Origin of the sequence: Thiocystis minor (assembly GCF_016653465.1) — a bacterium.
Taxonomy (GTDB): domain Bacteria; phylum Pseudomonadota; class Gammaproteobacteria; order Chromatiales; family Chromatiaceae; genus Chromatium; species Chromatium minus.
Genome location: NZ_NHSQ01000049.1, coordinates 17,013 through 74,683, shown reverse-complemented (window position 1 = coordinate 74,683; position 57,671 = coordinate 17,013). Strand labels below are relative to the sequence as shown.

Annotated in this window: 45 protein-coding genes and 5 tRNA genes; 31 read left to right on the top strand and 19 right to left on the bottom strand. The window is 62.0% G+C overall.

What is annotated here, in order from left to right; genetic code table 11:
• The first annotated feature begins 277 nt into the window (after positions 1 to 277).
• The 3 genes from ubiA to CCR95_RS05235 all read left to right on the top strand — a co-directional run bounded on the left by ubiA (position 278) and on the right by CCR95_RS05235 (position 2,479).
• Positions 278 to 1,177, top strand: a complete 900-nt coding sequence (gene ubiA, locus CCR95_RS05245) for a 4-hydroxybenzoate octaprenyltransferase (protein ID WP_201092521.1) — start codon at positions 278 to 280, stop codon at positions 1,175 to 1,177.
• 309 nt (positions 1,178 to 1,486) lie between these two features.
• Positions 1,487 to 2,107 (top strand): thiol:disulfide interchange protein DsbA/DsbL, encoded by a 621-nt coding sequence (locus CCR95_RS05240; RefSeq protein ID WP_201092496.1) that lies wholly within the window; start codon positions 1,487 to 1,489, stop codon positions 2,105 to 2,107.
• Positions 2,108 to 2,158: 51 nt separating this feature from the next.
• Positions 2,159 to 2,479, top strand: a complete 321-nt coding sequence (locus CCR95_RS05235) for a Uma2 family endonuclease (RefSeq protein WP_201092494.1) — start codon at positions 2,159 to 2,161, stop codon at positions 2,477 to 2,479.
• 111 nt (positions 2,480 to 2,590) lie between these two features.
• On the opposite strand, the gene CCR95_RS05230 is transcribed toward CCR95_RS05235, so the two are convergent.
• Genes CCR95_RS05230 through CCR95_RS05210 form a run of 5 tightly spaced genes read right to left on the bottom strand, consistent with a single transcriptional unit; the run spans position 2,591 to position 7,398 of the window.
• A complete protein-coding gene (locus CCR95_RS05230; protein WP_201092492.1) occupies positions 2,591 to 3,088 on the bottom strand; it encodes a hypothetical protein in 498 nt (165 codons plus the stop codon).
• 12 nt (positions 3,089 to 3,100) lie between these two features.
• Complete coding sequence (locus CCR95_RS05225) at positions 3,101 to 4,447, bottom strand: hypothetical protein (RefSeq protein WP_242523070.1); 1,347 nt, start codon at positions 4,445 to 4,447, stop codon at positions 3,101 to 3,103.
• Positions 4,444 to 5,700 carry a hypothetical protein gene (locus CCR95_RS05220; RefSeq protein ID WP_201092490.1) on the bottom strand — a complete coding sequence of 419 codons (1,257 nt, stop codon included), beginning with the start codon at positions 5,698 to 5,700 and terminating at the stop codon, positions 4,444 to 4,446. The genes CCR95_RS05225 and CCR95_RS05220 overlap by 4 nt, the downstream gene beginning before the upstream one ends.
• Before the next feature lie 32 nt (positions 5,701 to 5,732).
• A complete protein-coding gene (locus CCR95_RS05215) occupies positions 5,733 to 6,137 on the bottom strand; it encodes a hypothetical protein (protein ID WP_201092488.1) in 405 nt (134 codons plus the stop codon).
• Positions 6,138 to 6,147: 10 nt separating this feature from the next.
• Complete coding sequence (locus tag CCR95_RS05210; protein ID WP_242523069.1) at positions 6,148 to 7,398, bottom strand: hypothetical protein; 1,251 nt, start codon at positions 7,396 to 7,398, stop codon at positions 6,148 to 6,150.
• Between the two features lie 219 nt (positions 7,399 to 7,617).
• On the opposite strand from CCR95_RS05210, the gene CCR95_RS05205 reads away from it, so the two are divergent.
• Together CCR95_RS05205 and CCR95_RS05200 are read left to right on the top strand one after the other, a co-directional pair.
• Positions 7,618 to 7,872 (top strand): type II toxin-antitoxin system HicA family toxin, encoded by a 255-nt coding sequence (locus CCR95_RS05205; protein WP_201092486.1) that lies wholly within the window; start codon positions 7,618 to 7,620, stop codon positions 7,870 to 7,872.
• Positions 7,869 to 8,201: a type II toxin-antitoxin system HicB family antitoxin gene (locus tag CCR95_RS05200; RefSeq protein WP_201092484.1), complete on the top strand. Its 333-nt coding sequence runs from the start codon at positions 7,869 to 7,871 to the stop codon at positions 8,199 to 8,201. The genes CCR95_RS05205 and CCR95_RS05200 overlap by 4 nt, the downstream gene beginning before the upstream one ends.
• An 87-nt stretch (positions 8,202 to 8,288) precedes the next feature.
• Here the strand turns inward: CCR95_RS05200 and CCR95_RS05195 are convergent, their stop codons facing one another.
• Both CCR95_RS05195 and CCR95_RS05190 read right to left on the bottom strand, forming a co-directional pair.
• Positions 8,289 to 9,386, bottom strand: coding sequence for a response regulator (locus tag CCR95_RS05195; RefSeq protein WP_201092482.1), 1,098 nt, complete (start codon positions 9,384 to 9,386; stop codon positions 8,289 to 8,291).
• Positions 9,387 to 9,487: 101 nt separating this feature from the next.
• Positions 9,488 to 12,661: a hybrid sensor histidine kinase/response regulator gene (locus CCR95_RS05190; protein ID WP_201092480.1), complete on the bottom strand. Its 3,174-nt coding sequence runs from the start codon at positions 12,659 to 12,661 to the stop codon at positions 9,488 to 9,490.
• A 710-nt stretch (positions 12,662 to 13,371) separates the two neighbouring features.
• On the opposite strand from CCR95_RS05190, the gene CCR95_RS05185 reads away from it, so the two are divergent.
• Entirely contained in the window at positions 13,372 to 16,794 is a 3,423-nt protein-coding gene (locus CCR95_RS05185) for a transporter substrate-binding domain-containing protein (protein WP_201092478.1), read from the top strand.
• A gap of 10 nt (positions 16,795 to 16,804) precedes the next feature.
• Here the strand turns inward: CCR95_RS05185 and CCR95_RS05180 are convergent, their stop codons facing one another.
• Positions 16,805 to 18,916, bottom strand: a complete 2,112-nt coding sequence (locus tag CCR95_RS05180) for a sensor histidine kinase (protein ID WP_201092476.1) — start codon at positions 18,914 to 18,916, stop codon at positions 16,805 to 16,807.
• Positions 18,917 to 18,930: 14 nt separating this feature from the next.
• Here CCR95_RS05180 and CCR95_RS05175 point away from each other — a divergent pair, with 14 nt between their 5' ends.
• Complete coding sequence (locus CCR95_RS05175; RefSeq protein WP_201092475.1) at positions 18,931 to 19,677, top strand: response regulator transcription factor; 747 nt, start codon at positions 18,931 to 18,933, stop codon at positions 19,675 to 19,677.
• Between the two features lie 106 nt (positions 19,678 to 19,783).
• Here CCR95_RS05175 and CCR95_RS05170 read toward each other — a convergent pair whose 3' ends face one another.
• The 10 genes from CCR95_RS05170 to hemA all read right to left on the bottom strand — a co-directional run bounded on the left by CCR95_RS05170 (position 19,784) and on the right by hemA (position 29,776).
• Positions 19,784 to 20,014 carry a hypothetical protein gene (locus CCR95_RS05170; protein ID WP_201092474.1) on the bottom strand — a complete coding sequence of 77 codons (231 nt, stop codon included), beginning with the start codon at positions 20,012 to 20,014 and terminating at the stop codon, positions 19,784 to 19,786.
• A gap of 7 nt (positions 20,015 to 20,021) precedes the next feature.
• The gene (locus CCR95_RS05165; protein ID WP_201092473.1) at positions 20,022 to 20,330 is read right to left on the bottom strand and encodes an STAS domain-containing protein; all 309 of its coding nucleotides are present in this window, start codon (positions 20,328 to 20,330) and stop codon (positions 20,022 to 20,024) included.
• Positions 20,327 to 21,955 carry a tetratricopeptide repeat-containing response regulator gene (locus CCR95_RS05160; protein ID WP_201092472.1) on the bottom strand — a complete coding sequence of 543 codons (1,629 nt, stop codon included), beginning with the start codon at positions 21,953 to 21,955 and terminating at the stop codon, positions 20,327 to 20,329. Before CCR95_RS05160 ends, CCR95_RS05165 begins: the two co-directional genes overlap by 4 nt.
• A 30-nt stretch (positions 21,956 to 21,985) precedes the next feature.
• Positions 21,986 to 23,194, bottom strand: a complete 1,209-nt coding sequence (locus tag CCR95_RS05155) for a cyclic di-GMP phosphodiesterase (protein ID WP_201092471.1) — start codon at positions 23,192 to 23,194, stop codon at positions 21,986 to 21,988.
• 334 nt (positions 23,195 to 23,528) lie between these two features.
• Positions 23,529 to 25,148, bottom strand: a complete 1,620-nt coding sequence (locus tag CCR95_RS05150; protein WP_201092470.1) for a tetratricopeptide repeat-containing response regulator — start codon at positions 25,146 to 25,148, stop codon at positions 23,529 to 23,531.
• 48 nt (positions 25,149 to 25,196) lie between these two features.
• Positions 25,197 to 25,943 (bottom strand): molybdopterin-synthase adenylyltransferase MoeB, encoded by a 747-nt coding sequence (locus CCR95_RS05145; RefSeq protein ID WP_201092469.1) that lies wholly within the window; start codon positions 25,941 to 25,943, stop codon positions 25,197 to 25,199.
• Between the two features lie 82 nt (positions 25,944 to 26,025).
• The gene (locus tag CCR95_RS05140; RefSeq protein WP_201092467.1) at positions 26,026 to 26,436 is read right to left on the bottom strand and encodes a hypothetical protein; all 411 of its coding nucleotides are present in this window, start codon (positions 26,434 to 26,436) and stop codon (positions 26,026 to 26,028) included.
• Positions 26,437 to 26,469: 33 nt separating this feature from the next.
• Entirely contained in the window at positions 26,470 to 27,342 is an 873-nt protein-coding gene (prmC, locus tag CCR95_RS05135) for a peptide chain release factor N(5)-glutamine methyltransferase (protein ID WP_201092465.1), read from the bottom strand.
• Positions 27,343 to 27,425: 83 nt separating this feature from the next.
• Positions 27,426 to 28,505 (bottom strand): peptide chain release factor 1, encoded by a 1,080-nt coding sequence (gene prfA / locus CCR95_RS05130; RefSeq protein WP_201092463.1) that lies wholly within the window; start codon positions 28,503 to 28,505, stop codon positions 27,426 to 27,428.
• On the bottom strand, positions 28,502 to 29,776 hold the full coding sequence (hemA, locus tag CCR95_RS05125) for a glutamyl-tRNA reductase (protein ID WP_201092461.1): 1,275 nt from the start codon (positions 29,774 to 29,776) through the stop codon (positions 28,502 to 28,504). The genes prfA and hemA overlap by 4 nt, the downstream gene beginning before the upstream one ends.
• 452 nt (positions 29,777 to 30,228) lie before the next feature.
• On the opposite strand from hemA, the gene CCR95_RS05120 reads away from it, so the two are divergent.
• From CCR95_RS05120 to CCR95_RS05090, 7 genes are all read left to right on the top strand, one after another.
• Positions 30,229 to 32,001, top strand: coding sequence for a tetratricopeptide repeat protein (locus CCR95_RS05120; protein WP_242523068.1), 1,773 nt, complete (start codon positions 30,229 to 30,231; stop codon positions 31,999 to 32,001).
• A gap of 11 nt (positions 32,002 to 32,012) precedes the next feature.
• A complete protein-coding gene (gene ispE / locus CCR95_RS05115) occupies positions 32,013 to 32,903 on the top strand; it encodes a 4-(cytidine 5'-diphospho)-2-C-methyl-D-erythritol kinase (protein ID WP_201092457.1) in 891 nt (296 codons plus the stop codon).
• Between the two features lie 69 nt (positions 32,904 to 32,972).
• Positions 32,973 to 33,047 (top strand) — tRNA-Gln (locus CCR95_RS05110).
• A gap of 41 nt (positions 33,048 to 33,088) precedes the next feature.
• A complete protein-coding gene (locus CCR95_RS05105; protein WP_338115352.1) occupies positions 33,089 to 34,042 on the top strand; it encodes a ribose-phosphate diphosphokinase in 954 nt (317 codons plus the stop codon).
• 179 nt (positions 34,043 to 34,221) lie between these two features.
• Positions 34,222 to 34,830, top strand: a complete 609-nt coding sequence (locus CCR95_RS05100; protein WP_201092455.1) for a 50S ribosomal protein L25/general stress protein Ctc — start codon at positions 34,222 to 34,224, stop codon at positions 34,828 to 34,830.
• 100 nt (positions 34,831 to 34,930) lie between these two features.
• Positions 34,931 to 35,515 (top strand): aminoacyl-tRNA hydrolase, encoded by a 585-nt coding sequence (pth, locus tag CCR95_RS05095; RefSeq protein ID WP_201092453.1) that lies wholly within the window; start codon positions 34,931 to 34,933, stop codon positions 35,513 to 35,515.
• A 317-nt stretch (positions 35,516 to 35,832) separates the two neighbouring features.
• Positions 35,833 to 37,386 carry an OmpP1/FadL family transporter gene (locus CCR95_RS05090; RefSeq protein WP_242523067.1) on the top strand — a complete coding sequence of 518 codons (1,554 nt, stop codon included), beginning with the start codon at positions 35,833 to 35,835 and terminating at the stop codon, positions 37,384 to 37,386.
• Between the two features lie 86 nt (positions 37,387 to 37,472).
• Here CCR95_RS05090 and CCR95_RS05085 read toward each other — a convergent pair whose 3' ends face one another.
• Positions 37,473 to 38,810, bottom strand: coding sequence for a UDP-glucose dehydrogenase family protein (locus CCR95_RS05085; protein ID WP_201092451.1), 1,338 nt, complete (start codon positions 38,808 to 38,810; stop codon positions 37,473 to 37,475).
• Between the two features lie 168 nt (positions 38,811 to 38,978).
• On the opposite strand from CCR95_RS05085, the gene CCR95_RS05080 reads away from it, so the two are divergent.
• From CCR95_RS05080 to tuf (CCR95_RS05000), 17 genes are all read left to right on the top strand, one after another.
• Positions 38,979 to 39,063, top strand: a tRNA-Tyr gene (locus CCR95_RS05080).
• Between the two features lie 117 nt (positions 39,064 to 39,180).
• Positions 39,181 to 39,254, top strand: a tRNA-Gly gene (locus tag CCR95_RS05075).
• A 63-nt stretch (positions 39,255 to 39,317) separates the two neighbouring features.
• Positions 39,318 to 39,393 (top strand) — tRNA-Thr (locus tag CCR95_RS05070).
• A 67-nt stretch (positions 39,394 to 39,460) separates the two neighbouring features.
• The gene (gene tuf / locus CCR95_RS05065; RefSeq protein WP_201092449.1) at positions 39,461 to 40,651 is read left to right on the top strand and encodes an elongation factor Tu; all 1,191 of its coding nucleotides are present in this window, start codon (positions 39,461 to 39,463) and stop codon (positions 40,649 to 40,651) included.
• 64 nt (positions 40,652 to 40,715) lie between these two features.
• Positions 40,716 to 40,791: transfer RNA gene (locus tag CCR95_RS05060), tRNA-Trp, on the top strand.
• Positions 40,792 to 40,823: 32 nt separating this feature from the next.
• Positions 40,824 to 41,201: a preprotein translocase subunit SecE gene (secE, locus tag CCR95_RS05055; protein ID WP_201092448.1), complete on the top strand. Its 378-nt coding sequence runs from the start codon at positions 40,824 to 40,826 to the stop codon at positions 41,199 to 41,201.
• 2 nt (positions 41,202 to 41,203) lie between these two features.
• Complete coding sequence (gene nusG / locus CCR95_RS05050) at positions 41,204 to 41,737, top strand: transcription termination/antitermination protein NusG (protein ID WP_014780385.1); 534 nt, start codon at positions 41,204 to 41,206, stop codon at positions 41,735 to 41,737.
• Between the two features lie 171 nt (positions 41,738 to 41,908).
• Positions 41,909 to 42,343 (top strand): 50S ribosomal protein L11, encoded by a 435-nt coding sequence (gene rplK, locus CCR95_RS05045; RefSeq protein WP_014780386.1) that lies wholly within the window; start codon positions 41,909 to 41,911, stop codon positions 42,341 to 42,343.
• Entirely contained in the window at positions 42,343 to 43,035 is a 693-nt protein-coding gene (rplA, locus tag CCR95_RS05040; RefSeq protein ID WP_201092447.1) for a 50S ribosomal protein L1, read from the top strand. The genes rplK and rplA overlap by 1 nt, the downstream gene beginning before the upstream one ends.
• 276 nt (positions 43,036 to 43,311) lie before the next feature.
• On the top strand, positions 43,312 to 43,839 hold the full coding sequence (gene rplJ / locus CCR95_RS05035; protein WP_201092446.1) for a 50S ribosomal protein L10: 528 nt from the start codon (positions 43,312 to 43,314) through the stop codon (positions 43,837 to 43,839).
• 60 nt (positions 43,840 to 43,899) lie between these two features.
• The gene (gene rplL / locus CCR95_RS05030; protein WP_201092444.1) at positions 43,900 to 44,277 is read left to right on the top strand and encodes a 50S ribosomal protein L7/L12; all 378 of its coding nucleotides are present in this window, start codon (positions 43,900 to 43,902) and stop codon (positions 44,275 to 44,277) included.
• Between the two features lie 231 nt (positions 44,278 to 44,508).
• Positions 44,509 to 48,681, top strand: coding sequence for a DNA-directed RNA polymerase subunit beta (gene rpoB / locus CCR95_RS05025; RefSeq protein WP_201092442.1), 4,173 nt, complete (start codon positions 44,509 to 44,511; stop codon positions 48,679 to 48,681).
• Between the two features lie 118 nt (positions 48,682 to 48,799).
• Positions 48,800 to 53,332 carry a DNA-directed RNA polymerase subunit beta' gene (gene rpoC, locus CCR95_RS05020; protein ID WP_201092441.1) on the top strand — a complete coding sequence of 1,511 codons (4,533 nt, stop codon included), beginning with the start codon at positions 48,800 to 48,802 and terminating at the stop codon, positions 53,330 to 53,332.
• A 265-nt stretch (positions 53,333 to 53,597) separates the two neighbouring features.
• Entirely contained in the window at positions 53,598 to 53,972 is a 375-nt protein-coding gene (gene rpsL, locus CCR95_RS05015) for a 30S ribosomal protein S12 (protein ID WP_201092440.1), read from the top strand.
• 64 nt (positions 53,973 to 54,036) lie between these two features.
• A complete protein-coding gene (rpsG, locus tag CCR95_RS05010; RefSeq protein ID WP_201092439.1) occupies positions 54,037 to 54,507 on the top strand; it encodes a 30S ribosomal protein S7 in 471 nt (156 codons plus the stop codon).
• 44 nt (positions 54,508 to 54,551) lie between these two features.
• On the top strand, positions 54,552 to 56,648 hold the full coding sequence (fusA, locus tag CCR95_RS05005) for an elongation factor G (RefSeq protein WP_201092506.1): 2,097 nt from the start codon (positions 54,552 to 54,554) through the stop codon (positions 56,646 to 56,648).
• A 19-nt stretch (positions 56,649 to 56,667) separates the two neighbouring features.
• Positions 56,668 to 57,671 (top strand): elongation factor Tu (gene tuf / locus CCR95_RS05000; RefSeq protein WP_201092433.1); only part of this gene is annotated, 1,004 nt, incomplete at its 3' end.

Genomic DNA, 57,671 nt, shown 5'->3' with positions numbered 1-57,671 from the left:
AGAAGCGCCGCAAGGCCGCGTGGAACGATGACTATCGCGCCAAGGTGGTGTTCGGCTGAGGATTTAAGCGCGCTCGCCCTGGACAGGAACCGGGGACTGACGCGCGTCCGGCATGGCCTGTGTCATAATCGAGCGCGTTTTGTCTGTGTCGATACCTCTTTCAATATTTAAACCGCGCCCCGCCGATCGTCCATGGTGACGCAACGCGAGTTGAAGAGCCATGAAAGGACGTTTCTCGCTCTGGGCGCGGTTTAGCAACGATCAAAAGATTCTCGATATGCGCTTTCCCGAAGTCAAAATCGGCCAGCCCCGCCCGCTTGCCTGGCGCGAACGTCTCTACCGCTATCTGGTGCTGGTGCGCCTGCATCGCCCCATCGGCATCTTTCTGCTGATGTGGCCCGCGCTTTGGGCACTCTGGCTAGCGGGCGAGGGTCATCCGCCCTGGTTTGTGGTGCTGATCTTCGTCCTGGGGGTGGTGCTGATGCGCTCGGCGGGGTGTGCGATCAACGACTTCGCCGACCGCAAGGTCGATGGACAGGTGACGCGCACCCGGCAGCGACCCCTGGCGACAGGCGAGGTCTCGCCTGTGGAGGCGGTGGGGGTATTTCTGCTCCTGAGTCTGCTGGCCTTCGGTCTGGTGCTCCAGTTGAACTGGCAGACCGTGGCGCTGTCGGTGGTGGCGCTGCTGCTGACCTTCATCTATCCCTTCATGAAGCGGGTCACGCATATCCCGCAGTTGTTTCTCGGCGCGGCCTTCGGCTGGGCGATTCCCATGGCCTTCACGGCGGTCACGGGTCAGATTCCCGGTTATGCCTGGGTTTTGTTCGTCGCGACTCTGATCTGGGCACTGATCTACGATACGCAGTATGCGATGGTCGATCGCGAGGATGATCTGAAGATCGGCATCAAGTCGACGGCGATCCTCTTCGGTCGCTGGGACCGGCTGGCGATCGGCCTGTTACAGATCCTGCTGCTCGGGCTTCTGGTCTGGATCGGCGCGACCGCCGGTCGGGGGATGTTTTTTTTCGGGGGGCTTGTTGCCGCCGCCGCGCTGGCGGTCTATCAGCAGGTTTTGATCCGCGAGCGCGAACCCGCGGCCTGTTTTCGGGCGTTTCTGAACAACAACTATTTTGGCATGGCGATCTTCATCGGCCTGATCCTTGACTATCTTGCCTGAGATCGCAAAATGCTGGCCGCCGAGTCAGATTTGTCGTTGTCGTTGTCGTTGTCGTTGTCGTTGTCGTGTTCGTGTTCGTGTTCGTGTTTGTTGTCGTAGTCCTAATCGACTATCCGATTACGACAACGACAACGACAACGACCGCTGTTCAGCTTTGCTTAAGCGATGATCATGATTCGTCGGTCCGAGTTACGACCATCGCCATCATCGATCTTGAATCCTGTTCAACCGCGCTTTTTAGGTTGATGCCTTTGGATCGTTTCCAATCAATCACCTTCACTCACCACACCGTTACTCGGGAGCCTTGCGATGTTCGGCCAATCAATCATTCGGATCCTGTTCGGTCTCCTGCTGACCGCGCAGGCGAGCGCCTTCGACGAGGGCTTCGACTATACCCGTCTTGCGCAGGCGCAGCCGACGCAAACCGGCGACAAGGTGGAGGTGCTGGAGGTCTTCATGTACGGCTGTCCCCACTGCCGCAATCTCGAACCGGCCCTGACTGAATGGTTGAAAACCCTGCCCGAGGGTGCCGCATTCCGTCGCATGCCCGCGACCGGCTGGCGCTGGGTTCCGCAAGCCCGCGCCCATTACGCGGCCCGTTCGCTGGGCAAGCTGGACGTCTTTCACCCCGCGCTGTTCGATGCCATCCACGCGCAGAAGCGGCTGATCCAGACCGAGGACGAACTGGTCGCCTTCGCGACGGAACTCGGCATGGAGGCGGACGCTTTCAGGGCGGCCTACAACGCTCCCGAGGTTCAAAATCAGGTTCGTCAGGACGAGATGATGGTGAGGAACTATGGCGTCGAGAATGTCCCCACGCTGATCGTCAACGGCAAATACCGCGTCAGTCTCACGCAGGCCGGAGGGCATGCGCATCTCTTCGAGGTACTCGATGCGCTCCTGGCTCAGGAGCTTGGCAAGGGGTCATAACCCGATAGGCGATGCTGTTGTCGTCGCAGGATCCAAGGAAAACCAGCGCCCATGACTCAATTCGCCCGGCATCAACGACTCTCGGTCGAGGGCTACCTCGCCGCCGAGGACGGCCCCGACATCCGCCATGAATATATCGATGGCGAACTCTACGCCATGACCGGCGCGAGCCGTCGGCATGGCCTCATCACTCAAACCCTCTCCAGTCTGCGGGAGTATCTGCTAATCGATCAGAACGCACGCGCAGTCGAGGTTCATCGACGCGAGCAGAGTTGGCGGCGGGAGATTGTCACCGAGGGTTCGATCCCGCTCGACTGTCTCGATGTCGAACTGTCCCTGGACACGATCTACGAGGACGTCGTCACGCTTTAATCCCCGTAGGAGCCCGCTTGCGGGCGAAGGGTGGGCGCACGGAAGGCATCTTGGCATGTCACGTCGCCCGCAAGCTGGCTCCTACGGGTAGGATCTTTCCCGGAAATCACCTTATGCCTTCGGATTCGGAAAACGCTCGACCACCCAATGGGGCAGTTTCGCCTGATTGGCGTGATAGAGCGCGTCGGATTCGATCATGACCAGCACCAGGATGCTCGCCATCACCGGCAGGATGCCGATGCCCGCGACCAGCGCCCAGACCGCTTCCTTCATCATTCCGCCGTAGGTATACCCGGCCCAGCCCAGGGCGACCGCCAGCAGCAGGAGGCCGAGCATGAGCATGAAGAGACGGCTGCGGCGCGCGCAGACCTGCCAGTGACACATCACATACCAGGAATCGTGCTCGATGGCGCGGCGGGCGCGCCAGAGCGTGAAACCGAGGATGCCAAACGAGATCGCTGGGATCAGCGCCATGACCCAGGGATAGCTTCCGGCAAGGCCACCGAGCCCCACGGTCAGCAGAATGTGATTGCCGATCAGGTTGATCAGAAAGAGTTCGTGGGGCACGTTGGCCCGCTTGATCTCGTCGTGCGTGACGTCAAAGCGCATGGGCGGGACTTCTCAGAAGGTGACATTGTAGGAGAGCGAAAAGACGTTGACCTGCCGCCCGCCGCTGTCTTCGTCCGCGGGTGGGTCGACGAAGTTGGAAACGCTGCCGGTTTGCGTGTGTAGCCATTCAGCCTTGAGTTTGCTGGTGGGCGAGAGGCTATAGGAAGTGCCGATGGCGACCGAATACTGGTCGAAGGCCCCCTGAAGATCGGCCGCCATGCGCTGGGAGGCATTGATCGCTGCGGCCTCTGGGATAAAGTCAGGTACTCGATTATTGTTCACGACCGTGTAGAGACCCAAGGCATCCGCCTGGGTGCGAATGCCCGCCCAATAGACATAGGGCGTCCAGCGCCCGACGCGCTTGAGCAGGGCCAGGTAACCGGCGCTGGTATCCGGCCCCATGGTGGCGTTGTTGATCCGGCGTCGGCCATATTCGCCGACGAGCCGGAAATCGTTGGGCAGGGCGATCTCGGCGCTCAGCGTCAGGATGTCGATGATGAGCCGATCGACGGTCGGGACGGGAGGTCCGGGCATCGCGCTGTCGAGCTTGTAGTAGCCGATACCGGGCGCGATGGGCACAAAGGGATAAGAACTGGGGAACTGCCCATACTCGGATTCCACTTCGCCCCGATGCAGACCGAGGCGCCAGGTATTGTCGCCAGCGTGTAATGAGATCGCCAATCCGATCATGTCGATCTTGTCATCGGTATAGGTCGCGCCGCCAGGAAAATCCGGCGGCATGTCCTCGCGTAGAAAATCGCGCCAATAGGTCTCCGTCCGGCCCAAATAGCCCTCAAAAGTCCATTCGCGTTCGCCATCGAGCCAGGTTCGCGCGATCGCTAGGCCACCGACATCCGTGCTCGGCATCAGCGAATAGACCTCGGTCGGCAGGCGCGCGAAATCGAAGGTGACACCCACGTCGCTGTTGGCCGAGTAGAGCATCAGCGGCAGGCGCAGCTTGCCGGCGCGCAGCAGCAGGTCGTTATCCGGACGCCAGGAGAGAAAGGCCCAGCTCAGAGTTGGCTCCCAGCCGGTGTCGCTGTGCGTCGAGGGCGCGGCCTTGGCCTGGAGCGTCAGACTCCAGGCGTCGGCGAGCCGGGCGTCCAACTGGAGACCGAGCAGCGAATCGCGATTCAGCGTGCCGCCGTTGTCAATGGAACGCTGGTAGACGAAATCCTGATCGGAGGCGGCGCCGCCCAGGGTGGCAAAGCCGGAGACCTGAACCTCGGCGCCGACCGCGAGCGGAACGACGGCGAGCCAGGCGAGCAGGGAAGCGAGCCGCAGGCGCGGACAGTGGGTCATGGCGTTTTGCCCTGACAGACCGGGGGCCTGGACGTTGGCGGGTGCATGCGCGTTCATCGGAATGTCAGGCTGTAGGAGAGCGAAAAGGTATTGATCTGGCGTCCGCCGCTCTCTTCGGCGGCGGGTGCGTCGACAAAGCCGGACACCGCTCCGGTTTGGGTGTGCAGCCATTCAGCCTTGAGTTTGCTGGTGGGAGACAGGCGATAGGACACGCCGAGCGCCACCGCAGACTGGTCGTGCGCGCCCATGAGATCCGCCGCCGCGCGCTGGGAGGCGTTGACGGTCGCCGCGCCCGGAATCGCATCGGGGAGACGGTTGCGGTTCACCGCCCGGTAGAGTCCCAAGGCCTCGCCGCTGGTCCGGATGCCCGCCCAATACAGATACGGCGTCCAGCGTCCGATGCGCTTGAGCAGCGCGAGATAGCCGGCGCTGGTATCCGGTCCCATGATGGCGTTGTCGATGCGGCGGCGTCCATATTCGCCGACCAGTCGGAAATCGTTGGGCAGGGCGATCTCGGCGCCCAGCGTCAGGATGTCGATCACGAGCCGGTCGACGGTCGGGATCGGGGGGCCTGGCATCTCATTCACGACTTTGAAATAGCCGACTCCGGGCGCGACGGGCACAAAGAGATAGGAACTGGGTAATTGCCCATACGAGGATTCCAGTTCGCCCCGATGCAGACCCAGGCGCCAAGTGTTGTCGCCTGCGCGACAGGAGAGCGCCAGCCCGGCCATGTCGATCACGACATCGGTATAGAGCGTGCCGCCAGGAAATTCCGGCGGCAGATCCACGCGCAAAAAGTCACGCCAATAGGTCTGTGTCCGGCCCGCGTAACCTTCCAGCGTCCATTCGCGCGCGCCATCGAGCCAGGTTTGCGCAAACGCCAGGCCGTCGAGATCCTTGCTCGGCAGCAGCGAATAGACCTCCGTTGGCAGACGCGCGAAGTCGAAGGTGACGCCCACGTCGCTGTTGGCCGAATAGAGCATCAGCGGCAGGCGCAGGCGTCCGGCGCGCAGCAGCCGGTCGTTGTCCGGGCGCCAGGAGAGAAAGGCCCAGCTCAGGGTCGGTTCCCAGGCGTTGTCGTCGTGGACCGAGGGTGCGGCCTTGAGCTGGAACGTCAGGCCCCAGGCATCGGCGAGTCGGAGGTCCATCTGGAGACCGAGCAGCGAATCGCGGTTGAGCGTGCCGCCGTCGTCGATGAATCGCTGGTAGACGAAATCCTGATCCGAGATTGCCCCGCCGAGGGTGGCGAAGCCGGAGAACTGCACCTCCGCGCGGAGCATGTCGGAGAAAATGCAAAGGAATACCATCGGCGCGATGCGCCGGAGTGACGACCCTCGGATCATGGCGTCATCCGCAGGAGGATCCGGGCATCGGAGGTCAGCTCGGTCTCGTCGATATAGCCGATGGCCCCGGGGGTTCTGGCGATGAATTGCTTGACCTCCCCGGTGGTGCCGAATTCGCGGGGCGGGGCGCCTTTCCCGACATAGCGCCGCACGGTCCAGTAGCCGGTATATTTATCCTCGTCCTGCCCCAGATAGTCGCGCAGGAAACGTGCGCGTAACTCGTTGCCGGGCGTCAGATTGACCGGTGTGACCCGCGCTCCGTTCACTTCGACGACCTTGCCGGTATAGATGCGTTGCAGGGTTTCGCGATCGAGCGGAGCCAGGTTGGGGTGGCCGACGATCATGGGTTCCGCCAGGACGGGGAGGGCGGCGCAGAGCAGGAGAGTCAGCGGGATGCGCATCGTGTCGCCTTCAGAATGCGAAACTGTAGGAAAGGGAAAACACGTTGATCTGGCGTCCGCCGCTGTCTTCGCCGGCGGGGGGGTCAACTAGGCTGGATAGGACTCCGGTACGTGTGTGCATCCATTCGGCCTTAAGTTTGCTGGTGGGTGACAGGCTATAGGAGGCGCCGATGGCCCAGGACTGCTGGTCGAAGGGACCGAGCATGTCCGCTCCCGCGCGTTGCGTGGCATTGATGGCGGCGGCACCGGGGATAACGTCCGGCACTCGGTTGCGGTTGAGCGCGTCTCCGAAATCCAGTGCCGGCGGGCGCGAGCGGATACCGGCCCAGTAGACATAGGGGGTCCAGCGCCCGATGCGCTTGAGCAGCGACAGATAAGCCGCGTGCGTGTTGGGACCGGCGATGCTGGCATTGTCGACGCGACGCTGTCCGTATTCGCCGACCAGTCGAACATCCTGGGGCAAAGTCATCTCCACGCCCAGGGTCAGTACATAGATGATGTACTTGTCGACGAACGAGACGCCCGGTCCGGGCATGGCGTCCGCGACTTGGTAGTAACCGATGTCGGTACCGGGCACCAGGGTGACGAAGGGGAATTTGCGCGGGATCGGGCCTTGATCGGCCTCGGCATCGGTGCGGTGCAGTCCGATGCGCCAGATGTTTTCCCGCTCGCGTCGCGACAACGTCAGGCCGCCCATGACGAAATCGTAGCTGAGGAAGGAGACACCGGCCGGAAAAAGGGGTTCCATGTTGTCGCGCAGATAATAGCGCCAGTGGGTCTCCGTCGTGCCCAGATACCCTTCTAGAGTCCATTCGCGCGAGCCGTCGAGCCAGGTTCTGGCGAATGACAGTCCGTTGACATCCGTGGTAGGCAGGAGCGAATAGACCTCGGTCGGCAGCCGAGCGAACTCGAAGGTGACACCCACGTCACTGTTGGCCGAATACAGCATCAGCGGCAGGCGCAGCCGACCGGCGCGCAGCAGCAGATCGTTGTCCGGCCGCCAGGAGAGAAAGGCCCAGCTCAGGGTCGGTTCCCAGGCGTTTTCGTCATGTGTCGATGGAGCGGCCTTGGCCTGGAGCGTCAGGCCCCAGGCGTCGGCGAGTTGGGCGTCCAACTGGAGACCGATCAGCGAATCGCGATTCAGCGTGCCGCCGTCGTCGATGAAACGCTGATAGATGAAATCCTGGTCGGAGACGGCCGCTCCCAGGGTGCCAAAGCCGGAAATTCGTACCTCGGCGCGGGCCGCGAACGGGACGATCAAGACCAAAGCGGTCAGGCTGGCGAGCCAGTGCGACGCGCGTGGGTGGGTGTCTGGATTCGCGCGTGCGCTTGCGATGGATGGGGCGCATCCGGTTGCACCGGAGACCGCGGGCTCGTTATTTCTGCTGATGGCAAGGATGTTCATAAGCAATGGCTGACCAGTGCGCGGCTGTCAACGCCGATACTGGCGCATAGTATCACTATTCGATACTATCAACCCATGAACAGCACGCACCGCAAGACCCTTGAGGCGATCTTCGCGAGCCCGGTCAACGGCAATCTGCCGTGGCGCAAGATCGAGGCGCTGTTGCTGGCGCTTGGCGCGGAGCAAGACGAAGGCTCCGGCTCCGCCGTGACCTTTTTTCTCCATGGTCAACGCGCCGATTTCCATCGTCCGCACCCGCGGAAAGAAGCGCTGAAATACCGTGTGAAGGCGGTTCGCGAATTGCTCGAAAACGCCGGATTCAAACCATGAGCACCATGACCTATCGCGGCTATGCCGCACGCATTGAATACGACGCCGATGATCGAATTTTTATCGGGCGACTGGCGGGCATCAAGGATATTGCCGTGTTCCATGGGAGCACGGTCGATGAACTGGAAACGGCCTTTCGCGAAACTGTCGATCATTATCTGGAGGTCAGCGCACGCACGGGACGCCCCGCGCAAAAGCCATACTCGGGTCGGCTGCTCCTGCGCCTCGAACCGGAAACCCATGCGGCGATCGCGGTCGCCGCCGAGTTATCCGGGGTGAGTCTCAACCAGTGGGCGGCCAGCGCGCTGAAGGATGCCGTGCGGCAGTGAGCGTTTATTGCCGGCGCCTCGGTCGGCAATCCATCGCGTCCTCGCGGCATTTCGCAGCCGAAGATGCTTGTCAATGAATTCATAGGGTCATCGATCCGCCAAGGTCTCGGCGATTTTCGCGAACTCGCTTTCCAGGGCCATGAAGGCATCCGCCACATCCGGATCGAAATGGCGGTTCCGTCCCTCTTCGATGAGGTTCAGGGTGGCGGCATGCGTGAAGGGGCGTTTGTAGGGGCGCGACGAACGCAGTGCGTCATACACATCGGCGACCGCCATGAGACGCGCGGCCAGCGGGATCGCCGTGCCAGCGAGTCCGTCCGGGTAGCCGCTGCCGTTCCAGCGCTCATGATGGTGACGGGTAATCTGGGAGGCATAAAACAATTGCGGGTTGTCGTGTCCCATCGACTGGCGCGCCTGCTCCAGGATCTCGAAACCGCGCAGCGAGTGCGTCTTCATAATCTCGAATTCATCGCTGTTCAGTTGCGCGGGTTTGAGCAGGATATGATCGGGGATGGCGATCTTGCCGATGTCGTGCAGCGGCGCGGCCTGGGCCATCTGGTCCACCGTCGCGGGGGTCAATTCGGCGGGATGCAGCCCTTTGCGCAGCATCCAGTCGCCGAGCAGACGGACGTATTCCTGGGTGCGGCGGATATGGTTGCCGGTCTCCTCGTCGCGGAACTCGGCCATGGACACCATGACATGGATGGCGGAGGACTGGAGTTGCAACACCTGGTTGACCTGGCGCGCCACTTCCTGCTGGAGCCAGGCGCTCTGGTCTTCCATGAAATCCTGCCAGCGCTTGATCTGGAGATGGGTCTTGATGCGCGCCAGCACGATGGGCGGCGTGACGGGCTTGTGGATGTAATCCACCGCGCCGACCTCGAAGCCGAGCCGCTCGTCCTCCACGTCCATGGCGGCGGTGACGAAGATCACCGGAACGCGCGCGGTGTCCGGGTTGGCCTTGAGTCGCCGGCAGACCTCGAAACCGTTCATGCCCGGCATCATGACATCGCACAGCAGCAGGTCGGGCGGCGCGGCGGTGGCCAGATCGAGCGCCCGCTGACCGTGATTGGCCAGTTTCACCCGGTAGTCGTCCTTCAGGATCTGACCAAGCAGACTCAGGTTGGCCGGGGTATCGTCCACCACCAGGATGGTGGGTCGCTCCAGTTCTACGGGCGCCATCATCGAATCCATGTCCTTGAGGAGAGTCGTTGCGATGGTAGTGCATGCCGACGGCTTCCGAAAACAGGATTCTCACTTGACTGGAGCGAATTGATTGCGGCCGATCAGTTTCCGTTCATAAAAGAGATCGGTTGACTGGGGCTGGTTCCGAGCAACGCTAGCGCGGCGTCGAAATCAAAACTGTCCAATGCGCGCCGGATCTGTCGCCGGGTGGTGGCGGACAGGATGTCGGCAAACTCGTCGGCGTGCCGCTGCCACAGCTCGGTGGCTTCCGCATCGCCTTCGGCCAGCAATTGACGCAGACGCTCCAGGTGGCGAGCCGTCTCCTCTGGGTTGACTGCCACGGCCAGCGCGGTTGGCGGGCGGGGCGCGGAGACCGCGTTCAGGGCTTCGAGGATGGGGCTCAGCGTCTCGTCGAGCGCTTGAAGAAGATCGCCGGCACCCGCATCCCGCGACTGTACCGCCCGCTCCAGTGCGGCGGCGGCATCCCGCAGGGCGTCCATGCCAAGGGTGCCCGCCAGGCCCTTGAGGGTATGCGCATAGCGCACGGCCGACTCCCAGTCTTCCTGCTCTAGGTGATCCCGTAGCGTCGCGCGCGCCATCCGAAACTGATCGCGAAAGGCGATCAGCAGCTTGCGATAGAAGTCTGGATTGCCGCCGCTGCGCGCCAGACCGCGGCGCGCATCCACGCCGGGAATGACGGGCAGCGCGTCCAGCGACATGGGCGGCGGCGGTGGCTCCGGAGCGGCCGCGCCCAGCGGATGATAACGGGCCAGGATGGCGAAGAGTTCGGCGGGCTCGAAGGGTTTGGCCAGATACCCCTGCATGCCCAGGTCCAGCCCGCGCTGGCGCTCCTCCACCAGGGCGTGGGCCGTCATGGCGATAATGGGGAGGTCGGCATAGCGCGGGTCGGCGCGCAGTCGGGCGGTTGCCTGATAGCCGTCGAGCACCGGCATCTGCAAGTCCATCAGCACCACGGCATAGTCATCCGGCGCGCGCGCGGCCAGCCGGGCCAGCGCCTCGGCGCCATTCTCCGCCACGTCCACCGCGACGGCGCGCGCGCGCATCAATTCGACGGCGATCTGCTGGTTGAGCGGATTGTCCTCCACCAACAGCACCCGCAAACCTTGCAGCGAGGCGGGCGCGGGAACGGCTTGCACGCGCGCGCTGGCTGGCTGGCCACTGGCGAAGCGGCTCAAATAGTCCCGCAGCGCCCGTGGCATCACGGGTTTGGTGATGAAATCGTAGACGCCGAACGGTTGTGCCTGATCGCGGATGTCGCCTGGATCATAGGCGGAGACGATGAGGATATGCGAGGGCGCGGGAATCTTCCGTTCCTGGAGTGTGCGCAGGACGGCGGCGCCGTCCAGGTCTGGCATGACCCAGTCCAGGATCAGCAGGTCATAGGGATCGCCCGCCGCCCAGGCGGCGTCCAGGCGCTCAATCGCCTCGGCGCCGGTGGCGCAGTCGTCCAGCCGGGTGAGCGCCAAGTGTCTCAGCAGACTGAGCAGGGTCGCGCGTGCCTCCGGGTAATCGTCGACCACCAGCACGCGCGGTTGGATCATCGTTTCGCCGAACGCCGAGGTCTCGACCGGCGTGGAGACGCGCGCGCAACGGATCGTGAACTGGAAGGTCGAGCCCTGCCCTGGCTGGCTGGTCACCTCAAGCTGTCCGCCCATCATTTCCACCAGACGCTTGGAGATGGCGAGTCCGAGTCCGGTGCCGCCGTATTGACGGGTGGTGGAGCTATCCGCCTGGGTGAATTCCTCGAACAGCCGCCCGATCTGCTCGGGCGTCATGCCGATGCCGCTATCCTCGACGGCCAGACGCAGGACGATCTCTCGGGCGGTTTCGCGAACTAGCTCCAGAATCAGGCGCACATGCCCGGCAGGGGTGAACTTGACCGCGTTCGCGAGCAGGTTGGCCAGTACCTGACGCAGTCGCAGCGCATCGCCGAGCAATTCGCCGCCCTGACGGATCGCCCAGAGTCCACGCGCATCGAACAGCAGCTCGATTTCCTTCTCCTGGGCGCGTTGCTGGACCAGTAGCAAAGCCTCGCCGATGACCTGTTCGAGTTGAAACGGGGCGGGATCGAGTTCCAACCGACCCGCTTCCACCTTGGAAAAATCGAGGATGTCGTTGAGGATGCCGAGCAGCGATTGCGCCGCCGAGCGGGCCTTGGCGAGATAGTCGCGCTGCTGCGCGGTGAGCGGGGTGCCGAGCGCCAGATAGAGCATCCCGATCACGGCGTTCATCGGCGTGCGGATCTCGTGGCTCATGTTGGCGAGAAAGCGGCTCTTGGCCTCGGTCGCCGACTCGGCCCGCCGGCGCGCGGTTTCCAGTTCTTGTTGGACCGCCTCGCGTTGATGGATGTCGGCCGCGATGGCGCGGGCCATCTCATCGAGCGTGCCGCCGAGGACGGCCAATTCCTCCACCCCGCCTACTTTGCCAACGCGGGCATCGTAGTGTCCCTCCGCCAGACGCCCGGCGATGGCGAGCAGTTGCTGCAAGGGTCGCAGGACGTGACGGGTGAGGATGCGGATTTCCACCGCGATCAGCGTGGTCATGATCAGGAAGCCCAGGATGGAGGCCAGAATCCAGTCCTGCAGACGGGAGCGGGCGCGCAGAAGCTCGTCGCTGGTACGTTGGTCGACCCGCTCCAGCAGTGCCTCGATCGCCTCCGAGAGACGCAGGCGCCGCTGATTGTAGTCGCGGCTGGCGATGACTTGCCGGGCATACGCCGGGTTGGGCTGGCCGTCGGAGACGAAGTCGCGAAGCGCCGGATCGTAGAGTCCCTGGGTCGCGGCGAAGGCGATCTGCTCGATCTCCTTGAGCGCCTCGGTGGCCGCGAAGGCGTGCTCCAGGGCGTCCAGCTCGGCCGCGCTGAAGCCAACCGAACGCATCCGTTCACGCATGGATTGGCGGGAACCCGTCGTCGGCAGATTGTGTTCGGCTTCGCCAGCGATGACCTTTTCCCAGTAGATATGCGAGTTGGTGTCCGCGGGCGCCGGTTTCTCCCCCTCGCGAATTCCCAGGATGTCGTAATAGGCGAGCAGGAAGCGCGTGTCTCCCGCGTTCGCATAGAGGCCGACGAGACGCGCCAGCAACTCCGATTCCAGACGCAGTTCGCGCACCAGAAGCAGCGCCCGCTGACGGTGTTCCTGCGCCTCGCCGAGCAGAACGTGCGCGTTCCAGACAAAGAGGGTAAAGGCGCCGTTGACCCCCAGCATCAGCAGGAGCGTGGCGGAAAAGACGACTGAGAGTCGGCTGAGTTTCATATCGACAGCCGGCTTGCCGCGGCTCGGGTAGCGGATGAGGCGGGATGGCCTCAACCAGAAAGATCGTGGGGAATTCTACAATAGATTCAAATCCTGGAGAGCCAATTCGATGTTGGACCGTTTCCGAAGAGGCTCGGGCAGGAGGCGGAGGGCTTCCAGAATCAAGGGTTCGATGGCCGCGGAGGCGGCCGTCCGGTCGGTGTCGCGCGGAGACGGATGATCGGCCAGGAGGCGCCGCGCATCGTCGAGCCTTGAAATCTCCGTGGCGGTCCTGTAGGTAGCGGTAAGCGTCATCCCGGTGGGACCAGTCGTTGAGCGACGGGATCAGCAGATCGATCTCCTGTTGCAGGCTCAGCACCGTGCGCTCCAGGTGTCGGGTCGCCTGGGCGCGTTCCAGTTCCAGCAACCGGGGATAGGCGAATAGGCGCAGGGCGGCCTATTCCAGGCCGACCGCGACGACGAACACAGACAACAGGAGGAGGGTGATCCGAGTGCGCACTGACATACTTCGATACTCTCGACGGAACGGATGGCGATGTCGCGATCTGCAAAGCGAGGTCTAGCTTAAGCGGACGTGGCGGATGCCGTATTAACAAGACATAAACAAAAGATAAACGACTGAGCCGCCGATTGTCCCTGGACAGGCTTTCCGATCGAGCGCTCCATCAAGCAACCGGCGCAACCGGTCTCGGCTTACAAGGAATGGACGGATGCAATTTTCACTGATGTCGGCCCGGCGTTCCCTGGGGCTCCTCGTCGCGCTGACGCTGATCGGCGGCTGGCTCGCGTCGGCCAGCCTGTACGGCGCCGAGGTGGACGTGACGGAGCGGGCGGAGTCCGGCCAGTCCGCGTCCGGTATCGTGCTGACGCCCGAGGAACGCGCCTGGCTCGACGCGCATCCCGACATCGTCCTGGGTATGTCGGATCGTTTCCAGCCGGCGTTGATTCGGGCGGACGACGGGCGCCTGTCCGGCATCGTTCCCGAGTATCTGGAGCTGATCAATCGGCGTTTGGGGACCAACATCCGCCTGGCGGTGAGCAGTTCCTGGGAGGATCTGGGCCAACAGGCCGAACGGCGCGAGATCGACGGGCTTGCCGCGGGCGGGCGCAAGACGGCGCGGGATCGCTTCGTCAATCACACGCTGCCCTATCTCGTCACCTACTACTATCTGTATATCCGCGCCGACGAGACGCTGGCGACGACCCGACTCGACGAACTCGCCGGCAAGCGGATCGGCTATCTCAAGGGGGCGCTGCACCCGCGCTCCATCCTTGATCGCTATCCCGGCGTGATCCCCGTGCCCTTGGCGAATCAGGAGGACATGGCCGCCGCGCTGACGAACCGCCGGGTCGATCTGATCTTCGACATCCTGTTCCTGGAGTGGTGGCGCAAACAACACGCCCAGGTGTCGTTCAAGATCGGCGGTCTGGTGGAGGGGCATTCCAATCCGCTGACCTTCGCCATCCGCAACGACTGGCCGCTGCTGCCGGGGATTCTGAATCAGGCGTTGCGGGATATCCCCGAGAGCGAGCATGCCCGCATCAAGAACCGCTGGCTTGATAAGGTGGTCCAGGAGCCGGAGCCGGATTTCCGCCTGGCGCTGACCCCTGTCGAGCGCGCTTGGCTGACCGAGCATCCGGTCATCCGTTATGCCGTGGACCCGGACTGGGCGCCGGTCGAATTTCTCGATCCGGAGGGGCAGGCGAGCGGGATCGGCCCCGAGTATCTGGCCCGGATCGAGCCGCTGCTGGGCGTGCGTTTCGTGTCCGTGCCGACCGTCAACTGGGCGGAGGCGCTGCGCCTGCTCGAACGTGGCGAAGTCGATCTGCTGCCGTCCACGTCCCCGACCCCTGAGCGTCGGAAACGCTTTCATTTCTCTACGCCCCATCTTGCCTTCCCGATCGCCATCTTCGCGCCCGTCGAGGCGCCCTTTCTCGGAAATCTGGAGGCGCTGGCTGGAAAACGGGTGGGCGTGGTGGACCAGTACGCCGTCCAGGAATGGTTGCGACAGGACTATCCCGAGATCCGCCTGGTGCCGTTCGCCAATACCGAAGCGGCATTGCACGAGGTGGCCGAACGGCGGATCGATGCCTTCGTCGACAACCTCGTCACGACCAGTCAGGCGATTGGCCGGACCGGACTCGTGCAGGTTCGCGTGGCCGGCATGACCTCCTATGAATTCGCCCTGTCCATGGCGGTGCGGCAGGACTGGCCGATACTGGCCGGGATTCTGGAGAAGGCCATCGCGGCCATTCCCGAGCGCGACCGCAAAAGCATCTACAGCCGCTGGGTGCAGGTGCCGCCGCCGGCGACGGTCGACGATCGTCTGCTCTGGAACGTGCTGGCGGGTTTCGCGCTCGTGCTGCTCGTCATCCTGCTCTGGAACTGGAGCCTGAGACGGGAGATGGCGAAACGCCAGCGGGCCGAGCGGGTGTTGGCGGAGAGCGAGCGTCGCTATCGAGAGATGGTCGAGTCCGCCTCGGCCAACTTCAATTTCTATTCGCTCACGCCGGAAGGCGCCTTTCTCTATATCAGTCCGAGTTCGCGGGACTGGTTCGGCATCGATCCGGCGCGGATTCTGGGCATGCCCTGGGACGAAATCGCCAACTGGTCCGCCGACACCCGACGGCGCGGGTTGTCCGCCTTGCGCCAATGTCAGGCGGGCGAGATCCCGGCGCCGGTGACCCTGGAAATCACCGTGCGCGGCGCGCGGCTGCAATTGATCAGCCATGCGCGGCCGGTGAGAGACGATCAGGGGCGTGTCGTCAGGATCGAGGGGATCACGATCAATATGACCGAGCGTTTGAAGCTGGAGGAAGACCTGCGACGCGCCATCGCGACCGCCGAACAGGCCAACCGGACCAAGAGCGAGTTTCTGGCCAACATGAGTCATGAGATCCGCACCCCGATGAACGGGATCATGGGCATGCTCCAACTCTGTCTGGACACCGTCCTCAGCGAGCAACAGCGCACCTTTCTGGAAAAAGCACAGGGGGCGTCGCGATCCCTGCTGGATCTGCTCAATGACATCCTGGATCTCTCCAAGGTGGAAGCCGGCCAGTTGACGCTGGAGTCCACCGGCTTTGTCCTGGAGGCGGTGATCGCGCATCTCGACACGGTGGTCGGGCACGCGGCGCGCGACAAGGGGTTGGCGTTCCGCGTCGAGATCGCGCCCGAGGTGCCGGCATGGCTGGTGGGCGATCCGCTACGTCTGGGCCAGATTCTGATCAATCTGAGCGGCAACGCGGTCAAGTTCACCCCGCGGGGCGAGGTGCGGATTTCCATTCGGGTGCTGGATGGCAGGCGCGACAGGATTCATCTGGCGTTTGAGGTGAGGGATACCGGCATCGGTATCGCCGAGGCGCGGATCGGCGAGTTGTTCCAGCCATTCCAGCAGGCGGACAGCTCGATCACGCGCCGTTATGGGGGAACCGGTCTGGGGCTTTCCATCAGCCAGCAACTGGTGCACTTGATGGGGGGTTGTCTCCAGGTGGAGAGTCGCATCGGGGAGGGCAGCGATTTTCAATTCGATGCCTGGTTTGCCGAGGGGCTTCCGGCGTCGGACATGGGCGGTGCCAGGCTGGCGGCGCCTGCCTGCTCGGCGCGTCCGATCGGGTTGACCCTCGACCTTTCCGGCAAGCGGATTCTGGTGGTGGAGGACAACCTCCTCAATCAAGAGGTGGTCAAGGCGTTCCTGGAGCAGGCGGGAGCCGGGGTGGAGGTGGCAAACCATGGCGCCGCGGCCGTCGACTTGATTGAACGGCGGGGAGTCGCGGCGTTCGATGCGGTGCTGATGGACATCCAGATGCCGGAGATGGACGGCTATACGGCGACCCGTCGTCTGCGCGAACTGCCGGGGGGCGCGTCAGTGCCCATTATCGGCTTGACCGCCCATGTGCGGCGCGAGGAGATCGCACTGATCCATGCCGCCGGGATGAATGACCATGTCGGTAAGCCGTTCGACCCCGCGATGCTCTTGAGCGTCATCGCTCGCCATCTGAACCTAAACCCGGCAGAGACGAGTGCGCAGCAAGACGCGGCGCCCGATGCGATGCCTCCGGTCCTGCCGGGAATCGCTGTCGCGGGAGCGCTCGCGGGGGTCGGCGATCCGGTCTCGATCTTGCGGGAGTGACGGCCGCCAATCATCCGGCGCTCGACTCAAGCCACTGATCGCCTGGTCGATCGGGCAGGCGCACGCTGAAGATGGCCCCGCGCCCGCCGGCGTGTTTGCGATTGGCGCGCGGTGAGTTCGGAGGCGCCGGAGACCAGCCAAGGTCGCCGCCGAGCGTCCGCAGTATGGCGCGGCACAGGGACAGGGCATTGCCGGTCCCAACCTCGCCGTGCGAGCCGATGTCGTGCTTGGTGCCATCGAGACGAAACAGGTCGGGCACGACCGCGTCGGACACGCCGGGACCGTTATCGGCGACCTCGAAACCGGGCTGACCGTCGGCGCGTTCGCGGACCTCGATCTGGTCGCCCGCCCCGCAGAATTTGACCGCATTATTGAGCAGGTTATCGAGTAGCGTATCCAGCAGGGTCGGGTCCGCCCAGCAGTCGCGGTTGCTGAGGAGACGGTTGCTGAGTTGGATACCTTTCTGCCGTGCCCGGTCGCGGTAAGCGTTGCAGTGGCTCTCGACCACCTGCCGCAGATTCAGCGCGCTCTCGCCACCCGCGACCAACCCGGCGGGCAATCGGCGTTGCGATTCCAGCCGCTCCAGCAGATGCCCCAACTGCTGTTGCAGCGTCACGATCCCCGGAGGCGCATTCGGCAGGATGGCAAGAAAGGTCAGGCTCGTCAGATGGCCGCGCAGATCATGCGCGATCAGGCTGACAATCTGGTCGCGATGTTGGTTGACGTGCGCCAACTGCCGCGTGCGTTCCGCGACCTGATGCTCCAGACGATCCAGATACATCCGCCGTAGATCCTTCACCCGCTGGCGCGCCGTGTCGCGCTCGCGGCGGGCGAGAAAGATCCGGTCGGCCAAGGCCAGATTCAGTAACACCATATCCAGGAAGAAACCGACCGGATAGGCCAGCGTCAGGACGAGGGGCGGAAGACCCACGACGCCCAAGGAGAACAAGAGGATCGGCAAGCTGCCGGTGACGCCCAGCAGAAACGCCGGGGCGAACAGACGGGTCGGCGAATAGCGTCGCCAGCGCTTGAAGATGCTCAGGATCACGACGGCATCGACGATCAGCCCGCTGACATTGATCAGCGGGCTGAACCACGGCGAATTCGGTGCGATGAGGCTCAGGCAGAGGAGCAGCACACAGCCCCATTCCAGGACGCGATACAGGGGCAGGACGCGCGGCCAGTCATTGGCCAGGTCGAGAAACTGGCGGGTGGCGCGCAAGACGAACCACATCATGAGACTGACGGCGCCGAAGAGCAGGGTCGCGGCCATCCGTGTCGAGGGCATGTCGAACAGGAGCGTCCAGTTTCCCCAAAAGATCAGCGTGTGCGCGAGGACGCTGGCAACCACCCCCGCCGCCTCGCGGTATACCGGTTCGCGCAGGATCCGCCAGAAAAACAGGTGCGAGACCAGCGCCAGCAGCATCGTGCCCAGCCAGATCCCGCGAAACCAGCCTTCGCCGTGGAGTGCGCTCACGAAGGCCCGGTCGCCATAGGCCATCAGTGGCAGACGCAGCGAAAAATCGGTCGAGACACCGACATAGAGAAGCTGTTCGCCGCGCGCGGGCGTTTCCAGACGAAACACCGGGCGTCCGACCGGAATGCGACGTTCGGCGCGCGGCGTGGTCAGGGCGATGCGTTCGGGCGGCGACACGGCGGGTGGCTCCGCTCGGTAGAGCACGGCCTCGGCCAGCAGCGCCTCGCCCAGATCCAGATACCAGACCACGGTCCGGTCGCTCGGGTTACGCACATGCAGACGCAGCCAGACGCGGTCACGGGTTGGGCCAAACGCGAGAAAACCGCCACGGGTCCAATCGACGAAGGCCGGCGTTTCCTCAGCAGTGGCATCTGGCGTCCAGCGGTGCGTGGGGTCGCGAAAGAACTGCACAGAGTCGCCGAGCGCGACGTGAGCGAGTCCGTCGACGTCCAGTACGCGCGCGGCATGCCCCGGCGTTGCCCAGCCCCAGAAGAAGGCCACCAGGAAAACCAAGTGGACGCCGACGGCGCGCCGTGGGGACAAACGCCAACCCTGACGTGGTGCGTTCTTGACGGGAGGCGAGGCGGATTCGGCTCGATCACGCGGAACATCGGGTACTATTTCGTTCACCTGTAGAGCAAACATGACAGATCCTAGCGATGATGGAGCATCTCCGTCCACGGATTTTGCTGGTCGACGATGACCTGACCTTCCGCAATCTGGTCGAAACCTATCTGATCGACAACGGCTATCGCGTTCTTCTCGCGGGCTCGGCGCTTGAGATGCTCAGGAAAACCGCCGCCTGCGAGCTGATTCTGCTCGATCTGACGTTGCCGGATGAAGACGGTATCGTGCTGTTACGACGTTTTCGCCGTCAATGGAAGGTGCCTGTGATCGTCGTCAGCGGGCGCGATGCCGATGAGAACCGACTCGTCGCCCTGGAATTGGGTGCCGACGATTTTCTGACCAAGCCATTCAGTCCCCGTGAATTGTTGTTACGCGTCGAGCATTGCCTGAAGCGAATCGCGCCCCAGGATCAGCCGGTCGAATGGGCGTTCGGCGGCTGGTTACTGAACGTACCGCGACGCCAACTGAGCAATCCCGCCGGCGTTCCCGTCAAGTTGACGCGCGGCGAATTCGAGGTGCTGCATGCGCTGCTGGCGGCCAAGGGTTCCGTGGTGCCGCGACGTCGTCTGACGGATCTTTTGCCGACCCGTGCCGATCCGCACCCGAACACCCTAACGGTGCTGCTGTCGCGGCTGCGCCGCAAGCTGGACGCGGGTGAAACCGAGGATTCCATCCTGGAGACCGCGCCGGGGATCGGCTACCGTCTGCGCATCCGCGCGCGCGAATCGCTGATCGCTTCCGAGAACTGGCCGGTCGAGGACATCAGCAGGCGCGACTGATCCTGGCCATGGTCGCAAGCGATGAGACGGCCGCGGTCTTCAGGTCGCCGGTGCCGCGAACCGGAGACCACTGCGGGAGACGGTGAGCGACCGTGTGCATGGTCCATCATTGATCACGATCCGCCATCTGACGGGTGGCCAGGTATCCCAGCTCCCGCAATACCTTGATCAGCGGGTATTCGTTCCTGAGCTTACCGCGAACACGGCAGGCATAAGTCAGTTGTTCATGGGTCACGATTCCGCGTTCCCGCAGGATGGCGGCAATCTGTTCGCTGACATCATCCTGGGGCGGCGGTGCCCTTGACGCAGACGGATCTTGGGTCGACCGATGGTGCATGGCTGCTTTAGGGCTTAAAAGTGAACAATTTATCGAAATTCGCGATCTTGAGAATCTTGCCCACGTTCTCTCCGTAACCGCTGATGGTGACCGGCGCTACTCCAGTTCCCGCGTGTTCGCGCAGGATGAGCAGCATCCCCAGGGCCGAGCTGTCCAGATAAGAGGTATTGGACAGATCGACGATGTAAGTCATGGTCTTGGACTCGATGTTCCGGAAGGCATTCAGGAATTCCTGATGTACTGAAAAATCGAAGCGTCCACCGATCGCGATGGTCACCTGGGAGGTCTGTTCATCGATCCGACACGTCACGCTCATCTTGTTTTGGGAACCTGGATAGCCAACTGGCGCAGGCGCGATTGCACGTCCGCCAATCGCCAGTCATTGGGGGTGGATTTCTGGACCCGCTCGACATAGCCGCGAACCGCCTGGACGCCCTCGGCCGAGGGACCGCGACTCTCCATCTTGATGATCCATGCCTTGGCGGCGTTGAGATTGATCGTCTTGTTGCCCGGCATCTCATCGGCCGCCTCGTGCAGAAGTTTGACGGCCGCATCGAAGTCGCCCTGTTTGATCAGACTGACGCCCGCATTGTTGGTCCTGACGATGTCCCGTTGAATCTGGCGGATAGCCGTGTCAGCCGCCTCCGCGAGACCGGTTGCGTGACAGACCCGCACGACCTCGGCCAGAAACTCATGGTCATCGTGGTTGTTGCCGATGGCCTGCTGCAGCAGGGCGATGGCCTTGTGTGTTTCGCCCAACCGCGAACAGGTCGCCATCATCTCCAGCGACAGTCTGGGGGGCAGACTACTCCCGAGCTCGACGATCAATTGTTCGGCCGCCTGGAGCGCCGCCGTCGCTCCGCTCGTGTCGCCTTGATCCTGTTTGACGATGGCCATCGCGCTCGCCTGATAGATGGCCGCCTCGCGGTGGTCGACGAAGGTCTTCCCGATTTCCCCAATGATCTTGAGCGCTTCGGTATGTTTCTGGTTGACGCTTTTCGATTTGGCAAGCCCGGCGTGCAGTGACGGATGATTCAGCACCGAGTGCCTCGCGAGCGCGACGGCCCGCTCGAACACCGCCTCCGCGGCCTTGCCGTCGCCCTGCTTCAAGATCAGCTCGCCGAGTCGCTGCTGACGTTCGATATTGCGTGGCGACAAGGCAACGGCCTTCTTCAGGGTCTGCTCCGCGCCGTCGTAGTCCTGTTCTGCCACCTGTGTCTTGACCAGCCAATCGTAGGCAAGGATGAAATGGGGCTCGCTGTCGAGCAGCCGCGTGAAGATTTCGCCCGCCTGTCCATACTGTTTTTTCTGAAACAGAATCTTGCCCTTGCCCAGGAGCGCCCAGTTCAGCGCGCGGTTCGCGAGCACCGCGTCATAGATCGCCATCGCCTCGTCGAGGCGATTGGCCGTGAGACAGACATCCGCCTTGAGGCGCAGCAAATCGGTGGGATTCACCGGTTTGGCGGCGAGCAACCGGTTCAGTTCCGCGATCGCCGCGCCATGGTCTCCGGACCGCAGCGCCTGATCGACGCCAGCCAGGCCGGATTTGCGCTCGAACTGCTTGACCAGACGGGTCTTGAGCAGGTCCATGGTGAACGGTTTCGTCAGATAGGCGTCGGGCATGTATTCCACCGCGCCCATCACCATGTCGCGGGTCTTCTCCGCCGTCACCATGATAAAAATGGCCGCGACCCCGATCAGCGCGCGGTGTCGCGCTTCTTCCAGCACCTGCTGGCCGTTCCTGCCCGGACCCAGATTGTAATCGCACAGCACCACGTCATAGCGCTTGCCTTCCATCAGCGCGATTGCCGCGGCACCGGTGCTGGCCTGGTCCAGTTGGGTCGCCCCCAGCGTGCGCAGCAGGGTACGTAGGAACTCGCGAATCGATGCCATGTCATCGACGATGAGATAGGTTTGACGGGTAAAATCGGTTTGCGCCATGGCGCGACTCCTCGCAGGCAAAGATGACGATCAGCACCGCATCTGGAGCAACTCCGCCGGGTTGACACGCCACTGCTCGGGGGATTCGGCGCGCTCGATCCGTTCCTCCGAGCCTTTCCGCTGGCGTGACAGATCGAGGTCCTGAACGGCCAGATAGCGGCGGCGGTCGGCATCCATGAAGACCCGCACCACCGGCTGTAACAGCCCCTCGCGACTGGACTCGACCACGACCCCCAGCCGACCGCTGCGCAGCCGCACCAGGGTGCCTACCGGGTAGATGCCGACGCAGCGGATGAACTGCTGGACCAGTTGCGGATCGACGTGCTGACCGCTCCACTCCAGCAGTTTGCGCAGCGCCAGCGGGGGTTCCATGCCCTTGTGATAGACACGGTCGGAGGTGATGGCGTCATAGATATCGACGATCGCGGCCATCTGCCCGTAACGGGAGATCGCTGCGCCAGCCTTGCCGTCGGGATAACCGCTGCCATCCAGCCGCTCATGATGTTCGGCGGCGACCGCCAGGGCGGCCGCGGGGATGCCCGGTGCCACGGCCAGGATCTCGCGGCTGTGGACGACATGACCGCGCATCACGTCGAACTCTTCGTCGCTCAACCGGCCCGGTTTGTTGAGAATGGCGGTCGGCACCAGCGTCTTGCCGAGATCGTGCAGCAGCGCCCCGATCCCGATGTCCTGGATCAGGGGGCGATCCAACTCCAGGCTGCGGGCAAAGGACACCATGAGCACGGCGACGTTCACCGAATGCTCGAAGGTGTAACGGTCCATGTTGCGGATGCGGGTGAGCCCCAGGAGGGCATCCTGATTGCGGAAGATGGAATCCACCATCTCGCCGATCACGGGGTTGGCACGCTCCAGGTCGATCTGTTGTCCGAGCCGGGCGTCCGTCATAAGGCTGCTCACGACGTCGATCGCTTCCGTGTGAATCCGCTTCGCGTGGGCACGCTCGTCGGTCGGTGACGCTTGCCGCGCTGGACTCGATCCTGACTCCGGGGGCTGGGTCGGGGGCTGGTCCTCGGTGCGTGAGATTAGGTTCGAAAGATCCTGTCCCTTCTTCGTGTCGATCGTGAGTTCGTGGATCCCCAGTTGGCGAATCTGCTCCAGATGCGTGTCCGTCTTGAGGAGGAAACGAGGTCTTAGGAATCCATGTTCCATCCAATCGCAGTGCAGATCATGGACATACATGCCCGTTTGGAGTTGATCGACACGAATCTTCTTAAGCATGGCTGTGCTGATCACCGGTGACTGCTCGGTTTGGGGCCGGTGTGACGAGGCGGGTCACGGACGTTACCGTTGCGCTCGTCTTGACAACGTGCTCCATCAGCCTTGAGCTTAATCGGATCCGGTCGATTCCGTATTAACGGGATATAAACAAGAAATAAACGGCTTGGCTGGTTGTTGCGCCGAGCAGGACGTGCGCGTTCCAGACAAAAAGGGCAAAGGCGCCGTCGATCCCCGGCATCACCCGGCGCGTGGCGGAAAAAACGACCGAGAGTCGGCTGAGTTTCAGGTCAACGGCTGGCTCGTCGATTCCGGAACGCGCGTGCCCGGCCAGCGTCTAGGTCTTGGGCGCCAATTGGCGCAGACGCGATTGACTGTCCGCTAGCCGCCAGTCATGGGGGGCGGACGTTCTGACTCGGGCGAGATAGCGACGCACCGTCTGGATGCCTTCGGCCGAGGCGCCCCGGCTCTCCATTTTGATGAGCCATGCCTTTGCCGCGTTGAGATTGAAGGTTTTGTTGCCCGGCATGTTCTCGGCGGCATCGTGTAAGAGTTCGATGGCGGCCTCATAGTCGCCTTCCTCGATCAGACGCTTGCCGGAACGGTTAATCTGGACAATGTACTGCTCAATCTGGCGGATGTCCTGGTCGGCCTGCTGCGCAAGACCGGTGTCGTGGCAGATGCGTACAACCTCTGTCAAAAACTCCTGGTCATCATGGTGGTTGGCGACCGACTGCTGAAGCAGAACGCTGGCCTTTTCCGTTTCGCCTGCCCGGAACCAGGTCATGAGCATCTCCAGCGCAAGTCTGGCGGACATCCCGCCGCCCAGACTGGCGAGCGACCGCTCGGCCGCTTGAAGCGCCGCGGTCGCCCCCTTCGCGTCTCCCTCCTGCCGCTTGATGAAGGCCGTCGCGCTCGCCTCGTAGATGGCCGCCTCCAGGTGATCGATAAAGCGTTTATGGATTTCTCCCGCGACCTTGAGTGCCTGAGAACTGTTCTTGTTGAGGCTTTTCGATTTTGCCAATCCGACATACAGCACGGGATGATTCAGCACCGAATGCCGACCGAGCGCGACCGCCTGCTCGAACGCGGCCTCCGCGGTCTGGCTGTCCTCTCTCTGCAAGGCTAGGTCGCCGAGCCGCCGCTGACGGTCGAGGTTGCGCGGCGATAAGCGCAGGGCTTGCTGCAGCGATTGTTCCGCCTCGTCGAAGGATTGTTCGGCAACCTGCGTTTTGGCCAGCCAATCGTAGGCAAGGATAAAATTGGGATTGCTGTCGAGCAGGCGGGCGAAAACCCCGTGTGCCTCGTCATAGTGTTTCTGCTGGAAGAGGATTCTGCCCCGGCCGAGGTGAGCCCAGTCGAGCGCGTCATCGGCGAGGATCTCGTCGTAAATGGCCATGGCCTCGCGATGGCGACTGGTCGTGAGACAGATGTCGGCCTTCAAACGCAACAAATCGGTGCGATTCCTCGGATTCTCCGCGATCCGTGCGTTCAGCTCGGCGAGCGCCGAGTCATGGTTCGTCGCCAACAGCGCCTGTTCGACACCGCCCAGGTTGGACTTGCGCTCGAAGAGCTGGAGCAGACGGCTCTTGAGCATCTTGATCGTGAATGGCTTGGTCAGATAGGTGTCGGGGGTGTACTCCACTGCGCCCATTACCCGTTCGCGGCTCGTCTCCCCGGTCACCATCATGAAGATGGCGTCGACCCCGATCAGCGAGCGGTGTCTCGCCTCCTCCAGTACCTGCTGTCCGTCCTTGCCATGTCCCAGGTTGTAATCGCAGAGCACGACGTCATAGCGTTTGCGTTCCATCAGCGCGATCGCCTCGACGCCGTTGCGGGCCTGATCCAGGTGGACCGCCCCAAACGAACGCAGCATGCCGCGCAGGAGCGCGAGCATCGACACGAAATCGTCGACGATCAGATAGGTTTTATCGGAGAAATCGGTTTTTTGATTCATGACATGCTGAACGCTGGCGATGGTTCGTCACCGATCCATCGCAACCGCTCAGGCGCGCCCGGAACAGACCGGACAGGCCGGATCGACGCCGAGACGCAGACTGCGCCAGTCCATCGTTGCCGCATCCAGCAGCAGCAGCCGCCCGAACAGCGGCGTGCCGAGGCCGGTCAGGATCTTGATCGCCTCGGTGGCCTGGATGCTGCCGACGATCCCGACCACGGGTGCCAGAATGCCATTGGCTGAACAGGTTTCGTCGAGATCGCCGTCGCGCGGATAGAGGCACTGATAACAGGGATCGCCGGGCTGGCCCGAGAAGGCCGTCACCTGACCTTCCAGACGGATCGCCGCGCCCGAGACGAGCGGTACGCGGGCGGCGACACAGGCCGCGTTGACGGCGAAACGGGTCGCGAAGTTATCGCAGCAGTCCACCACCAGATCCACCTCCGCGACCAGGGCCGGGAGACGTTCCTCGGTTAGGCTTTGCTTGACGGCGATCAGTTCGACCTCGGGGTTGAGCGCATGCAGCGCCAGGCGCGCCGACTCCGTCTTCGGCAGGCCGATGCGTTCGCTGGTATGGAGGATCTGGCGTTGCAGATTGGAGAGCTCGACGGCGTCGAAATCCGCCAGCAGCAGGCGACCGACGCCCGCCGCGGCGAGATACAGTGCGACCGGCGAGCCGAGGCCGCCGAGTCCGACGATCAGGACGCTGGCCGCCCGCAGGCGTTCCTGTCCCGCGATCCCGAAGGCGGGCAGCAGAATCTGGCGGCTGTAGCGTAGAAGCTGTTCGTCGGTCACGAAGGGTATTGCCTCCGAAGCGAAAGGTGCGGCGGGGAGGCGATTCGGTTTCGCGGTCGCCGGCGCGGATGGGCCGCGTGGTTTAGAGATACCGTCGCCAATGTTCCGGACGCGCGTCCCGGCAGCCATGCTCGATCAGCTCGTAGCGCTTGGCGAACAGTTTCTCCGTGTCGTTGAGTTCGCCCGAGAGGCCGCGGCAGTTCGCTCGCAGGGTTTCTTCCGTATAGTAATGCAGGGCGCGCATAAGTTTGTGGAACAGTCGACTGTCCAGATGCAGGCCAAGTTCGCTCAGTGCCTCTTCGATTTCCTGCAACGTCGTGATGAGAACGTCGTAGCGAATCCTGAGCAGGATAGGTGAGACAGGGTCAAGACTCAGGATGCCATCCAGGTCCGCCAGAAAGCGCGCCGCGGTTAGCGCCTGGTGCGGATTCGGATGAATGTCCTGAAACGCGATCTCGCGCTGTTTGATGCGTTCGGCGTCTGGGATGTCCATGGCATCTTTATGCTAATCGGGTGTTGGAAATAATCAAGCCGAATCGAACGGACGATAGCCCAGGGTGACGCGATCCTGTCCCGCCAGATCCTGTCGGGTCTCGATCCGGTCCAGTCCCTCGGCGCGGAACAGCCGTTGGACTTCCCGAGCCTGATCGAATCCGTGCTCGATGGCAAGCAGTCCGTCGGGGCGCAGACAGCGGCGGGCATCCGCGGCGATGGCACGGATGGCCGCGAGTCCGTCGCTGCCCGAGGCGAGCGCTGACGGCGGTTCGAACCGCAGATCGCCGCGGGCGAGATGAGGATCGGCGTCCGGGATATAGGGGGGGTTGCCGAGAATGGCATCAAGACTGTCAGTGGCAAAGGCCGAGAGCCAATCCGCTCGAACGCTGTCGATGCCGCCGAGACCGAGCGCGCAGAAGTTGTCGCGGGCGATCCGCAGGGCCGGCGCGGAGCGGTCGGTGGCGATCAGCCGCCAGCTGGGCCGCTCGCTCGCCAGGGCCGCCGCGATGGCGCCGCTGCCGGTGCCGAGATCCGCGATGCGCAGCGGGGCGGTCGGGTCGAGCCGTTCCAGCGCCGTTTCCACTAGCCGCTCGGTCTCGGGACGGGGGATGAGGGTTGCGGGCGAGACCTTGAGTTCCAGGGTCCAGAAGGACTGCTGGCCACGCAGATAGGCGATGGGTTCGCCGTTCAGGCGGCGGGCGAGCAGGGCGTGGAAATCGGCGGCGGTCGCGGGGTCGAGTTCGCGCTCGGGCCAGGCCAGCAGATGGCTGCGCGACCAGCCGCTGGCCTGGATCAGCAGCAGTTCGGCTTCGAGCCGTGGCGAACTGTCGGGGAGCGCGGAGAGGGCCGCCGCGGCGGCGCGCAGTGTCTCGCCGATGCTCAACCTTTGAATCATGTCAATCATTTAAACCGCGTCGACGCCGACGCCTCGGATGGATGCCGAATTGGCGGCCCACTCAAAACGATGCAGACCCTTGCGGACGCGGTTTAATTGGTCATCATCGCGGCCAGTTGCTCGGTCCGATACTCTTCCAGCAGCGGGTCGATGACCTGGTCGAGCTGACCGGCCATGACCTCGTCGAGCTTGTAGAGCGTCAGATTGATGCGGTGGTCGGTGACGCGATTCTGGGGGAAGTTATAGGTGCGGATACGCTCGGAGCGGTCGCCGCTACCAACCTGCAACTTGCGCGATTCGGATTGCTCGGACGCCTGACTCTCGCGCGCGCTCGCCAGCAGTTTGGCGTGGAGCAGCGACATGGCGCGCGCCCGGTTCTTGTGCTGGGAGCGTTCCTCCTGACATTCCACCACGATCCCGGAAGGGATGTGCGTGATGCGGATGGCGGAGTCGGTCTTGTTGATATGCTGACCGCCGGCCCCGGAGGCGCGATAGGTGTCGGTGCGCAGATCGTTGGGGTTGATGTCGATGGCGTCGATCGACTCGACCTCGGGGAGCACCGCGACCGTGCAGGCGGAGGTGTGGACACGCCCCTGCGATTCGGTCTCCGGGACGCGTTGGACACGGTGCGCGCCCGGCTCGAACTTCAGACGCGAGAAGACGCCGTTGCCGCTGACCCGAACCACGACCTCCTTGTAGCCGCCCAACTCACCGGGACTCTCGGAGACTTGCTCGGTGCGCCAGCCCAGATTCTCGGCATAACGCACATACATGCGCAGCAGGTCGGCGGCGAACAGGGCTGCCTCGGCGCCGCCAGTGCCGGCACGGATCTCCAGAAAGCTGTTGCACTGATCGCTGGGATCCGGTGGGATCAGTAGGTGGTGGAGTTCGGGCTCCAGCGCCGCGAGACGAGTTTCGGTCTGGGCGATCTCCTCTTTGGCCAGCGCGACCATTTCGGGATCGGCGAGCATCTCCTCGGCCGCCGTGCGGTCACGTTCGGCCTCCAGATAGCGGCCATAACAGTCCATCAGCGGTTCGAGCTGCGCATACTCCCGACCGAGATCCCGAAAGCGATTTTGATCGGCCTGCGTGTCCGCCTCGGCCAGCAAGGCCATCACTTCGCTGTAGCGCTCGGCGATGCGCTCCAGTTTGCCCCGGATGGATGGATTCATGGAGCGGTTTTGGGACGGGTCTGATCGAGCTGGAACAATTCGTTGGCGGCTTCGAGGATGTCCGCCTCGCCTTCGCGCGCCGCCTGCCGCAACCGCGAACTGGGCGCATGCAGTAGTTTGTTGGTGAGCGTATGGGCGAGAAAGCTCAAGACCTCGGTTGGGGACTTGCCGGCATCGAGCTGGCGTTGGGCGCGCGCCAGGACTTCATCGCGCAGTTCCTCGGCCCGATGGCGGTAGTCCTGAATCAGACCCGCGGCATCGAGCGAGCGCAGCCAGGCCATGAACTCGGTGGAGTGAAAGGCGATGATCTCCTCGGCCTGCTCGGCGGCAGCCTGACGCGAGCGCAGACCCTCGTCGATGACGCCCTGCAGGTCGTCGATCGTATAGAGATAGACATCGGCGAGTTCGCCCACCTCCGGCTCGATGTCGCGCGGGACCGCGATGTCCACCATGAAGATCGGACGATGCTTGCGTTTCTTCAGCGCCCGTTCCACGGTGCCCTTGCCGAGTACCGGCAGCGGGCTGGCGGTGGAGGCGATGACGATGTCGGCCTCGGGCAGATGGTTGGCGATCTCGGTCAGCGAGATGGCGAAACCGTCGAACTGGGCCGCGAGGTCATGGGCGCGCTCGACGGTGCGATTGGCGACAATGATCCGTCCCACGCCATTGTGATGGAGGTGGCGCGCCGCCAGTTCGATGGTCTCGCCGGCGCCGATCAGCAACGCAGTCTGCTGGGACAGGTCGCTGAAGATCTGACGCGCCAGATTGACCGCCGCGAAGGCGACCGAGACAGGGCTTGAGCCGATCGCCGTCTCGGTGCGCACTGTCTTGGCGACCGAGAAGGCATGCTGAAACAGCCGGCCCAAGAGTTTGCCGGTCGCGGTACAATCGGTGGCGGTCTGGTAGGCGGTCTTGACCTGGCCGAGAATCTGCGGTTCGCCGAGCACCAGCGAATCGAGTCCGCTGGACACGCGCAGCAGATGGACCACGGCGTCGCGGTCGGTATGGGCATAGAGATAGGGATTGACGCGCTCGTGCTCGACGCCGTGAAACCCGCTCAGCCAGCGGCGGATGTCTTCCTCGGCGCCGTCGTGAGCCGCGCAGTAGAGTTCGGTGCGATTGCAGGTGGATAAAACCACGCCCTCGCAGACGCCCTGGCAGCCGGTCAGGTCACGGAGTGCGCCCGCGATAATATCCGGACCAAAGGCCAGTCGCTCGCGGATGTCGATCGGTGCATTCTTGTGGTTGAGTCCGAGAACAAGCAGCTTCATGTTAGTAATCGTTCAGCGGTTATGTTGGCCGGGGTTGGCTGATCGGGCAGACATCCGCGAACGTGCTCCGCGCAATGCCGAGTGTCGCGGGCAGGTCGCCGGCGAGAATCCCTCGCCGCATAGTAAATGGCGCATTCCAGGGATGCAAAACATCGTAAATTTTACCAAAGTTTGTCGATGAAAAAGTTGCCGGTCTATTTTAGGCGATGCCAAAATCGGCCATCCTTGACATGACGCCATCGGCGCCAGATTTTGTCCATTTAGTGCGATCTCCGGCTCGTGATTGCTGGTGTACCAAAATTAACGGATTTTTATAGGCATAAGGAACCACCCCAATATCCGTTGCTCTCAAGTGCAAGTTTGATTACCGATGCAGGTTTTGCGGATTCACGTTTATGTCATTTGTGTTTTTACGTTTTTCGCGCGCGGTTGCGATAGTTGGCGTTGTTCTATTGTTTCCCGCGACGTCTCTCGCGCTCACCGACCCCGCGTCGCCTGCTTCCGAGCCCGCGACCGTGCCGGTGCCCGGCGCGGGCACTGAGAACGCTCAGCGGATTCCCGAGTCTGGCGCGCAGGCGCCTAGCCTCGACGCCGAACAAGTCTATACGATTCTGGTCGCTGAAATCGCGGGGCGTCGTGGCGACATGGCGACTGCCTTTGAGTATTACCTGCAAGCCGCTCAACTCACGAAAGCCCCGAGCATGGCTGAGCTGGCCGTTCGGGCCGCCATCAGCGCCGATGCTCGCGAGGCGGCCGGAGAGGGCGTGCGACTGTGGCTGGAGCTTGCGCCAGAGGCTGCCGCGGCTCATCAGGTGGCGGCCTTTCTGCGTATCAAGGCGGAGGATCAGGAGGGTGCCTTGATCCATTTGGCGCGACTCGTCGAACTCACCGAGGGAGCCGATGAATCGGTGTATGAGCAGGTTGCCTCCATTGTCGCGCGAGCGCCAAACCCCGAGGCTCAGTTGGCCCTCATGCAGGCGCTTGTCGAGCGCTTCCCCGAGAGCGCGGATGCGCAACAGTCGCTTGCGATGGTCGCCGCGAGCGCCTCTCGGTTCGAGGTCGCTGACCGGGCGGCGCGCCGGGCGCTGGAGCTGCGGCCTGACTGGAATAAACCGCGTCTGTTTCTGGTGAGGCTGCTGCTGTCGCAGGGGCAGCGCGCCGAGGCTCGGCGTCTGCTTGAGGAATTCGTCCAGCGTAGCCCCGACGATCATGGATTGCGTATGCTCTTTGGCCAGTTTCTAGTCGAGGAACAGGAATTCGCCACCGCCCGCGACGTGTTTGAACGACTCTTGAGCGATCGGCCCAACGAGCCGGACGTGCTGTTCGCCGTGGGTATCCTGTCGCTCCAGCTCGATGATCCGAACGGTGCGCGCATCTACTTCACGCGCCTCTTCGAGACTGGCGAGCGTCAGGACGATGCGGTTTTCTACCTGGGACAAATTGCTGAGCGGGCGGAAGACGCGCGGACCGCGCTCGAATGGTACGAGAAGGTCAAGGGCGCCAATATGAACGATGCGCAGGTCCGCATGGCGTTTCTACGCGCCAAGGCTGGTGAGGTGACACTGGCCCGCGAGATCCTTCATCAGTTGCGGGGCAGAGCGCCAGACGAGGCGGTTGCGCTCTATCTGATCGAAGCCGAAATTCTTGATGAGGTGGGGAAGACCGATGAAGCGATGAGCGTCTTCAACGCGGCCCTTGAGAGCCATCAGGATGATCAAAGCCTGCTGTATGCAAGGGCGCTCTACGCGGTCAATCATGGCCAGATGGCTCTCGGCGAGCAGGATTTTCTCCGCATCATCGCCGCCGATCCGGCGCATGCCGATGCGCTGAATGCACTTGGTTACACGCTGGCTGATCGCACCGAGCGTTATGAGGAAGCGCTCGGTTATATCGAGAAAGCGTATGCGGTCAAGCCCGATGAGCCAGCGATCCTCGATAGCATGGGCTGGGTCAATTATCGTCTCGGACGTTACGAGGTGGCGCGCGATTATCTGCGGCGCGCGCTCGATAAAATGGACGATGGCGAGATCGCCGCGCATCTGGGCGAGGTTCTGTGGGCGATGGGGCAGCGAGCGGAGGCATGGTCGGTCTGGGGCGCGGCCATGAAGTCGCATCCCGAGCATGCGTATCTTCAAGAGGTGGTCGATCGTCATCGCCTCTCGGAAACCCAGCTCGATCGTCACGACTCCAATCGGAAGATGGTCCCAGGGGATGTTGCACAATGACCGGTCGCTCGATGATATCGCCAGTCGCGTCGCAGGCGCACGTTGCCGACAGGGATGCCGACGCCGCCTGGCCTGCGCCGGCCAAACTCAACCTGATGCTGCGCGTTGTCGGGCGGCGCGAGGATGGCTACCATGAATTGCAGACGGTCTTTCAGTTCATCGACCGCTGCGACCGCCTCTGGTTCGATGTCCGCGAGGATGGCCGGATCAGGCGTCTGAATGAAGTCGCGGGGGTCGCCGAACAGGATGATCTGACCGTTCGCGCAGCGCTTGCCCTGCGGCGCGCGACCGGCTGCACGCTTGGCGCCGACATTCGCTGCGAAAAAAATCTGCCGATGGGAGGGGGGCTTGGCGGCGGCAGTTCCGATGCTGCGACCACGCTGGTGGCGCTCAATCGACTCTGGGACACCGGGCTCGACGAGGATGCGCTGTCCGCGCTCGCCCTGCCGCTCGGCGCCGATGTCCCAGTGTTCGTGCGCGGACGGGCCGCCTGGGCCGAGGGTGTGGGTGAGCGTCTGATCCCGGTCGAGCTACCGCAAACCTGGTTTCTGGTTCTGGCGCCCGCGTGCTTCGTCTCGACCCGGTCGGTTTTTTCGCATCCGCAATTGACACGGAATTCCGATCCAATCAAACTAGCCGACTTCCTGAACGGGGATATCGTCAACGATTGCCTGCCGGTCGTGCGTCGCGAATACCCGCCCGTTGCCGCCGCGCTCGAATGGCTGTCGGCTTGGGGCGATAGTCGTCTGACAGGCACCGGGGGTTGCGTCTTCGCCTCTTTTGACGATCGGGCGGGCGCGGTCGCTGCCTGCCAACAATCCCCCGCCGGGATGAGCGGATTCGTGGCTCAAGGGCTGAATCGCTCGCCATTGCTCGTTCGGGCGGATCGAGAATCAGGTTAAAGTCCAGTCTCGTTCACGCAAGGACACCTGATGTTCGACATCGCATTCATTGAAACGACAGTCGCTTTTTGGGGCGTAGCCAAGCGGTAAGGCACCGGGTTTTGATCCCGGCATCCCCAGGTTCGAATCCTGGCGCCCCAGCCAACTTCCGACTCCCTCGCGAGCGCGCAGACAGGAAAACGCCCGTGCCTGCCAGCCAATTGATGGTCTTCTCCGGAAACGCCAACCCGGAACTGTCGGTCGAGATCGCCGGCCATTTGAGTCTGCCGCTCGGCAAGGCCGTCGTCGGTCAGTTCAGCGACGGCGAGGTCATGGCGGAGCTCCAGGAAAACGTGCGTGGCCGCGATGTCTTCGTGGTCCAGCCGACCTGTGCCCCGACCAACGACAATCTGATGGAACTCCTGGTGATGATCGATGCCCTGCGCTGGGCCTCGGCGAAGCGCATTACGGCCGTGATCCCTTATTTCGGCTATGCCCGACAGGATCGGCGTCCGCGCTCCGCTCGCGTCCCCATCACCGCTAGGCTGGTCGCGAAGATGATCGGCCAGTCGGGTGCCGACCGGGTGTTGACCGTCGATCTGCACGCCGATCAGATCCAGGGTTTTTTCGATATCCCGGTCGATAACGTCTACGCCTCGCCGATCCTGCTGGGGGATGCCTGGCGTCAGAAATACGACGATCTGATGGTGGTCTCGCCCGACGTGGGTGGCGTGGTGCGTGCCCGCGCGCTCGCCAAGCGGCTCGACGACGCGGATCTGGCCATCATCGACAAGCGCCGTCCGCGCGCCAACGAGGCCAAGGTGATGAACATCATCGGCGACGTGCGCGGGCGTTCCTGCGTCTTGATCGATGACCTGGTCGACACCGCCGGAACCCTCTGCCGGGCCGCCGAGGCGCTCAAGGACAGCGGCGCGCGCATGGTCACGGCCTATTGCACCCATCCGGTACTGTCGGGGCCCGCGATCGAGAATATTGCGTCATCGCAACTCGACGAATTGGTGGTGACCAACACGATTCCGCTGCGCCCGGAGGCAAAGGCCTGCGGCAAGATCCGTCAGTTAAGCATCGGCGAACTGCTGGCCGAAACCATGCGGCGGGTCTCGAACGAGGAATCGGTCAGCTCGCTATTCATCGATTAACCCGCGTCTCGCCGAGCGCCGCGTGATATCGCACGCGGCGCTCCGTGCGCGGTTTGCATCAAGACCTGGCGGGGCGCAGCGACCTTTTGCCAGCACATACCCGCGTCTGGCGGGTAGAACGCTGGGATCCTGGTCGCGGGATCCCGGCGTCTTTCATTCAACGAAACTGGAGAACGCCAATGAGCGTGAATTTTGACGTCATCGCGCAACCCCGCGCACTGTCAGGAAAGGGTGCGAGCCGCCGCCTGCGTCGCACGGGGCTGGTGCCCGCCATCGTCTATGGCGCCCACCTGGAGCCGGAAATGATTTCGGTCTCGCACAACGAACTGCTCAAGCATCTGGAGCACGAGGCATTTTATTCGCATGTGCTCGATCTCAAGATCGGGGACGTGGCCTCGAAAGTCGTCCTGAAGGACATGCAGCGCCATCCCGCGAAGCCCTTTATTTTGCATGTGGATTTCATGCGCGTCTCCCAGGACGAGAAGCTGCGGATGATGGTGCCGATCCATTTCATCAACGAGGAAAAGAGCAAGGGCGTCAAGATCGGCGGTCAGGCGTCCCACAAGATCACCGAAGTGGAGGTAATCTGTCTGCCGAAGGATCTGCCTGAATTCATCGCCGTCGATCTGCTGGAGATGGAAATCGGCGACATCGTCCATCTGTCCGAGCTTCAAATGCCCGGCGGCGTTGTGCTGGCCCATCAGCCTGATCCGGACGAGCCCGTGGTGGTCATCCATGGCGCCCGTGGCGGCGGCGACGAGGCCGAAGGCGAGGATGCGACGGCGTAAACCGCGCCCGACAAGGTATGCAGCGTTTGGGCAATGACTCGTTCTTACCCAAACGCGGCAAATGACGATACTCAAGTCAAGCCACTCTGGACGCGGTTCAATGAGCGATGCGGGTATCCGCCTGATTGTCGGTCTGGGAAACCCTGGGGCGCAATACGAGGCGACGCGCCACAACGTCGGGTTCTGGTTCGTCGATGCCATCGCCAATGCTAGTCGCGAACCCTTTCGCGTCGAGCCAAAATTTTTCGGCGAGCTTTGCCGAATCTCTCTCGGTGGGCGCGACCTGCGCCTGCTCAAACCCGCTACCTATATGAATCGCAGTGGCCAGTCGGTCGCGGCGGTGGCGCGCTATTTCGATCTCTCTCCCGAACAGATTCTCGTGGCGCACGATGAACTCGATCTGCCAGTTGGCTCCGTGCGTCTGAAGCAGGGCGGCGGGCATGCCGGCCATAATGGCCTGCGTGATACCATTGCCGTGTTGGGGACGCGCGATTTTTGGCGTTTGCGGATTGGCATTGCGCATCCGGGCGACCGAACGCTCGTCACGGGTTATGTGCTGGGCCGACCCTCGCGCGAGGATGGCGAAGGTATCTTCAATGCTCTGACCGATGCCGAGCATGTTCTGGTCGATCTTGCCGAGGCCAGGTTTCAACTGGCCATGAATCGCTTGCATCGTCAACGCTAAACTGTTTCTAGCATGACATGGGCTGTTTTCGAGTGAGTGAGTTCGGTCAGAACTCGAGAAACTGATACAGTGACAGCCATCTGCTTTACGAAACCAGGATGCCGTTCCTGGTGCCGATTAAAATTAAAAAAATCAAATTCTTAAGCCGCATTTGCTAGGCTTGGCGGCTCCCTCTTCAGGCAAGAGCGATCGCTCTCTCAGCGCGACGCATTCCATAACAACATGGGTGTTTTTCGCCGCAAAACCGGCTTGTCCGAATATAGTTTTGCGTGCCTACGTTGCATTTTTTTGCAACAAGATCCATGATAAATGTCGCTATGAAGACCTATAAAACTCGGACATTCAGATCCGTCAGCGCCTTTAGGGGGAGTATCTTTGGTATGAATACAACAATAAAAACAGTTAGGCGTTCGCTTGTCGTTGCTCTGGTCGCCACTGGCGTCTTTCCGACTTCGGCATCGGCAACAAACGGTTTTTTCTCGCATGGTTGGGGGACGAATTCCAAGGCGATGGCGGGAGTTGCAACGGCTTTGCCGCAGGACACGTTGGTGTCTGCGACGAACCCAGCGGGAATGGCGTTTATCGGCAATCGTTTCGATGTGGGCGTCGCCTTTTTCAGTCCATCGCCGCGTGGTTACGAAGCCAATAACGACTTTGCGACTCAGTCGGTCCAGACGCCTGGCGGCAGCGTCAACATGCCGGCCGGTGCCTTCGTCACACCAGGCGATTACGAAAGCCGGCTCGACTGGTTTTTGATCCCAAGCTTTGGCTATAACTACGTGCTCGATGACCGGAGCACCATTGGTTTCAGTCTCTTCGCCAACGGCGGGATGAATACCAAATACAATGACCGCCCGCCCTTCGAGAACTTCGCGGTGTTTCCGAATCAGCGCGTGGGTCCCTATCCGGATGGCAGCATCGGGCCCTATTTCGACTTCTCCTCCGGGCAGCCGATGCCGGTGACGGCTGAAGTCCCGGGAACCGTGAACGGCAATCCGAACGGTGTCTTCACCGCAACGACGCCGACGGGCATCAACCTCGAGCAACTCTTTATCGAGATTCCCTATACCTACAGGCTCGACGGTGGAAAGCAATCAGTCGGCATTGCCCCCGTCCTTGCCGTTCAGCGCTTCGAGGCGACTGGGTTGGAGCCCTTTATGCAATTGTCGGTCAGGCCGGATAAGGTGACCAATAACGGCATGGATTGGAGCTATGGCATGGGTCTGCACTTTGGCTGGTTCGGCCAAATCAACGATCAGCTTGCGCTCGGAGCGTCTTATCGTACCAAAGTGTGGATGTCGAAGTTCGATGACTATGCCGGCCTCTTCGCCGATGGCGGGTCATTCGATATTCCCGCCATGTTCAACCTGGGGGTTGCTTTCAAGGTCCAGCCGAATCTGACGCTGGCTTTCGATTATCAACATATCTTTTACGACGAGAACCACGCGATCGCGAATTCCAATGACGCGGATCTGACAGCCTGTCAGGTCGCGGGTCCAAAACCATCCTACTGTCTTGGGGCCGAGAGTGGCGTTGGTTTCGGTTGGGAAAGCATGGATGTTCTCAAGCTGGGTCTGAAATACGACCCCATCGAGCAGCTGAGCCTGATGGCGGGCGTCAGCTACAATACCGATTTCCTCAAGACGGATCGGCAGGGTCTATTCAATATCCTGGCACCGGCCACGATCCGCTGGCATCTGACGCTGGGTGCGGCCTATCAGGCGACGAAGACCGACGAATTCGCAATTTCCTTTGCCTATATGCCGAAGGAGACCTTCGATGGAACCAGTCCGTCGCTGACCCAGGTACAGACCGGAAGTCTCTACATGGAGCAGATGGAAATCGGCGTTGGTTGGAGTCACCGTTTCTGAGTAGACGATATCTGTGGTCGAATGCCGATCGATTCGGGCATCTCATCGGAATGCGAGGAGCGCATTCCGATGGGCCGTGGTTCAGCTCATGCTGGTATGAGCGGCAAACGTCCGATGGACACATAGGTCAGACCTGCGGCAGTCGCGAGTCGGCCATCCAGGATGTTGCGTCCGTCGAACAGAGCTGGCGATTTCAGGCGCTCCTTGATCAGGGCGAAATCGGGGCTGCGAAACTGCGACCATTCGGTCACGATGGCGAGTGCGTCGGCGCCATCCAGCGCGGAGACCGCGTCCGGGGCGAGCAGGAGATCGGCGCGTTCGCCATAGAGCCGCCGGGTCTCTTCCATGGCGACCGGGTCGAATGCCTGGACCCTAGCGCCCGCGGCCCACAGCGACTCCATCAGTACCCGGCTGGATGCCTCCCGCATGTCGTCCGTGTTGGGTTTGAAGGCAAGCCCCCAGAGCGTGATCGCGCGGCCTTTCAGGTCGCCGCCGAAATAGTCGCTGATTTTTTTGAACAGCAGTTCTTTCTGGCGAAAATTCACCGCTTCGACCGCATGCAGCAGCTGGGGGTCGTAGCCCAGGCCGCGCGCGGTTTGTTCCAAGGCACGCACATCCTTCGGAAAACAGGATCCGCCATAACCGCATCCAGGGTAGATAAACTGGTAGCCGATCCGCGGGTCGGAACCAATGCCGATGCGGACCTTTTCGATATCCGCGCCGACGGCCTCGGCGATATTGGACAATTCGTTCATGAAGCTGATCTTGGTCGCCAGCATAGCGTTGGCGGCATATTTGGTGAATTCCGCCGAGCGGATATCCATGGTCATCAGGCGATCATGGTTGCGATTGAAGGGGGCGTAGAGCGCCCGCAACAGCTCGGCGGTGCGAGGGTTGTCGGTGCCGACGATAATTCGGTCCGGGCGCATGAAATCCTCGATGGCCGCGCCTTCCTTCAGAAATTCCGGGTTGGAAACGACATCGAATTCGACCGATAGCCCGCGGGCTGCCTGAGCCTCCCGGACGGCCGCGGCGACCTTGTCGGCGGTCCCGACCGGCACCGTCGATTTATCGACCAGGATGCGATACGTCTCCATGTGCTGACCGATCGCGCGGGCGACGGAGAGGACGTACTGGAGGTCGGCGGATCCGTCTTCGTCGGGTGGCGTGCCGACGGCAATAAACTGAAATAGACCATGTTTCACGCCGGCCTCAGCGTCGGTGGAGAAGTGCATCCGCCCGGCATCGCGATTGTTTTTGATCAACTCCTCGAGGCCGGGCTCGTGGATCGGGACGCCCCCGCTATTGAGCAGATCGATTTTTTTAGGGTCGATGTCAATGCACAAAACGTTGTTGCCGACCTCGGCGAGACAAGCCCCGGTAACGAGGCCGACATAGCCGCTGCCAAAAATCGTGACGTCCATCTTTATGGTTCTCCCGAGCGTAGCCAAAGAAATGGGTAGTGACCAGAAATGGTATCAGCTTGCCATGATGCTTGTGGGGTTTGGAGCGCACGGCTTGCGAATTCAGTCGGCGTGAGATTTTCTAGTTGACGCAGGGCCGGTCTTCTCTCTATACTGCGCCGCTTATTTGGAGGGGTTCCCGAGCGGTCAAAGGGATCAGACTGTAAATCTGACGGCTCAGCCTTCGGAGGTTCGAATCCTCCCCCCTCCACCAATATTCGGGTCTTTAAAGACCGCTCAAGCGGATGAGCAGGCTTCGGTCGATGTTTCGGCGCCGGGGTATTCTGTCCATGAAGTCGATGCGGAAAAGCCGTTCCGATTGGCGCGCCCCGCGGGTGTAGTTCAACGGTAGAACCTCAGCCTTCCAAGCTGATGGTGTGGGTTCGATTCCCATCACCCGCTCCAAAATTTGGTGGTAAACGCCGTTGTTGTCAGTCAATGCGTCGTTTTCGTTAATTTAGAGTATTTGCCCATGTAGCTCAGTTGGTAGAGCACACCCTTGGTAAGGGTGAGGTCATCGGTTCGACTCCGATCATGGGCTCCAGATTCCAAAAGCCGTTTGCGTGCCGTTAGGCGCGTCTTGTCGATTTGAACCATGCGGGGAGCCGTTCATGTCCAAAGAAAAATTCCAACGTAGCAAGCCCCACGTCAACGTCGGCACGATTGGCCACGTCGACCATGGCAAGACCACGCTGACGGCGGCGATCACCACCCACCAGTCGAAGAAATTCGGCGGCGAGGCGCGCGCCTACGATCAGATCGACAACGCCCCTGAGGAGCGCGCGCGCGGCATCACCATCGCCACCGCCCATGTCGAATACGAGACGACCAAGCGTCACTACGCCCACGTCGACTGCCCCGGGCATGCCGACTACGTCAAGAACATGATCACCGGCGCGGCGCAGATGGACGGCGCCATCCTGGTCGTCTCGGCGGCCGACGGCCCGATGCCCCAGACCCGCGAGCACATCCTGCTCTCGCGTCAGGTTGGCGTGCCCTACATCGTCGTCTACCTCAACAAGGCCGACATGCTCGACGACCCCGAGCTGCTCGAACTCGTCGAGATGGAAGTGCGCGAACTGCTCGCCAAATACGACTTCCCCGGCGACGACACCCCGATCGTCACCGGCTCGGCCAAGCTCGCCCTCGAAGGCGTCGACAGCGAGATCGGCACCCAGTCGATCGACCGTCTCATGGATGCCATCGACAGCTACATTCCCGAGCCCGAGCGGGCCGTCGACGGCGCCTTCCTGATGCCCATCGAAGACGTCTTCTCCATCTCCGGGCGCGGCACCGTGGTGACCGGGCGCATCGAGCGCGGTATCGTCAAGGTCGGCGAGGAAGTCGAAATCGTCGGCATCAAGGACACCGTCAAGACCACCTGCACCGGCGTCGAGATGTTCCGCAAGCTGCTCGACCAGGGCCAGGCCGGGGACAACGTCGGCGTGCTGCTGCGCGGCACCAAGCGCGAAGACGTCGAGCGCGGCCAGGTGCTGGCCAAGCCCAAGTCGATTCACCCGCACACCCACTTCGAAGCCGAAGTCTACGTGCTGAGCAAAGACGAAGGCGGGCGTCACACCCCCTTCTTCAACGGCTACCGGCCGCAGTTCTACTTCCGCACCACCGACGTCACCGGCGCCTGCGAACTGCCCGAGGGGATCGAGATGGTCATGCCCGGCGACAACGTCAAGATGACCATCAAGCTGATCGCCCCGATCGCCATGGAAGAAGGCTTGCGCTTCGCGGTGCGCGAGGGCGGGCGCACGGTCGGTGCCGGCGTCGTCGCGAAGATTATCGAGTAAATGAAGTGACTGCATTCGCGTCGACTCGTGGTATTCTGAGTCTGCGCATCGTAGTTTTCGATTTAGGCCAGTAGCTCAATTGGCAGAGCGGCGGTCTCCAAAACCGCAGGTTGGGGGTTCGATTCCCTCCTGGCCTGCCATATAACCCATCGCTTAGGCGACAGGCGATTCCATGAACTCACATGCTGAGACCCGTGGCGCCAGCTTGGATACGATCAAGCTGGCCGTCGCTGCATTTTTGCTGGCCGTCGGCATCTTTGCCTTCTACTATTTTTCCGGTTTGTCCTCGCTGCTCCGGGTCATCGGTTTGCTGATCGTTGGCGGAGTTGCGGCGGCTATTGCGCTTCAGACGGGGCCCGGGCGTTTGCTCTGGCAGTTTGTCGGCGACGCCCGGATGGAAGTCCGCAAAGTCGTTTGGCCTTCGCGACAGGAAACGCTGCAAACGACCTTGGTCGTGATCGCCATGGTCTTTATCGTTGGCATCGTGCTCTGGCTGTTCGACATGGTGCTGATGTCGATTCTCCGCTTTCTGACTGGCCAGGTGGGTTGACGATGTCCAAGCGTTGGTACGTCATCCACGCCTATTCCGGCTTTGAAGGGCAAGTCAAGCGTTCGCTTGAAGCCGCCATCGCCAGGGCTGGGCTTGAGGATCTTTTCGGCATGATCCTGGTGCCAACGGAAGAAGTTGTCGAGATGCGCGGTGGCCAGCAGCGGAAGAGCGAGCGTAAGTTTTTCCCTGGTTACGTGCTGGTCAACATGGAGATGACCGACGAGACCTGGCACTTGGTCAAAAGCGTGCCTAAGGTGATGGGTTTCATTGGCGGTACCGGTGATCGGCCAGCGCCTGTGCCGGACTCCCAGGCCGAAGTCATTTTGCAGCGCCTCCAGGAAGGCGGGGAGAAGCCGCGTCCAAAGGTGCTGTATGAGCCGGGCGAGGTCGTGCGGGTCACGGATGGTCCATTCACGGATTTCAATGGCGTGGTTGAGGATGTCGACTATGACAAGAGCCGAGTCAAGGTGTCTGTCCTGATCTTCGGCCGATCCACTCCAGTCGATCTCGAATTCGCTCAAGTCGAAAAAGGTTGAGCGAGCAAATTTCCCTGCATTGCACAACTTGCGGTGAACAACTCAGCAGTTATCAAATCAGTCGCCGACTCCCCTTCCGGATCGGTTTCCTTACTCAGTCCCCGTTAGTGGGGGTATGCATGGGGAGCCAGAATTTCGATTTCTGGCGCTTGTACCCATTGGAGAGCAATCATGGCAAAGAAAATCAATGCCTATATCAAGTTGCAGGTCAAGGCGGGAGAGGCGACTCCGAGTCCTCCCGTCGGTCCCGCGCTTGGTCAGCACGGCGTCAATATCATGGAGTTCTGCAAGACGTTCAATGCGCGCACGCAGGACATGGAAAAGGGGATGCCGACTCCGGTTGTCATCACCGTCTATTCGGACCGCAGCTTTACCTTTATCACCAAGACGCCTCCGGCGTCCATTCTGCTGAAGAAAGCGCTTGGCCTTCCCAAGGGAAGCCCGAATCCGAATACCAATAAGATTGGCACGGTGACGCGCGAGCAATTGGAACAGATTGCAACCTTGAAGATGCCCGATCTGACGGCGGCCGATATGGACGCCGCGGTCCGGACCATCGCCGGGAGTGCCCGCGCCATGGGTCTCGATGTTGAGGGGGTGAACTGATGACTCGTTTATCGAAGCGCGTGCGCGCGATCCATGAGCGCGTGGAGCGCAGCAAGCTCTACGCCGCGGAAGAGGCCTTTACCCTCCTGAAAGAACTTTCCACGGTCAAGTTCGCCGAAAGTATCGACGTGGCGGTCAATCTCGGCGTTGATCCGCGTAAGTCGGACCAAGTCGTGCGTGGCTCCACGGTCCTGCCGCACGGCATTGGCAAAACCGTCCGGGTCGCGGTCTTCGCGCAGGGCGCGGCCGCCACCGCAGCGACCGAAGCTGGCGCGGACCGGGTTGGCTTCGATGACCTCGCCGAGGAGATCAAGGCCGGCCAGATGGATTTCGATGTGGTCATTGCCTCGCCGGACGCGATGCGTCTGGTCGGTCAGCTTGGCAAGATCCTGGGGCCGCGCGGACTGATGCCGAATCCGAAGGTCGGCACCGTGACGCCGGACGTGGCCGAGGCCGTGCGCAATGCCAAGGCGGGTCAGGTGCGTTATCGCACCGACAAAGCCGGCATCATTCACTGCCCGCTGGGTCGCATTGGGTTTGAACCCGTCAAGCTCCGGGAGAATCTGGAGGCGTTGCTGGTCAACCTCATGAAGGCAAAGCCCAGCAGTTCCAAAGGCATTTACATGCGCAAGGTCACGGTCTCCAGCACCATGGGGCCTGGTCTGACGGTCGATCATTCCAGTTTGATTTAAAGAGACGCGCCAGGCGCTTGCGCGCCGGACGCGTCGAGTTTCTTTGAGGTCTCGGCAATCGCTGGAGGCCGTCAAAGACCGCAGGTGTCCCAACGGCCATCAGGGATTGGGCCGGCGGGGCTTAATGGTTTCGACGCCTGCGCAGACGGTGCTCCCGAATCGGCGGTCTTTGCTGATGACGGCGCACGTTTTTGGCGTTTCAGCGCGGCGCGGGATGCGCTGTCCTGGAATGCCACTCGGCCTCGGCCGGGCTACCAACCGTAAAGGGTGACGACAGTGGCGCTGAATTTTGCGCAAAAAGAAGCAATCGTCGCCGAAGTCGCGCACGTCGCGAAGAGTGCCTATTCGGCCATCGGAGCCGAATATCGGGGTTTGACCGTGGAACAACTAACCAAGCTGCGCGTGGAAGCACGCAAGGCCGGCGTCTATATTCGCGTTGTCAAGAATACCCTGGCCCAGCGCGCGCTGGAAGACACGGATTTTGCCTGCATGCGAGAGGGGCTCACGGGCCCGCTGATCCTCGCATTTTCGCAGACCGATCCGGGTTCGGCGGCGCGTGTCCTGGAGGCGTTTGCAAAGGATCATGACAAATTCAAGGTGCGACTCATCGCCCTTGGCGGCAAGTTGCTCGATCCCTCGGAGATTGGCAATCTTGCCAAGATGCCGACCTACGATCAGGCGATCAGTCTGCTGATGTCCGTCATGAAGGCTCCCGTGCAAAAGCTCGCCGCGACCATCAACGAGGTGCCGGGCAAACTGGTCCGCACCATCGCCGCGATTCGCGATGCCAAAGAGGCCGCCTAAGCCGCGTCCTCGCTCGACCCGCAACCCGATTAACCGTATTCAGATTTTCAGGAGAAACCCATGGCCGTTTCGAAAGACGAGATTCTCGAAGCGATTGGCAACATGACCGTGCTTGAGGTCGTCGACCTCATCAGCGCGATGGAAGAAAAGTTTGGCGTGACCGCCGCCGTCGCCGTCGCCGCCGCTGCACCTGGTGCTGGCGGTCCGGCTGCTGAAGTTGAGGAACAGACCGAGTTCGATGTCATCCTCTCTTCGTTCGGCGCCAACAAGGTTGCCGTCATCAAAGTTGTGCGCGCGCTGACCGGCTTGGGCCTGAAGGAAGCGAAGGACGCCGTCGAAGGCGCACCGACGACCCTTAAGGAAGCCGTCTCCAAGGCCGAGGCCGAAGACGCCAAGAAGCAGCTTGAAGAGGCTGGTGCCACTGTCGACATCAAGTAACGGCGCATTGCGTCGTCACTTTTCCGGCAAAGCGATGAGGCTGGCGGCGACGAACCGCCGGCCTTTTCCCGTTGGGTCCAGACGCCCCGGCGGCTTTTCATTGCTCGGTTCCGATGCCGGGCCCGGCGCTGACCGCGCCATTGTTTTGATGCTCGTTCCTTGCTGTCAGCAACCCGCAGCAACGTCCACGCCCCGTCAGGGATCCAAGCAAGCACCTCGAGGGAAGGCATAATGGCCTATTCGTTCACCGAAAAAAAGCGCATCCGCAAAGACTTCGGCAAGCGTCCCAGCATTCTGGGCGTGCCGTTCCTTCTGGCCACGCAGATCGATTCCTATCGCGAGTTTCTGCAAGCCAATTCCTCGGTGAAGGACCGTCGGGATGTCGGGCTGCACGCGGCGTTCAAGTCGGTCTTTCCGATCGAGAGCTATTCTGGATATGCCGTCCTTGAGTATGTGAAGTATCGTCTCGGCGATCCGGTCTTCGACGAGCGCGAGTGTCACCTGCGCGGCGCGACCTTTGCGGCGCCGCTGCGTGTTCTGCTGCGCCTCGTGATTTACGATAAGGATGCCCCGTCCGGCTCCAGGGTGGTCAAGGACATCCGCGAGCAGGAAGTTTACATGGGCGAATTGCCGCTCATGACCGAGACCGGTACCTTCATCATCAACGGCACCGAGCGCGTCATCGTCTCGCAGTTGCACCGTTCGCCGGGCGTCTTTTTCGACCACGACAAGGGCAAGACCCACTCCTCGGGCAAGCTGCTGTTCTCGGCCCGCGTGATTCCCTACCGCGGCTCCTGGCTCGATTTCGAGTTCGATCCCAAGGACAATGTCTTCGTGCGCATCGACCGTCGCCGCAAGCTGCCGGCGACTGTCCTGCTGCGCGCGCTCGGCTATGGCGTCGAAGATATCCTGTCACGCTTTTTCGAGACCGATACCTTCCGCATCCAGGGCCGCGACGTGACCCTGGATCTGGTGCCCGAGCGTCTGCGCGGCGAGACGGTCGGCTTCGATGTCAAGATCGGCGAGGAGATTCTGGTGGAGGCCGGGCGTCGCGTGACGGCGCGCCACATCCGCGACCTTCAGAAGTCCGGGGTCGAGCGTCTGGAGGTGCCTGCGGACTTCATGGTCGGGCGGATTCTGGCCTACGCCCAGATCGATACCGAGACCGGCGAGGTGCTGGCCGAGGCTAATTCCGCAGTGACGCCGGAGTTGTTGGAGACGCTGTTGCAGAAGGGCACCGAGACCCTCGAAACGCTGTTCGTCAACGATCTCGATCAGGGGCCTTATCTGTCGGAAACCCTGCGCATCGATCCCACCACCAGCGATCTGGAGGCGCAGGTCGAAATCTATCGGATGATGCGCCCCGGCGAGCCGCCCACCAAGGAAGCCGCGCAGAATCTCTTTCATAACCTGTTCTTTACCCCGGATCGCTACGATCTCTCCGCCGTCGGGCGGATGAAGTTCAATCGCCGGCTCGGACGTGCGTCGGAAAACGGGCCGGGCGTGATCTACGACGGCCGCTATTTCAAGGGCCGCAACGACGAGTTTTCCAAGAAGCTCGTCGCCGAGCATGGCGAGACCTCGGATATCATCGAGGCGCTGAAGGTGCTGGTCGATCTGCGCAACGGACGCGGCACGGTGGACGATATCGATCACCTGGGCAACCGCCGCATTCGCTGCGTCGGCGAGATGGCCGAGAATCAGTTCCGCGTCGGTCTGGTGCGAGTGGAACGCGCCGTGAAGGAGCGTCTGTCGCTCGCCGAATCCGAGGGCCTGATGCCCCAGGAACTGATCAATGCCAAGCCGGTGTCGGCGGCGATCAAGGAGTTCTTCGGCTCCAGCCAGCTCTCGCAGTTCATGGACCAGAACAATCCGCTGTCCGAGGTCACGCACAAGCGCCGTGTTTCGGCACTCGGCCCAGGCGGTCTGGCGCGCGAGCGTGCCGGCTTCGAGGTGCGCGACGTGCATCCGACCCATTACGGCCGGGTTTGTCCGATCGAGACGCCGGAAGGCCCGAATATCGGTCTGATCAATTCGCTGGCCGTCTATGCGCGGACCAATTCCTACGGCTTTCTCGAAACCCCTTACATCAAGGTCGAGGCCGGTCGGGTCACGAAGGAAATCCATTATCTCTCCGCGATCGAGGAGGGTAATTTCGTCATCGCCCAGGCCAATGCGACGCTGGACGACGACGGGCGGCTCACGGATGCGTTGGTTTCCTGCCGACATGCCAACGAGTTTGCAATGCGGGCGCCGGAGGAAGTCCAGTACATGGACGTCTCGCCGCGCCAGATCGTTTCGGTGGCGGCTTCGCTGATTCCCTTCCTGGAGCACGACGACGCCAATCGGGCACTGATGGGCTCGAACATGCAGCGTCAGGCGGTGCCGACGCTGCGGGTCGAAAAGCCGCTGGTCGGCACCGGGATGGAGCGCGTGGTGGCGAAGGACTCGGGCGTCTGCGTGGTGGCGCGCCGGGGCGGCGTCATCGAGTCGGTGGACGCCGCGCGCATCGTGGTGCGGGTCAATGATGACGAGGCCGTTCCTGGTGTGCCGGGCGTCGACATCTATAACCTGACCAAGTACACCCGCTCGAATCAGAACACCTGTATCAATCAGCATCCGCTGGTCAAGCCGGGCAATATCGTGGCGCGCGACGACGTGCTGGCCGACGGGCCGTCCACCGACATGGGCGAGTTGGCGCTGGGGCAGAATCTGCGCATCGCCTTCATGCCCTGGAACGGCTACAACTTCGAGGATTCCATCCTCATCTCCGAGCGCGTGGTGCAGGAAGACCGCTTTACCAGCATCCACATCGAGGAGTTGTCCTGTCTGGCCCGCGACACCAAGTTGGGGCCGGAAGAGATCACCGGCGATATCCCTAACGTGGGCGAATCTGCGCTGTCCAAGCTCGACGAGTCCGGCATTGTCTACGTCGGCGCCGAGGTGCGCGATGGCGACATTCTGGTCGGCAAGGTCACGCCCAAGGGCGAGACGCAGTTGACGCCGGAAGAGAAGCTGCTTCGCGCGATCTTCGGCGAAAAGGCATCCGACGTGAAGGACACCTCGCTGCGCCTGCCGTCCGGCATGAACGGCACGGTCGTCGACGTGCAGGTCTTCACCCGCGACGGGGTCGAGAAGGACAAGCGCGCGCACCAGATCGAGGAACTGGAACTGGATCGCGTGCGCAAGGATTTCGCGGATCAGCAGCGCATCATGGAAAACGATACCTTTCAGCGCGTGGAAAAGATGCTGGTCGGCAAGGTCGCTGACGGTGGGCCGGGAAGTCTCAAGCCCGGTTCCAAGATCACCAAGACCTATCTCCATGGGTTGCTGGAGAGGGGGTCGCGCGATCAGTGGTTCGAGATCCGCATGCAGGAGGAGGAGATCGCCGTCCAGCTCGAAGCGATCGCGTCCCAGGTCAAACAGCAGCGGGACGAATTCCGCGAGCGTTACGAGGTCAAAAAACGTAAGGTCGCGAGCGGCGACGATCTGGCGCCCGGCGTGCTCAAAATGGTCAAGGTCTATGTGGCCCTGAAGCGCCGCATTCAGCCTGGCGACAAGATGGCCGGCCGTCACGGCAACAAGGGCGTCATTTCCAAGGTGGTGCCGGTGGAGGACATGCCCTTCTCGGCCGATGGCATTCCGGTGGACATCGTGCTCAACCCGCTGGGCGTGCCCTCGCGTATGAATGTCGGACAGGTGCTGGAAACCCATCTGGGTTGGGCGGCCAACGGTCTGGGCGTCAAGATCGGGCGGATGCTGCAGGCGCAGAGCGCGGTGGCCGAATTGCGCGACTTCCTGGACAAGGTCTATAACCGCAGCGGCAAGTCCGAGGATCTCGCGAGTTTCTCGGATGACGAGATTCTGGAACTGGCGCGTAATCTGACCCGCGGCGTGCCCATGGCTACGCCGGTGTTCGATGGCGCGACCGAGGAGGAGATCCACGCGATGCTCCAACTCGCCGATCGCGACAATTCCGCGCTGGGAATTCCGAGCGGTCAGACCATCCTCTTCGATGGCCGCACCGGGGACCAGTTCGAGCGTCCGGTGACCGTCGGCTATATGTACATCATCAAGCTCAACCATCTGGTCGACGACAAGATGCACGCCCGTTCCACCGGCCCCTACAGTCTGGTCACCCAACAACCGTTGGGCGGCAAGGCGCAGTTCGGCGGTCAGCGATTCGGCGAGATGGAAGTCTGGGCGCTGGAAGCCTATGGCGCGGCTTACACGCTGCAGGAGATGCTCACGGTGAAATCCGACGACGTCAACGGTCGCACCAAGATGTACAAGAACATCGTGGATGGGGACCATCGCATGGAGGCCGGCATGCCGGAGTCCTTCAACGTGCTCGTCAAGGAGATTCGCTCGCTCGCCATCAATATCGAGCTTCAACAGGATTGACGAAGAGGTTGCATCGGTCGCGGTCAAAGATGGGTTCGCTGCGCCCTTCGGTTTTGGCCGGGGCCGGTTCTACCCCTCCCGCGCCGCCGCCAGTTATTCCAGGTAGGAGATAAAGGTCTTGAAAGATCTGCTTAAAATCATCAAACAACAGGGTCAGGCTCTCGAATTCGACGCGATCAAGATCGGACTCGCCTCCCCCGAGATGATCCGTTCCTGGTCCTTCGGCGAGGTCAAGAAGCCCGAAACCATCAACTATCGCACCTTCAAGCCGGAGCGCGACGGGCTGTTCTGCGCCAAAATCTTCGGCCCCATCACCGACTACGAGTGCATCTGCGGCAAGTACAAGCGGCTCAAGCATCGCGGCGTGGTGTGCGAGAAGTGCGGCGTCGAGGTGACCCTGGCCAAGGTGCGCCGCGAACGCATGGGCCATGTCGACCTGGCCAGCCCGGTCGCGCACATCTGGTTCCTGAAGTCGCTGCCCTCGCGCATCGGACTGTTGCTCGACATGACCCTGCGCGATATCGAGCGCATCCTCTATTTCGAGTCCTTCGTCGTCATCGATCCGGGCCTGGTTCAGGAATTGGAGCGGGGTCAGCTGCTCAATGACGAGCAGTATCTGGAGACACTGGAGGCTAATGGCGACGAGTTCGACGCCCGCATGGGCGCCGAGGCGGTCTACGAACTGCTGCGCACCATCGACATGGCCGCCGAGATCCGGCGCATGCGCGAGGAAATTCAGAGCACCAACTCCGAGACCAAGATCAAAAAGCTCGCCAAGCGGCTCAAGCTCATGGAGTCGCTGCTCGTTTCGGGCAATCGTCCGGAATGGATGATCCTGACCGTGCTGCCGGTGCTGCCGCCGGAGTTGCGTCCGCTGGTGCCGCTCGACGGCGGGCGCTTCGCAACCTCCGATCTCAACGATCTCTATCGGCGCGTGATCAACCGCAACAACCGTCTCAAGCGGCTGTTGGATCTGGTCGCGCCCGACATCATCGTGCGTAACGAAAAGCGCATGCTCCAGGAATCGGTCGACGCCCTGCTCGACAACGGGCGGCGCGGACGCGCCATCACGGGCACCAACAAACGCCCGCTCAAGTCGCTCGCCGATATGATCAAAGGCAAGCAGGGCCGTTTCCGTCAGAACCTGCTCGGCAAGCGCGTGGACTACTCGGGCCGTTCGGTCATCGTGGTCGGTCCGACGCTCATGCTGCACCAGTGCGGTCTGCCCAAGCGGATGGCGCTCGAACTTTTCAAGCCATTCATCTTCAGCAAGCTGCAATTGCGCGGTCTGGCGACCACCATCAAGGCCGCCAAAAAGATGGTCGAGCGCGGCACGCCGGAAGTCTGGGACATCCTGGAGGAGGTCATCCGCGAACATCCAGTGATGCTCAACCGTGCCCCGACCCTGCACCGTCTCGGCATCCAGGCGTTCGAGCCGGTGTTGATCGAGGGCAAGGCGATCCAGTTGCATCCACTGGTCTGTACCGCCTTCAACGCCGACTTCGACGGCGACCAGATGGCCGTCCATGTCCCGCTGTCGCTGGAGGCGCAGCTCGAAGCGCGCGCGCTCATGATGGCCTCCAACAATATCCTCTCGCCGGCCAACGGCGAGCCCATCATCGTGCCCTCGCAGGACGTGGTGCTGGGCCTCTATTACATGACCCGCGAACGGGTGAATGCGAAAGGAGAGGGCAGCGTTTTCTCCGACATCGACGAGGCGCGCCGGGCCTACGAGACCGGACATGCCGAGCTTCACGCGCGCTGCAAGGTGCGCATCCGCGAAGTCATCAAGGGCAAGGATGGCGAACTGCGCGAGGTGATCGGTATCAAGGACACGACGCTTGGACGCGCGCTGGTGTTCGCCATCGTGCCCGATGGTCTGCCGTTCGATCTGGTCGACCGCGCCATGGGCAAGAAGCAGATCTCGCTGCTGATCAACATGTGCTACCGCCGCCTCGGTCTCAAGGAGACCGTGGTTTTCGCCGACCAGATCATGTATCTCGGGTTCCGCATGGCCACGCGCTCCGGGGTGTCGATCGGTCTGGATGACATGGAAGTGCCGCGCGACGAGCACGATCCCAGGATGGACAAGGGCGCGCTGCTGGCGGGGGCCGAGGCCGAGGTGCAGGAGATCCAGCAGCAGTATGCCTCGGGTCTGGTCACCAACGGCGAGCGCTATAACAAGGTGGTCGACATTTGGTCGCGCACCAACGATCAGGTGGCCAAGGCCATGATGAGCAAGCTCGGCAGCGAGTCCGCCGAGTCCAGCCCGGTGTTCGAGGCGCAGCGTCTGGTCGCCGAATATCGCCAGGGGATCTACAGCGCGATCAACGAGTCGGATCGTCCGGCGACGCGCGAGCTTTTCAATGTCTGGCAGACCCGTCTGAAAGAGGCGGGAGAGCAGCTTGGACGGGGCGAGATGGACGTCGCGGCCTTCCAGGACTTGGCCGTGTCGCTGCTGGAGGAATATCGTCCCGAGGTGGCGAAGATCGTCGGACTCGATCAGATCAAGGGGCATGGGCTGAGAGAGCGGGTGATCGGCGGCTTCGGCGAGACCCGCAAGCGGGTGGCCGAGCGACGCAAGCAGGACTCCTTCAATTCGATCTATATGATGGCCAATTCCGGCGCGCGCGGTTCCGCGCAGCAGATTCGTCAGCTTGCCGGGATGCGCGGTCTGATGGCCAAGCCGGACGGCTCCATCATCGAGACGCCGATCACCGCGAACTTCCGCGAGGGTCTGAACGTCATCCAATACTTCATCTCGACGCACGGCGCGCGCAAGGGACTGGCCGATACCGCGCTGAAGACCGCCAACTCGGGGTATCTGACCCGGCGTCTGGTCGACGTGGCGCAGGACATGGTGGTGCTGGAGGAAGACTGCGGGACCGAGCAGGGACTGCTGATGACGCCCATCATTGAGGGCGGCGACGTGGTCGAGCCCTTGCGCGAGCGGATCCTCGGGCGTGTCTGCGCGGTGGATGTCTACCTGCCGGGGACCGACGAACTGGTCTGCAAGGCCGGGACGCTGCTTGACGAGGCATGGGTCGAGCGTTTCGATGAAATCGGGATCGATCAGCTTCGCGTGCGTTCGCCGATTCGTTGCGAGGCGCGGCTTGGCGTTTGCGCGCAATGCTACGGCCGCGATCTGGCGCGCGGTCATCGCGTCAACATGGGCGAGGCGGTCGGCGTCATTGCCGCGCAGTCCATCGGCGAGCCAGGCACCCAGCTCACCATGCGGACCTTCCATATCGGTGGCGCCGCCTCGCGGGCGGCGGCTGTCAACAGCATTGACATCAAGAACAGCGGCTCGGTGCGGCTGCACAACATCAAAACGGTGCAGCATCACTCGGGCAACAATCTGGTGGCGGTCTCGCGCTCCGGCGAGTTGACCGTGGTCGACGAGCGCGGCATGGAGAAGGAGCGCTACAAGGTTCCCTATGGCGCGACCCTGCGCGTCGCCGATGGCGATACGGTTAAGCCGGGCGATGTGGTCGCCAGTTGGGATCCGCATACCCATCCGGTGGTGACCGAGGTTGCGGGCAAGCTGGAGTTCGAGGACTTCATCGATGGCGTCACTGTGCAGAGCCAGGTCGACGATGTCACGGGTCTGGCCTCGCTGGCGGTGATCGATCCCAAGCAGCGTCCAGCCGCGGGTAAGGATCTGCGGCCGATGGTGAAGCTGCTCGACGAGGACGGCAACGAACTCAACATTGTGGGGACCGACCTGCCGGCGCGCTATGCGCTGTCCTCGGGCGCGATCGTCAGCGTCGCCAATGGCGCCAATGTCGGCGTCGGCGACATCCTGGCGCGGATTCCGCAGGAGTCCAGTAAGACCCGCGACATCACCGGCGGTCTGCCGCGGGTGGCGGATCTGTTCGAGGCACGCAAACCCAAGGAAGCGGCCCTGCTGGCGGAGGCGAGCGGAACCATCGGTTTCGGCAAGGACACCAAGGGCAAGCAGCGTTTGATCATCACGCGCGACGATGGCGAAACGGTCGAGGAGCTGATCCCCAAGTGGCGTCATGTCAACGTGTTCGACGGCGAGCGCGTCGAGCGTGGCGAGGTCATCGCCGATGGCGAACTGGCCTCGCACGATATCCTGCGTTTGAAAGGCGTCACGGCGCTGGCCGAGTATCTGGTCAAGGAGATCCAGGACGTGTATCGGTTGCAGGGCGTCAAGATCAACGACAAGCATATTGAGGTCATCGTCCGGCAGATGCTGCGCAAGGTCGAGATCACGGCTCCGGGCGATACCCGGCTGCTGCGCGGCGAACAGGTGGAGCATTCCGTTCTGATGGACGAGAACAAGCGGGTCATGGCCGAGGGCAAGCAGCCCGCGCTCTATGAGCAGTTGCTGCTAGGCATCACCAAGGCATCGCTGGCGACCGAGTCCTTCATCTCCGCCGCCTCCTTCCAGGAGACGACCCGCGTGCTGACCGAGGCATCCGTGCGCGGCTCAACCGACCGGCTCGCTGGGCTCAAGGAAAACGTCATCGTCGGGCGTCTGATTCCCGCCGGCACGGGCCTGTCCCACCATCAGGATCGCCGCCGCAGACGCCAGATGGAATGCCAGGCATCCGCTCCGAGCGACGTTGCGGAAGGTCCGGAAGAGGCGTTGAAGAAAGCGCTCAATACGTCTGAGGCGAGTTAAACGTCAGCAAGAGCAGTCAATGAATCGTAAACGTTGACAGCTCTTGGCTGGCTCCCTATACTGGTCTGTCTTAGCTGGCCGGCTTTGCGCCGGCCAGTCTCATTTTGGTCCGGTTCCTTGGTCTGGGCAAATCCGCCCGGTCCCCGAGTCGATCGATCGCATTTCGTGCGTGAGTGCTGGCGTCCAATATCGCTGGCAAGTTGCCGCGCAGGTGTCGCTTGACTCTCGTGATGATGGCGCGAGGGCGCCGCTGGAGACAGATTGCATGGCAACGATCAACCAACTCGTCCGGAAGCCCCGCAAGCGGAGCGTGACGAAAACGAATGTGCCCGCTCTTGAGGCTTGTCCTCAGCGTCGCGGGGTTTGTACGCGCGTGTATACCACGACCCCGAAAAAGCCGAATTCAGCCTTGCGGAAAGTCGCTCGCGTGCGTCTGACCAACGGGTTTGAAGTGGCGACCTATATCGGCGGCGAAGGCCATAACCTTCAAGAGCATTCGGTGGTTCTGATTCGCGGTGGGCGCGTTAAGGATTTGCCGGGTGTGCGCTATCACACGGTGCGTGGCACTCTGGATACATCCGGGGTCGAGAAACGGCGTCAGGGTCGCTCCAAGTACGGCGCCAAGCGCCCGAAAAAATAGTTGATCGCTCCGCGATCCCCTGAAGCAAGCCAGTTCAACGAATAAGGTCGGAGCCTTAGAGATCATGCCGAGAAGACGCGTAGCCGCCCGTCGCCAAGTCCTTCCAGATCCCAAGCACGGAAGCGAGCTGTTGACCAAGTTCATCAATATGATGATGGAAGATGGAAAGAAATCCGTGGCCGAGCGGATTATTTATCGTGCCCTCGATCAGGTCGTCGAAAAAAAGGGCGGCAAGCCCGTGGAATTGCTTGAGCAGGCCATGGAAAACGTGCGTCCGGCGGTCGAGGTAAAATCCCGGCGCGTGGGTGGCGCGACCTATCAGGTGCCGATCGAGGTCCGCCCGGCGCGCCGCAATTCGCTCGCCATGCGTTGGCTGATCGATGCAGCCCGCAAGCGCTCGGAAAAATCCATGGCGCAGCGGCTGGCTGGCGAGTTGATGGACGCGGCGGATTCTCGTGGTTCTGCGGTCAAGAAAAAGGAAGATACGCACCGTATGGCGGAAGCCAACAAGGCGTTCTCGCATTATCGCTGGTAGCCTCTGGTTCAGCGTTCTTTAGATTCATCAAGGCGGATTCAGTCGTGGCACGTAGCACACCTATCGAGCGGTATCGCAACCTGGGCATCATGGCGCACATTGATGCCGGGAAGACTACTACGACGGAGCGCATCCTGTTCTATACAGGTGTCTCCCATAAGATCGGGGAAGTGCACGATGGCGCGGCGACCATGGATTGGATGGAGCAGGAGCAGGAGCGCGGAATCACCATCACGTCCGCGGCAACGACATGTTTCTGGAAGGGCATGAGCCGCCAGCGTCCCGAGTATCGGATCAATATCATCGATACTCCCGGGCATGTCGACTTCACGATCGAGGTCGAGCGTTCGCTGCGCGTGCTCGATGGTGCTTGCGCGGTGTTCTGCGCGGTCGGCGGTGTCGAGCCCCAGTCCGAGACCGTCTGGCGTCAGGCCGACAAGTATGGTGTTCCGCGTATTGCGTTCGTCAACAAGATGGATCGCATGGGCGCCAATTTCTTTCGCGTTGTGCAGCAGGTGAAGGACCGTCTCGGCGGTAATGCCGTGCCGATTCAGGTGCCGATCGGCGCCGAAGAAGACTTCAAGGGTGTCGTCGACCTGGTGCAGATGAAGGCCGTCTACTGGGACGAGGCCTCGCGCGGCATGGAATACGAGCTGCGGGAAATTCCGGAGGATCTCGTCGAACTCAGCAATGAGTGGCGCGAGGCCATGATCGAGGCCGCGGCCGAAGCGAATGAAGAGCTGATGGAAAAGTACCTGAATGGTCAGCCGTTGACCAACGAGGAAATCCAGGCTGGCCTTCGTGCGCGCACTCTCAGAAGCGAAATCGTTCCCATGATGTGCGGGTCGGCCTTCAAGAACAAGGGCGTGCAAGCGATGCTTGACGCAGCGTTAGACTATATGCCTTCTCCGTTGGATGTTCCGGCAATTCGGGGTATCCTGGACGACCGAGATGAGACCGAAGCCGAGCGCCCGGCCTCCGATGATGCGCCTTTTGCCGCGCTTGCGTTCAAGATCGCCACCGATCCTTTTGTCGGCACCTTGACCTTTTTCCGCGCCTATTCCGGTGTGTTGAAGTCTGGTGACACGCTTTACAACCCAGTAAAGGGTCGCAAGGAGCGGATTGGGCGCATCCTGCAAATGCACGCGAACGAGCGCCATGAAATCAAGGAGGTCCACGCGGGCGACATCGCCGCCGCTGTGGGCCTGAAGGATGTCACCACCGGTGACACCCTGTGCGATCTGAACAACATCATTACGCTGGAGCGGATGGAGTTCCCCGAGCCCGTTATTTCGGTTGCCGTGGAGCCCAAGACCAAGAGCGATCAGGAGAGGATGGGCATTGCCCTCTCGAAGCTGGCCCAGGAAGATCCTTCCTTCCGGGTGCGCACCGACGAGGAATCGGGGCAAACCATCATCTCCGGCATGGGCGAGCTGCATCTTGAAATCATCGTTGATCGTATGCGTCGCGAGTTCAAGGTCGAGGCCAATGTTGGCGCGCCTCAGGTCAGCTATCGCGAGACCATTCGCTCGACGGTCCAGCAGGAAACCAAGTTTGCCCGTCAGTCCGGCGGTCGCGGTCAGTACGGCCATGTCTATATCAAGGTCGAACCGCAGGAAGCGGGCGGTGGCTACGAGTTCGTCAACGCGATCGTTGGCGGAACCGTGCCGAAGGAATATATCCCGGCAGTGGATAAAGGTATCAAGGAGGCCATGACAAACGGCATCCTGGCTGGATTCCCGATCGTGGATATCAAGGTAACGCTCTACGACGGCTCTTATCACGAGGTCGATTCGAGCGAAATGGCTTTTAAAATCGCTGGCTCCATGGCGATCAAGGAAGCCGTGGCCAAGGCGCGGCCCGTGTTGCTGGAACCCATCATGAAGGTCGAGGTCGTGACGCCCGAGATCAACATGGGCGATGTCATGGGTGACCTGAATAGCCGGCGCGGCATGATCCATGGAATGGAAGATGCGCCATCCGGCAAGATCATCCGTGCGGAGGTTCCCCTCTCGGAGATGTTCGGTTATTCGACCGATCTCCGGTCGGCGACCCAGGGTCGCGCGACCTATAGCATGGAGTTCAGCAAATACAACGAGGTGCCCGCCAGCATTGCCGAAGCGGTCTCCAAGAAACAGTAACGATTAAGGGTAGAGCGGGATGTCCAAAGAAAAATTCCAACGTAGCAAGCCCCACGTCAACGTCGGCACGATTGGCCACGTCGACCATGGCAAGACCACGCTGACGGCGGCGATCACCACCCACCAGTCGAAGAAATTCGGCGGCGAGGCGCGCGCCTACGATCAGATCGACAACGCCCCCGAGGAGCGCGCGCGCGGCATCACCATCGCCACCGCCCATGTCGAATACGAGACGACCAAGCGTCACTACGCCCACGTCGACTGCCCCGGGCATGCCGACTACGTCAAGAACATGATCACCGGCGCGGCGCAGATGGACGGCGCCATCCTCGTCGTCTCGGCGGCCGACGGCCCCATGCCCCAGACCCGCGAGCACATCCTGCTCTCGCGTCAGGTCGGCGTGCCCTACATCGTCGTCTACCTCAACAAGGCCGACATGCTCGACGACCCCGAGCTGCTCGAACTCGTCGAGATGGAAGTGCGCGAACTGCTCGCCAAATACGACTTCCCCGGCGACGACACCCCGATCGTCACCGGTTCGGCCAAGCTCGCCCTCGAAGGCGTCGACAGCGAGATCGGCACCCAGTCGATCGACCGCCTCATGGACGCCATCGACAGCTACATCCCCGAGCCCGAGCGGGCCGTCGACGGCGCCTTCCTGATGCCCATCGAAGACGTCTTCTCCATCTCCGGGCGCGGCACCGTGGTGACCGGGCGCATCGAGCGCGGTATCGTCAAGGTCGGCGAGGAAGTCGAAATCGTCGGCATCAAGGACACCGTCAAGACCACCTGCACCGGCGTCGAGATGTTCCGCAAGCTGCTCGACCAGGGCCAGGCCGGGGACAACGTCGGCGTGCTGCTGCGCGGCACCAAGCGCGAAGACGTCGAGCGCGGCCAGGTGCTGGCCAAGCCCAAGTCGATTCACCCGCACACCCACTTCGAAGCCGAAGTCTACGTGCTGAGCAAAGACGAAGGCGGGCGTCACACCCCCTTCTTCAACGGCTACCGGCCGCAGTTCTACTT

Coding starts and splice junctions, on each gene's coding strand:
- ubiA (WP_201092521.1), top strand. CDS start 278: ATGCGCTTTCCCGAAGTCAAAATCGGCCAGCCCCGCCCGCTTGCCTGG.
- CCR95_RS05240 (WP_201092496.1), top strand. CDS start 1,487: ATGTTCGGCCAATCAATCATTCGGATCCTGTTCGGTCTCCTGCTGACC.
- CCR95_RS05235 (WP_201092494.1), top strand. CDS start 2,159: ATGACTCAATTCGCCCGGCATCAACGACTCTCGGTCGAGGGCTACCTC.
- CCR95_RS05230 (WP_201092492.1), bottom strand. CDS start 3,088: ATGCGCTTTGACGTCACGCACGACGAGATCAAGCGGGCCAACGTGCCC.
- CCR95_RS05225 (WP_242523070.1), bottom strand. CDS start 4,447: ATGAACGCGCATGCACCCGCCAACGTCCAGGCCCCCGGTCTGTCAGGG.
- CCR95_RS05220 (WP_201092490.1), bottom strand. CDS start 5,700: ATGGTATTCCTTTGCATTTTCTCCGACATGCTCCGCGCGGAGGTGCAG.
- CCR95_RS05215 (WP_201092488.1), bottom strand. CDS start 6,137: ATGCGCATCCCGCTGACTCTCCTGCTCTGCGCCGCCCTCCCCGTCCTG.
- CCR95_RS05205 (WP_201092486.1), top strand. CDS start 7,618: ATGAACAGCACGCACCGCAAGACCCTTGAGGCGATCTTCGCGAGCCCG.
- CCR95_RS05200 (WP_201092484.1), top strand. CDS start 7,869: ATGAGCACCATGACCTATCGCGGCTATGCCGCACGCATTGAATACGAC.
- CCR95_RS05195 (WP_201092482.1), bottom strand. CDS start 9,386: ATGATGGCGCCCGTAGAACTGGAGCGACCCACCATCCTGGTGGTGGAC.
- CCR95_RS05190 (WP_201092480.1), bottom strand. CDS start 12,661: ATGAAACTCAGCCGACTCTCAGTCGTCTTTTCCGCCACGCTCCTGCTG.
- CCR95_RS05185 (WP_201092478.1), top strand. CDS start 13,372: ATGCAATTTTCACTGATGTCGGCCCGGCGTTCCCTGGGGCTCCTCGTC.
- CCR95_RS05180 (WP_201092476.1), bottom strand. CDS start 18,916: ATGTTTGCTCTACAGGTGAACGAAATAGTACCCGATGTTCCGCGTGAT.
- CCR95_RS05175 (WP_201092475.1), top strand. CDS start 18,931: ATGATGGAGCATCTCCGTCCACGGATTTTGCTGGTCGACGATGACCTG.
- CCR95_RS05170 (WP_201092474.1), bottom strand. CDS start 20,014: ATGCACCATCGGTCGACCCAAGATCCGTCTGCGTCAAGGGCACCGCCG.
- CCR95_RS05165 (WP_201092473.1), bottom strand. CDS start 20,330: ATGAGCGTGACGTGTCGGATCGATGAACAGACCTCCCAGGTGACCATC.
- CCR95_RS05160 (WP_201092472.1), bottom strand. CDS start 21,955: ATGGCGCAAACCGATTTTACCCGTCAAACCTATCTCATCGTCGATGAC.
- CCR95_RS05155 (WP_201092471.1), bottom strand. CDS start 23,194: ATGCTTAAGAAGATTCGTGTCGATCAACTCCAAACGGGCATGTATGTC.
- CCR95_RS05150 (WP_201092470.1), bottom strand. CDS start 25,148: ATGAATCAAAAAACCGATTTCTCCGATAAAACCTATCTGATCGTCGAC.
- CCR95_RS05140 (WP_201092467.1), bottom strand. CDS start 26,436: ATGGACATCCCAGACGCCGAACGCATCAAACAGCGCGAGATCGCGTTT.
- prmC (WP_201092465.1), bottom strand. CDS start 27,342: ATGATTGACATGATTCAAAGGTTGAGCATCGGCGAGACACTGCGCGCC.
- prfA (WP_201092463.1), bottom strand. CDS start 28,505: ATGAATCCATCCATCCGGGGCAAACTGGAGCGCATCGCCGAGCGCTAC.
- hemA (WP_201092461.1), bottom strand. CDS start 29,776: ATGAAGCTGCTTGTTCTCGGACTCAACCACAAGAATGCACCGATCGAC.
- ispE (WP_201092457.1), top strand. CDS start 32,013: ATGATATCGCCAGTCGCGTCGCAGGCGCACGTTGCCGACAGGGATGCC.
- CCR95_RS05100 (WP_201092455.1), top strand. CDS start 34,222: ATGAGCGTGAATTTTGACGTCATCGCGCAACCCCGCGCACTGTCAGGA.
- pth (WP_201092453.1), top strand. CDS start 34,931: ATGAGCGATGCGGGTATCCGCCTGATTGTCGGTCTGGGAAACCCTGGG.
- CCR95_RS05090 (WP_242523067.1), top strand. CDS start 35,833: ATGAAGACCTATAAAACTCGGACATTCAGATCCGTCAGCGCCTTTAGG.
- CCR95_RS05085 (WP_201092451.1), bottom strand. CDS start 38,810: ATGGACGTCACGATTTTTGGCAGCGGCTATGTCGGCCTCGTTACCGGG.
- tuf (WP_201092449.1), top strand. CDS start 39,461: ATGTCCAAAGAAAAATTCCAACGTAGCAAGCCCCACGTCAACGTCGGC.
- secE (WP_201092448.1), top strand. CDS start 40,824: ATGAACTCACATGCTGAGACCCGTGGCGCCAGCTTGGATACGATCAAG.
- nusG (WP_014780385.1), top strand. CDS start 41,204: ATGTCCAAGCGTTGGTACGTCATCCACGCCTATTCCGGCTTTGAAGGG.
- rplK (WP_014780386.1), top strand. CDS start 41,909: ATGGCAAAGAAAATCAATGCCTATATCAAGTTGCAGGTCAAGGCGGGA.
- rplA (WP_201092447.1), top strand. CDS start 42,343: ATGACTCGTTTATCGAAGCGCGTGCGCGCGATCCATGAGCGCGTGGAG.
- rplL (WP_201092444.1), top strand. CDS start 43,900: ATGGCCGTTTCGAAAGACGAGATTCTCGAAGCGATTGGCAACATGACC.
- rpoB (WP_201092442.1), top strand. CDS start 44,509: ATGGCCTATTCGTTCACCGAAAAAAAGCGCATCCGCAAAGACTTCGGC.
- rpsL (WP_201092440.1), top strand. CDS start 53,598: ATGGCAACGATCAACCAACTCGTCCGGAAGCCCCGCAAGCGGAGCGTG.
- rpsG (WP_201092439.1), top strand. CDS start 54,037: ATGCCGAGAAGACGCGTAGCCGCCCGTCGCCAAGTCCTTCCAGATCCC.